This window comes from Roseomonas sp. OT10 (genome assembly GCF_020991085.1).
GTDB classification, from domain to species: domain Bacteria; phylum Pseudomonadota; class Alphaproteobacteria; order Acetobacterales; family Acetobacteraceae; genus Roseomonas; species Roseomonas cutis.
In genome coordinates this window covers 219871-277001 of the sequence record NZ_CP087719.1, presented here as the reverse complement: position 1 = coordinate 277001, position 57131 = coordinate 219871, and the positions used below count along the sequence as shown (strand labels likewise).

Below are 57131 nucleotides of genomic sequence, written 5' to 3'. Positions count from 1 at the left end.
CGGTCGAGGAACTCGATCACCGTCACCTCCGCGCCCAGGCGGCGCCAGACGGAGCCCAGCTCCAGCCCGATCACACCGCCGCCGATGACGACCAGATGGCCCGGAACCTTCTCCAGCTCCAGCGCGCCGGTGGAGGTGACGATCTGCGCCTCGTCCACCTCGACGCCGCGCAGCGGGGTGCTGTCGGAGCCGGAGGCGATGACGATGGCCTTCGTCTCGTAGGTCGTGCCCTCGACCTCGACCTTGCCGGCCGAGACGATCTTCCCGGCGCCCTTCAACCAGGTGACCTTGTTCTTCTTGAACAGGAACTCGACGCCCTTGACGTTGGCGCCCACCACCTCGCCCTTGCGGGCCTGCATGCGGGCCAGGTCCAGGGTGAGCTGGCCGACGCCGATGCCGTGCTCGGCGAAGTGGTGCGCCGCCTCCTCGTAATTCTCGGAGGATTGCAGCAGCGCCTTGGAGGGGATGCAGCCGATGTTCAGGCAGGTGCCGCCCAGCGTGTCGCGCTTCTCCACGCAGGCCACCTTCATGCCGAGCTGCGCGGCGCGGATGGCGCAGACATAGCCGCCGGGGCCGGCGCCGATGACGATGAGGTCGAAGCTCTCGGACATGATGCGGATATGGTCCTGTGCCGTACGGGAAAGCCCGCCCGGGTTAGCAGGGCAGCCCTGCGGATTGAAGTCCGCAAGCGAGCGCCATGGCGGGCGCCAGCCCCCGTTAGGGGCCCCGCCTCCCCCGCGAACCCCTTCGCCAGGGCCACGGACTGGCCCCGAACCCCGCCGGATATCGGACCTTCCAGGGCGAGCCAGCCCGTAAGGCCATGCCGGGGGGGGGTGCCCGAAAGCAGTATACGAACGGCGGGACGCCCTGGTCCGTGCCGGCACGGGCCGCGCGCGTGGCCCGGGGGCAAGGCTCTGCCTCGCCCCCGTACCCCCACTCCGCCAGGACCCTGCGGGCCCTGGACCCAAAGGGCGCTGCCGCGGGACAGCCTGCGACGGGGTCAAGGCGCCGAGGAGCCATGCTCCTCGGCGGGTACGGTGTCCGTTCTCGCTGACGCGCTCTGAACCTTTTTCGGAGTCCCGCCTGTCCGCGCGCCGTCAGGGTTCAGCCCGCAGGCTGACGGCAGCCACGAAGCACCAGACTCCCAGCGGGAACCGGGGCCCGCTTGTGGCCCCGGCAGGGGAGGGTCTGGGAGGGGACGGCGTCCCCTCCCGGTCCGACGCCCGACCACGACAGCGCCACGGGTCAGGCCATTCCGCCATCGGCATTATCAGGACGACACGAGCCGCCGGGGAGTCAGCCCCGAGCCCGTGTGGACCCTCGGTCCCGGCGGAGAGCGGGAATCGGGGGGGCCGAGACGCCGCCCCGACGCCCGGCGGCGCCTTCCCCCGGGTGGACAGCGGCGCTACCCCACCGCCGCTTCCAGCGCCGCGACGCCCGGCAGGGTCTTGCCCTCCAGCCATTCCAGGAAGGCGCCGCCGGCAGTGGAGACATAGGTCATGCGGTCGAGGACGCCCGCGTGGCGCAGGGCGGAGACGGTGTCGCCGCCGCCGCCGATGGACTTCAGCCCGGCGGAGGTGCCGAGCGAGGCGACGGTCTGCGCCACGGCGACGGTGGCGGTGTCGAAGGGCGGGGTCTCGAAGGCGCCGAGCGGGCCGTTCCAGACCAGGGTGGAGGCCTTGCGCAGCTCCGCCTCGATCGCCTCCACCGTCTCCGGCCCCACGTCGAGCGCCATCATGTCGGCGGGCACGCTGTCGATGGCGACGGTGCGGGTGGCGGGGTTGGGCTTGAACTCGGACGCCACGACGAGATCGACCGGGAGCAGCACCTTGCAGTTGGCGGCCTTCGCCTCCTCCAGCATCCGCAGGGCGGTCTCGTGCATCTCCGCCTCCTGGAGGGACTTGCCGACGGAATAGCCCTGGGCAGCGAGGAAGGTGTTGGCCATGGCGCCGCCGATCACCAGCACGTCCACCTTCCTCGACAGGTTGCCGATCAGGTCGAGCTTGGTGGAGACCTTGGCGCCGCCGACGATGGCGACGACGGGGCGCGAGGGGGTGCCGAGCGCCGCGTCCAGCGCCTCCAGCTCCTGCTGCATCAGCCGGCCGGCATAGGCGGGGAGGAGCCTGGCCACGCCCTCGGTCGAGGCATGGGCGCGGTGCGCGGCGGAGAAGGCGTCGTTCACGTAAACGTCGGCGAGCTTCGCCAGGCCCTGGGCGAGCGCGGGGTCGTTCTTCTCCTCGCCCGCGTGGAAGCGGGTGTTCTCCAGCAGCAGGATGTCGCCGTCGGCGAGCTTCGCGACCGCGGCCTCGGCCACCGGGCCGACGCAGTCGTCCGCGAAGGCAACCGGCTTGTTCAGCGCCTTCTCCAGCGCGGCGGCCAGCGGCTTGAGCGACATCTCCGGCACGACCTTGCCCTTGGGCCGGTCGAAGTGGGAGCAGATGATGACCTTCGCGCCCTTGTCGGACAGCTCCTTGATCGTGGGGCAGAGGCGCTCGATGCGGGTGAAGTCGCTGATCTGCCCGTCGCGCACCGGCACGTTCAGGTCGGCGCGCAGCAGCACGCGCTGGCCCTGGGCATCAAGGTCGTCGAGGGTGCGGAAAGCCGGCATGGGAAGGTCCTGAAAACGGGGGAGGGGCTTCGAACGGCGGACGGAGTCCCTGGTACCATCGGGGCATGGGCAGGGCCAGTTAAGCCCGGATCTAGGCGGCTTTAGCCCAATGACCAAGTTGCCGGCACAAGCCGACGCCTGGCAATTCGGGCGTGTGCATGATATGTTCTGTCCCGAATCGGGGGACTCATGGGCGAAATTAAGTCGCTCGAACACTTAAACCTTGTTGCTGCCTTCTTGGTCCCCGGCCTCGTGGCTTTATGGATACGGGCACAGTTTCTCCACGGTCGAGTGGTCGTGTCGAAAGATACGATGCTGACGTTCGTGGCGCTTTCGCTCGTCTGGTACGGAATCTCCGCCCCTTTCATGACCTGGGTCGGAGACCTCGGATCATCGCCCTACATCCGCAGTGGTGCTTGGTTCTTTTGGACGGTACTGGGTCCCGCACTCTTCGGCGCCCTGCTTGGACTGAATGCGAGCAAGGGCTGGACTCGATCCATCCTCAGGTTGCTCCGGATTCGTGTCGTTCACCCGCAGCCCACGGCCTGGGATTGGAAGTTCCAGGACATGACAAAGGCCGAATGGGTCATCCTTGTCCTGAAGGATGGCACACAGTTCGGCGGGTGGTGCGGCGAGGGAAGCTTTGTCTCGTCTGATCCGAGAGAACGCGATCTCTACGTGCCGCACGCCTATCGCATCGCCGACAGCGGCGCTTGGGAGTCTCTCGGCGGCGGCCTGCTCATCGCCGCTGGCGAGATTCGCAGCATCGAGTTCATGCCAGAACAGAAAGGATGCCACCATGGCTGAAGATAGGCCCACGCGTCGCTCCATTATTAGTCACCGTGGCTATCAACCCGGAGTGCAACCACTCCAGAAGGGCTTCACACCGGGATCGGGCGCAATTGTGGACCGGCCTGGCATCCAAGGTGGCTACCAGCCCACGAAGGGTGTTGGTACACCGGCTGGACCGACTCCCAACCGCGGGACTGGTGGCACACCATCAAAGAAATAGTTCGCTATTTCTCGCAGTACTTGGTCAACGTTCCCATCCGTGCTGGCGTTGTTCCGGCCGCGCCGCAGCGTCACTTGCCCCCAGGGTAGACCTTGAGCAGAGCCCTTTAACCAAGCGCCGCGCGGACACGATGCAGGTACCTTGCAGCGTGTCCATCGTGTTCCGGTCGCCGTATGGGCGTAGATGGCGACCATGCTTTGCTAACCCTCCCGCCCCAGACTCTCGATTCCGCTTTCGCCTCGATCCCGGCCTATCCGCCCGCAGGCTTCGGCCTGCCATGGCGTTCGAGCATCGCCCGCCCGATATCGGCGGAGGTCGGCCACACGCCTGACGGCGCGCCGGGGTTGCGTTCATAGCGGTCGAGCGCGGTCACGTCCGGCTGCACGGGCTTGCCGCCATCCAGGAACACGAAGCCGACGGCGTCGCTCGGCAGCGTCCCGACGAAGGCTTCCGCCTCCTCGATCATGCCGCGGATGCGGCGATGCAGCCCCTGCACGTCGATCGGCTGTTCGGTCGCCAGCGCCCGGAACTCCTCCGCCGTGAACCGGCTGTGCCGGGTGATCTCGGCCAGCATCTCCTCCGGCGTGGTGCCGGGAAACTTCCCGACCGCCGCCGCGACCACGGCTCCCAGCGGCAGGATGGTCTCATGAATGGTGACGAGATCGACGATGTCGCGTGGCACGCGCCGGTCCGCCGCCGCCGATGCCTTGTTGGCGGCAAGGTCGACCGGGTGCAGCACGTAGCCGAACAGCTCGTCCGGCTGCGTCGGGAAGAAACGGAAGGCGGAATCCGTCACCCATTCGAGCTGCATCCGCTCGCCCGCCTTCTCGATCGTCGCCTCGCGCCTGCCGGTACGCTGCCCTGGCGGCCAGGTGAGCGCGTATCCGGCGGCGGCGAGCGCAGCCTCGTCCGCCTTGACCGCGCTTTCCTGCCGCTCGACGGAATCGTGAAAGATGTCGATGTCGCCCGAAAAGCGCGGGCCTTGCCGGTTGATGGCGACTCCGCCCGCGACGTAGCTGTCGGGGCTGCGCTGCGCCGCCAGGAGCCGCAGCACCGCCGACTGGAACCTACTGATGGGCACGGCAGAGTGCCTCGATCCGCTCGGCCAGTCGACGCCCGTCCATGCGTCCATGCGTCCGCAACGCCTGGGTGATGGCCAGGGCGTCCGCCGGGGTCGGATGCCTGACCGGGCGCATGTGCCACAGCGCGCGTGACCCATATTCCTCGAAGGCGCGACGGTAGAGGCTGGCGAAGTCCTCCGCCTGTGCTGGCTCTGGGCTCATGGCGGCTCCAGGATAGCATGGGCGACGTGATGGCCGGCTACCGTCTCCGCGAACGGGGCACCCCCGGGGTGGAGTTTCCTTGCTTGCGTCCACGCCTCATGTCATAGGACTATAATCAAAGAACCCTGCTGGCCCCGCGTCGCACGATCCGCAGCGCCTCCGCCAGCACGTCCCGCGTGATGCCGTGCTTCCCGTACAGCGCCTCGGCCTCCGCCAGCGTGGCGGACACCGCCGGCCGCAGCATCAGCGTCCCGTTCTCCAGCCAGCATTCCAGGTGCCGTGGGTTGCCCAGCGCCTCGCGCACCCCGCGCCGCAGCGTCACCTGCCCCTGGGGCGAGAGCTTGAGCAGAACCCTGTTGCCGTCCACGGGCTGCATCCTTCATCCGAACCGGCCAATAAAGGACTAAATTCCTAAAACAGTAAAGCCTAAAACGCCCGCGGCGCCGGGAAGGACCCCGGAGAGGTCCCCCCGGCGCCGCGCAACGGCTCAGAGCTTGCCGAGATAGGCGGCGGTGTCGCTCATCCGGTTCGAGAAGCCCCACTCGTTGTCGTACCAGGACATCACCCGGACCAGCCCGCCATCGACCACCTGGGTCTGCGTCGCGTCGAAGGTGGAGGAGTGCGGGTCGTGGTTGAAGTCCACCGAGACCAGCGGCGCGGTGTTGTAGCCCAGGATGCCCTTCAGCTCGCCCTCGGCCGCCGCCTTCAGCGCGGCGTTGACGGCTTCCTTGGTCAGCCCCTCGGTCTTGGCAGGCACGAAGTCCAGGCTGACGAGCGACACGTTTGGCGTCGGGATGCGGATGGCGGTGCCGTCCAGCTTGCCCTTCAGCTCCGGCAGCACGAGGCCCACGGCCTTCGCCGCGCCGGTCGAGGTCGGGATGGCGGACACCGCCGCCGCGCGGGCGCGGTGCAGGTCCTTGTGCAGCGTGTCCACGGTGTTCTGGTCGCCGGTATAGGCATGGATGGTGACCATGTAGCCGCGCAGGATGCCGAAGGTCTCGTGCAGCACCTTGGCGATCGGCGCCAGGCAGTTGGTGGTGCAGGAGGCGTTGGAGACGATCTTGTCCTCCGCCGTCAGCGTCTTGTGGTTCACGCCGTAGACGATGGTCTTGTCAGCGCCGTCGCCGGGGGCAGAGATCAGCACGCGCTTGGCCCCCGTGCCGAGCAGCACCTGCGCCTTGTCGCGCGCGGTGAAGATGCCCGTGCACTCGGCGGCGATGTCCACGCCGTCCCACTTCAGCTTGGTCGGGTCGCGCTCGGCCGTCACCTTGATCGGGCCCCAGGTCTTGCCGTGGGCCTTGATGGTGATGCTGTCGCCCTCGACGATCACCTCGCCCGGGAAGCGGCCGTGGACGCTGTCGTAGCGGAACAGGTGGGCGTTCGCCTCGACGGAGCCGAGGTCGTTGATGGCGACGAACTCGACGTCGTCGCGCGCGCTCTCGCAGGCGGCGCGCAGGACCAGGCGGCCGATGCGGCCGAACCCGTTGATCGCGACCTTGACGGCCATGGCGTCGATTCCTTCTGCTTGACGATTCAGGAGAGGCGCTTGCGCACGGCGGCGGCGATGGCCTCGGCCGTGATGCCGAAATGCGGGTAGAGCACCTCGACCGGGGCGGAGGCGCCGAAGCCGGTCATGCCGATGAACAGCCGGTTGTCGCCCAGCCAGCGTTCCCAGCCGAACTCCAGCGCCGCCTCGACGCCGACGCGCAGCACGTCGCCCAGCACCGCCTGCTGGTAGGAGACGTCCTGCAACGCGAAGAGTTCCCAGCATGGGAGGGAGACGAGGGCGGTGGGGATGCCCTCGGCCTCCAGCGCCTCGCGCGCGGCGAGGGCGATATGGACCTCCGAGCCGGTGGCGACCAGCGTGGCCTTCCGCTCGCCCGAGGCCTCGGCCAGCACGTAGCCGCCGCGGGAGGAGCGGTTCTCCCCCGCATCGCTCCGCACCGCCGGCAGCGGCTGGCGCGAGAGGGCCAGCACGCTCGGCCCGTCGGCGCGGCGGATCGCCAGCTCCCAGCACTCCGCCGTCTCCAGCGCGTCCGCCGGGCGGAAGACGAAGACGTTGGGGATGGCGCGCAGCGAGGCGAGCGTCTCCACCGGCTGGTGCGTCGGCCCGTCCTCGCCCAGCCCGATGCTGTCATGCGTCAGCACGTGGACCACGCGCTGCTTCATCAGGGCGGAGAGGCGCAGCGCCGGGCGCAGGTAGTCGGCGAAGACCAGGAAGGTGCCGGAATAGGGGATGACGCCGCCATGCAGCGCCATGCCGTTCATCGCGGCGGCCATGCCGTGCTCGCGGATGCCGTAATGGATGAAGCGGCCGGAGAAGTTGTCCGACGTGACGGCGGGGATGCCCTTCACGTTGGTGTTGTTCGACCCCGTCAGGTCGGCGGAGCCGCCCACCATCTCCGGGATCGCCGGCACCAGCACCTCCAGCGCGCGCTGCGAGGCGATGCGGCTGCCGAGCTTGGGCTTCTCCTCCGCGACCTTCGCCTTGTAGGCGGCGAAGGCGTCCTGCCAGCCATCGGGCAGCTTGCCGGCCATGGCGCGCTCGAACTCCGCGCGCTGCGGGTGCTTGGCCAGGCGCTTGAGCCAGGAGCGGCGGGTGCCGCCGCCGCGATGGCCGGCGGCCTCCCACTGCTGCTTGATCTCGGCGGGCACCTCGAAGGGGGCGGCGGTCCAGCCCAGCGCCTCCTTGGCCGCCTTCGCCTCCTCCCCGCCCAGGGGCGAGCCGTGGCTGGCGGCGGTGCCGGCCTTCTTCGGCGCGGCGAAGCCGATGATGGTGCGGCAGGCGATGATGACCGGCCGGCGCGACTTCTGCGCCCAGGCGAGCGCCGCGGCGACCGCCTCCTGGTCGTGCCCGTCCACGCGGCGGGTGGCCCAGCCATAGGCCCGGAAGCGCGCCAGCACGTCCTCGGAGAAGGACAGCGCCGTGTCGCCGTCGATCGAGATGTGGTTGTCGTCCCACAGCACGCAGAGCTTGTTCAGCTTCAGGTGCCCGGCGAGCGAGCAGGCCTCGTGGCTGACGCCCTCCTGCAGGTCGCCGTCCGAGGCGATGACCCAGGTGCGGTGGTCGACCAGCGACCGGCCGAAGCGCGCGGCGGTGAGGCGCTCGGCCAGGGCCATGCCGACGGCGGTGGAGATGCCCTGGCCCAGCGGGCCGGTGGTCATCTCGATCCCCGGATGCTCGCCATACTCCGGATGCCCGGCGGCGGGGGAATGGAGCTGGCGGAAGCGCTCGATGTCCTCGATGCCCATCCCTGCCTGCCCGGTCAGATAGAGCAGCGCGTAGAGCAGCATCGAGCCGTGCCCGGCCGAGAGCACGAAGCGGTCGCGGTCCGCCCAGCGGGGGTCGTCCGCGTCGTATTTCAGGAAGCGGGTCCAGAGCACGGTGGCCACGTCCGCCATGCCCATCGGCATGCCGGGATGGCCGGACTTAGCCTTCTCGACGGCGTCGATGGCCAGCGCGCGGATGGCGTCGGCCATGTGCCGCCCGGGCGTCGCCGGGCGGGCGAGGATCGCCGCCTGGGCCGCGAGGGCGGGGTTGGGCGGCGCGGGCGCCTGCGAGTCGGGTTCGGTTGTCGCCACGGGGTCCTCCGACAGGGGGCCGCTATAGACAGGGCCCGGCGGGCTGCCAACCCGGCCGGGGCCGGTGCAGAGGCTTGTGAAGGCGGCAAAACCGCATGTTACCGCGCCCATGGAAAGGGGTGGGCGGCGCATGCCTCGCATGGCCGCGCGGAGGGGCATCGGGCCGCGTCCCCCGCGCGGCACCCGGCCGGCGGGGATCAGGCGCCGGCCGTTCCCGGCGCCTTCCCCTCCCGCCGCGACAGGCGCAGCACGGCATAGCCGGCGAGGCCCGCCGTCACCGACCCGGCCAGGATTCCCAGCTTCACCTTGTCCAGCAGGGCCGGCGTCTCCTCGAAGGCGAGGGAGCCGATGAACAGGCTCATGGTGAAGCCGATGCCGCAGAGCAGCGAGACGCCCAGCATCTGCCCCCAGCTCGCCGCCGCCGGCAGGTCGGCGACGCCGCTGCGGATCAGCAGAGCCGAGAAGCCCAGCACCCCGACCAGCTTGCCGAGCAGCAGGCCCATCGCCACCCCCAGCGTCAGCGGTTCGGTGACGGTGGCGACGGTGACGCCGGCGAAGGACACGCCGGCATTGGCGAAGCCGAAGACCGGCACCACCAGGAAGGCGACCGGCACCTGGAGCGCGTGCTCCAGCCGGTGCAGCGGCGATTCCGCCGCGCCGGCCTCGGGCGTGCCGGGGGTGCGGCGCAGCGGGATGGCCAGGGCCAGCAGCACGCCGGCCAGCGTCGCATGCACGCCCGAGCGCAGCACGAGCAGCCAGAGCAAGGCGCCCAGCAGCAGGTAGGGCACCAGGGTGCCGACGCCGCGCCGGTTCATCCAGACCAGCGCCGCCAGCACCGCGGCCGCCCCGAGCAGGTCGGGCAGCGACAGGCCCTCCGTGTAGAACAGGGCGATGATGATGACGGCGCCCAGGTCGTCGATGATCGCCAGCGCCGCGAGGAAGACCTTCAGCGAGACGGGCACGCGCGGCCCCAGCAGCGACAGCACCCCGAGGGCGAAGGCGATGTCGGTGGCCGTCGGGATCGCCCAGCCGCGCAGCAGCGCGGGGTCGTGCCGGTTGAGCGCGACGTAGATCAGCCCGGGCACGATCATGCCGCCCAGCGCCGCGATCCCCGGCAGGGCCCGCCCGCTCCAGGTGGCGAGCCGGCCGTCCAGCATCTCGCGCTTGATCTCCAGCCCGACCATCAGGAAGAACAGCACCATCAGGGCGTCGTTCACCCAGTGCTGGAGGCTGAGCGGGCCGAGATAAGCGTGCAGTGCGCCGAAATAGGCGGGCGCCAGCGGCGAGTTGGCGACGAGGATGGCGAGCAGCGCCACCCCCATCAGCACCAGGCCGCCGGAGGCCTCGTTGTCGAGGAAGCGCCGCAGCACGGTAGGGCGGCGGCCAAGGGCCTGGGCATGGTTCATCGCGGGGATCCCTGGGATGGCGAAGGGGTCTCCGTTGGGTCAGCGGCCCGGGCGCACGCAGCACACGCCGGCGGACCGGACCCGGCTACCGGATCGGGCGGCGCGATGCCACCCGATCCGGTTCACACCGGCGTGAGCCCGCAGGGCCGGAGGGACCGGGGCCCTCGCGGCGGCGCCTGGCCCGTCAGAGGCTGCGGTTGGCCCGCGCCACCACCGCCTCGAACAGCACCTGGCAGCCGGCCTCGGCCTCCTCCGGCTGGATGCTCTCCGCCTCGTTGTGGGAGAGGCCGTCCTTGCAGGGGGTGAAGATCATCGCCGTCGGCACGCTGCGCGAGACATAGACCGCATCATGCCCGGCGCCGCTGACGATCTCGCGCGCCGGATAGCCCAGCCGCGCCGCCGCCTGCCGCACCAGGTCCACGCACCCCGCGTCGAAGGGCTGGAACGGGTAGCGGAACAGCTCCGTCAGCTCCAGCTCCAGCCCGCTGCCGACCAGCTCCGCCTGGGCCCAGCCGGGGAAGCGGTCGGCCAGCTCCTCGATCGCCTCCGTCTCCGGGTGGCGGAACTCGACCGAGAAGCGGACCTCGCCGGGGACGACGTTGCGGCTGTTCGGGATCACCTGGAGGAAGCCCACCGTGCCGCGCCCGTCCTCGCCACGGTCACGCATCAGCCGGTCCACCAGCCCGATCACCTTCGCCGCCCCCACCAGCGCGTCCTTGCGCGCGGAGGGGGGCGTGGTGCCGGCATGGGCGTCCTGGCCGACGATCCGCGCATCCCACCAGACCATGGCCTGGCCGCCGGTGACGATGCCGATGGTCTTCCGCTCCGCCTCCAGGATCGGCCCCTGCTCGATATGCAGCTCGAAATAGGCATCGGCCGGATACGCCTTCGCCGGCACCTCGCCCTTGTAGCCGATGGAATCCAGCGCCTCGGAGACGGTCACGCCGTCCACGTCCTTCAGCCCATAAGCCTTCTCCTGGGTGAAGACGCCCGCCCAGACGCCGCTGCCCATCAGCGAATGGCCGAAGCGGCTGCCCTCCTCGTCCGTCCAGTTCACCAGCTCCAGCGGCGCCTCGGTCTCGATGCCGAGCGTATGGAGGGTGCGCATCACCTCCAGCCCGGCGATCACCCCCAGCGCCCCGTCGAACTTCCCGCCCGAGGGCTGGCTGTCCAGGTGGCTGCCGAACATCACCGGCAGGCGCGTCGGGTCGCGCCCCTCGCGCCGGGCGAACATGTTGCCGATGGCGTCCACCCGCACCGTGAGGCCCAGCGACTCGCACTCCGCGCGGAAGCGGTCGCGGCCGGCCTTGTCCACCTCCGTCAGCGTCAGGCGGCGCACGCCGCCCTTGGGGGTCGCGCCGATCTGCGCGAAGCCCATCAGGCTGTCCCAGAGCCGCGCCCCGTCGATCCGCTGGTTGGTGCCGCTCATGCCGCCTGCTGCCTCTCGCGCTTCGCCCCGGCCCGCTGCCGGGGTGCCATCGGGGGCGTTGTCGCGCCACGGCGCGCCGGGGGGAAGCCGCCTCGGCGCGCCGCGCGTGCAGGAACCCCCGGCGCAGGGGGAGGTCCGGGGACTGACGCACGGGGCCGGCGGCAAAGCCCCCCTCGCGGCGGGCGGCTGGCCGCCGTCCTGCCGGCCGGGGCCCTCCCCTGTCAGGTCGCCGGCGCGGTGTCGCGGAAGGACGGGCGGCCGGAGATGCCTTCGAACCAGGCCGCCAGCGCCTCGCGGCCCTGGCGCCAGCCCAGCTCGGGGAAGCGAAGGTCCAGGTAGCCGAGGGTGCAGCCCAGCGCGATGGTGCCGATGTCCAGCCGGTCGCCGAAGCCCGGCGCCTGGCGCGCCGCCTCGTCCAGCCCGGCCGTCACCTTCGCCATCTGGCCGGCGAGCCAGCCCGCATGGCGCTGCGCCGGCTCGCGGACGGAGTTCTCGTAGCGGGCGAGCAGCGCCGCATCCGCCACCCCGTCGGCCAGCGACTGAAGAGTCAGGGCCTGCCAGCGGGCCGGCCCGGCGGCGGGGACGAGGCCCGCCCCGCCCAGCGTGTCCAGGTACTCGGCGATGACCCGGCTGTCGTAGAGGGCGGTGCCGTCATCCAGGACCAGGGTCGGGATCTTGGCCAGAGGATTGGCCACGGCGATCGCCTCGCTGCGGTCGACCGGGTGCGCGGCGGCGGAGACCAGCTCCAGCCGGTCGGCCAGGCCGCCTTCGATGGCAACGATCCGAACCTTCCGGACGAAGGGGGAGAGGGGGGAGTGGAAGAGCTTCACGCCGGGCTCCGTAAAAGGACAGGATGGCAGGATAGGGCCGATCGTGGCGCCGCGGCACTGGCCGGCGGGCAGCCCACCAAGGGAAAGCTTGCGTCCTGCGGCTGCCATGCCTACGGTGATTTCAGGAATTCCTGAAATTTCCACCCGAACGGAACCGGATTCCCGGATGGTGCGCCGCAGCGGATGCTCCCGTGAACCTCCCGCCCCTGATCCAGGCCTTCGTGCTGCATTTCGGCGAGATGGGCAGCCGCTGGGGAATCAACCGCACCGTCGGGCAGATCTATGCCCTGCTCTACGTCTCGCCCGAGCCGCTGCCGGCCGACCGGATCGTCGACTCGCTCGGCATCTCACGCTCCAACGTCTCCATGGGGCTGCGCGAGCTGCAAGCCTGGAACCTCGTGCTGCTGCGACACCGGCCCGGGGACCGGCGCGACTTCTTCACCACGCCCGAGGATGTATGGCAGATCCTGCGCACCCTCGCGGAGGAGCGGAAGAAGCGCGAGGTCGACCCGACCCTCTCCGTGCTTCGCGGCTTGTTGATGCAGAACCCCGCTAGCGAGGCCGAGCAACATGCGCAGCATCGCATGGCGGAGATGCATACGCTGATCGAGCAGCTGACCACCTGGTACGACGATGTCCGGCGGCTGGAGACCGAGCGCCTGGCGACGCTGCTTGCTCTCGGCGCCCGCGTCACGCGGCTGCTGGAGGCGACGGACAAGGTCGTCGCCCTGGGCCGCGGCCGCCGCGCCTCCCCCGCCCCGCCCGGGCCCGACTCCTCCAGCGCCGCCCTGGCCCCGGCCCTGCCCCCTGCGCCATCCCGGCCACCGGGAAGCGGATCGCGATGACCGCCCCCGCGCCCCCTCTCCCCGCCGTGCCCGCCCGGGCCGCGCGCGACACAGCCGACGGGACCGCTCGCCATGCTTGAATCCCTGCTGCCCAGCGCGCTCGACCTCGCGCGCTTCCAGTTCGCCTTCGTGGTGGTGTGGCACTTCATCTTCCCCGCCTTCACCATCGGCCTGGCCTCCTTCCTCGCGGTGCTGGAGGGGCTGTGGCTTTGGACGGGGCGGTCGGTCTACCTGGACGTCTTCCGCTACTGGCTGAAGATCTTCGCCATCGCCTTCGCCATGGGCGTCGTCTCGGGCATCGTCATGTCCTACCAGTTCGGCACCAACTGGTCGGTCTTCTCCGACAAGGCCGGGCCGGTGATCGGGCCGCTGATGGGCTATGAGGTGCTGACAGCCTTCTTCCTGGAGGCGGGCTTCCTCGGTGTGATGCTGTTCGGGCTGGGCCGCGTGGGCAAGGGGCTGCACTTCGCCGCCACGCTGCTGGTGGCCATCGGCACCTCGATCTCCGCCTTCTGGATCCTGTCGGTGAACTCCTGGATGCAGACGCCTGCGGGCTTCACCATCGACGAGCACGGGCGGTTCCTGCCGGCGGACTGGTGGGCGATCATCTTCAACCCCTCCTTCCCCTTCCGCTACGCGCACACCGTCACCGCCGCCTACCTGACCACGGCGGCGATCGTCGGCGCGGTCGGCGCCTACCACCTCCTGCGCGACTGGCAGGCGGCCCGTGCGTCCGTGCGGGCCGCCCCAGGCCCGAACGAGCGGGCGAAGGTCATGTTCTCCATGGCCATGTGGATGCTGGCGGTCGTCGCCCCGGTGCAGATGGTGCTGGGCGACCTGCACGGCAACAACACCTTCCACCACCAGCCGGCCAAGCTGGCCGCGATGGAGGGGCATTTCGAGACGCAGCGCGGCGCGCCCGCCATCCTCTTCGGCATCCCCTCGGCGGAGGAGGAGCGGGTGAAGCTGGAGATCGGCATCCCGAACCTCGCCAGCCTCTACCTCACCCACGAATGGAACGGCGAGGTGCGCGGGCTGAAGGACATCCCGCGCGACCACTGGCCCACCAACATCCCGCTGGTCTTCTTCTCCTTCCGCATCATGGTGGGGATGGGGCTGCTGATGATCGGCCTGGGGCTGGCCGGGCTGCTGCTGCGCGTGCGGGGCCGGCTCTACGACACGCCCTGGCTGCTGCGCGCGGCGATCGCCATGGGGCCGTCGGGCATCGTCGCGGTGACCGCGGGCTGGATCGTGACGGAGGCGGGGCGCCAGCCCTTCACCGTCTACGGCCACCTGCGCACCGCCGACAGCGTGGCGCCGATCGCAGCGCCCGCCGTCGCGGCCTCGCTCGCCGCCTTCGCCGTGGTCTACTTCGTCGTCTTCGGCGCGGGCATCTGGTACCTGTTCAAGCTGTTCGGCAAGACGCCCGAGCCGCACGAGGAGGGGCCGCGGACGGACAAGCCGATCCGCTCGGCGGGCATCACGCCCGCCCCCTCGGCCCAGCACGGCGCCGACACCCGGCCGCAGCCCCAGCCGGCGGAGTAAGGGACATGGCCGAGATCTTCGACGCCCACGCGGTCGCCCTGATCTGGGCGCTGCTGATCGCCACCGCCGTCTTCCTCTACGTGGTGATGGACGGCTTCGACCTGGGCATCGGCATCCTCTTCCCCGTGCTGAAGGACAAGCACGACCGCGACGTGGCGGTGAACACCGTCGCCCCCGTCTGGGACGGCAACGAGACCTGGCTGGTGCTGGGCGGCGGCGGGCTGCTGGCGGTCTTCCCGCTGGCCTATGCCACCATCCTGCCCGCGCTCTACATGCCGCTGATCCTGATGCTGCTGGCCCTCGTCTTCCGCGGCGTCTCCTTCGAGATGCGCTTCCGGGCGGAGACGCCGAAGCAGCAGCTCTGGTGGGACCGCGCCTTCTCCTGGGGCTCCTACGTCGCGGCCTTCACCCAGGGCATCGCGCTCGGCGCCTTCGTCCAGGGCATCGAGGTCCAGGGCCGCGCCTATGCCGGCGGCTGGTGGGACTGGCTGACGCCCTTCTCGCTGCTGACGGGCCTCGCGCTCGTCACCGGCTACGGCGTGCTCGGCGCCTGCTGGCTGGTGTGGAAGACGGAGGGCGGGCTGCACGAGCGGGCGCGCACCCAGGCGCGGGTGATGGGCGGCGTGCTGCTGTTCTTCGTCTTCGCCGTCTCCGTCGCCATGCCCTTCCTGCAGCCGGCCTTCCACGCGCGCTGGCTGACCTTCCCGAACCTGCTCCTCGCCGCCCCCGTGCCGATCCTGGTGATCCTGCTCGCCTGGTTCTTCTTCCGCGCGCTGGATGAGGCGGACCAGCATGGGCTCTGGGCGGATGCGAAGCCCTTCGTCCTGGCGTTGGGGCTGTTCCTGCTCTGCTACCTCGGGCTGGGCATCAGCATGTGGCCCTGGATCGTGCCGCCCTCCGTCTCGATCTGGGACGCCGCCGCGCCGCGCGACAGCCAGCTCTTCCTGCTGGTCGGCGCGGCGGTGCTGATCCCGATCATCCTGGCCTATACCGGCTACGTGTACTGGCTGTTCCGCGGCAAGGTGCGCGCGGATGCCGGGTACCACTGAACCCGGCCGGGGAAAGGCAGGCGGCATGGCACCGGCAGGCGTGGAACCGCGCGGAGGCATGTGGCGGCGGCTCGGCTGGTTCGTCCTCCTCTGGGCCTGTGGGGTGGCGGCCGTCGGCACGGTGGGGCTGCTGATCCGCGCGGTGCTGATGCCATGAGTGCGGCATCCCTGGACCGGGGGCGGCGCGCCCTGGTGGTGGGCGGCGGGATCATGGGCCTGTGCTCCGCCTGGGCCCTGGCCCGCGACGGCTGGGTGGTGGAGCTGGTCGAGCAGGACCCGATCCCCAATCCCCGCGGCAGCTCGGTGGACCGCCACCGGCTGATCCGCCACGCCTATGGCGACCAGCGTGGCTACATGCGGATGGTCGACGCGGCGCACGACGCCTGGGAGTCGGTCTTCGCCGATCTCGGCGAGCGTCCCTACCGGCCCACCGGCACCCTCGCCCTCGCCGGCCGCCATCCGCCGCCCGCGGCCACGGGCAGCACCCTCGGTAGCCCGGCGGACCATGGCGAGGCGCTGGGCTGGCTGTCCGCCACCCGCGCCGCGCTGCGCGAGGATGGCCGCCCCTTCGAGGCGCTCTCGCCGGACGCCCTCGCCCGGCGCCTCCCCTTTCTCGATGTCTCGGCGGTGGAGGAGGCGCTGTACCTTCCCACCGGGGGCGTGCTTCTGGCCGACCGCATCGTGGCCGGCTTGGCCCGGCACCTTGCCGCCCGGGGGGTGGCCCTCCGCCGCGCCCGTGTCGCCGGGGTGGAGCCCGCCGCCGCCCGCGTCGTGCTGGAGGACGGCACCGCCCTGTCCGCCGACCTGCTGGTCCTGGCCGCCGGCCCCTGGACCGCGCGGCTGCTGCCGGGCCTGGCGCCCCGCGCCGTCCCCTCCCGGCAGATCCTGGTGAACCTGGAGCCGCCTCCCGCCCTGCGGGCCGGCTGGGAGGCGGCCCCGATGCTGCTGGACCTCTCGGGCGGCTTCTACGCCGTGCCCCCGGTGGCCGGCACGCCCCTGAAGGTGGGCGACCACAGCTTCAGCCTGCAGGGCGACCCGGACGACCCGCGCGAGGCCAGCCCGGCCGAGGCGGAGGCCATCCTCGCCCTGGCCCTGCCCCGCCTGCGCGATGCCGGCGCCTACCGGATCCTCTCCGCCCGCGCCTGCTACTACGAGGTCTCGCCCGGCGAGCGCATCGCCCTGGAGCCGCTGGGTGAAGGCTGCCTCGCCCTCTGCGGCACCTCCGGCCACGGCTTCAAGTTCGGCCCCGCCCTGGGCCAGGCCGTCGCCACGGCCGCCGCGGCCGACCCGTCGCGGCGCGCGGCGATCACAGCCTGGGCGGCTGGAGAGGCCGCGTGATGCGCGTGCCGCCCGTCCTTCCAGCGCCCCGACCGCCCGCGCGCCCATCCGGCTCGACCTGCAGGCTGACCCCCGCCACCCGGTGATACGCGCGGCGTGATGCGTTGATGCCTGCCGGACTTGCACCCGTGGCCCGGGGGCAAGGCTCTGCCTCGCCCCCGATACCCCCACTCCGCCAGGACCCTGCGGGCCCTGGACCCGATGAGCGCTGCCGCGGGTCAGCCGGACACTGGGTCGAGGCGCCGAGGAGCATTGCTCCTCGGCGGGCACGGGCTCGGTGCTCGCGGACGCCCTCTGAATCTTTTCCAGGGTCCCGCCTGTCCGCGTTCCTCAGGGTTCAGCCCGCAGGCTGACGGCAGCAGCCAGCACCAAACTCCCAGCGGGGACCGGGGCCCGCTTGTGGCCCCGGCAGGGGAGGGTCTGGGAGGGGACGGCGTCCCCTCCCGGTCCGCCGCCCGAACACCACAGCACGACGGGTCAGGTCATCCCGCCACCCGTATAACCCCCGGCGGGAGGGGTCATCGGTGGAAGCGCCGGTTCCGGGCTACGGGCGGATGCCTACGCCCCGGCCAGCACCAGCAGCACGCCCAGCACCACGGTCACGGCGCCCAGCACCTCCGCGCGGGTGAAGCGTTCGCGCAGGTAGAAATGGCCCAGCATCAGGGTGAACAGTATCTCCACCTGGCCGACGCTGCGCACCAGGCCGAGGGGGGCCAGGACGAAGCCCAGGAACCAGCAGGCGGAGCCGAGGGCGGAGAGGGCGCCGATCGGGGCGGCGTTGCGCCAGCCGGTGAAGGCGCCGCGCAGCTGGTCCGGCTCCCGCCACAGCATCCAGCCGCCCTGGATGAGGGTCTGCAGCACGTTCATTGCCAACAGCACGCAGAGCGCGCGGCGGAGCGCCTCGGTCTCTGGCGGCAGGCTGGCGGCGGCCAGCTTGATGAAGACGCCGGAGAAGGCGAAGCCTAGCCCGGCGCCCAGGCCACACAGGGCCGCAGGCTGCACCGTGGCGCGCAGCAGCTCCGCCGCGCGCGGCGCCTTGCCGGCCAGCGAGAGGACCAGCGTGCCGGCCACGCTGGTCGCCACCCCGATCCAGGCGAGGGGCGAAAGCGCCTCGCGCAGCACCACGGCGCCCAGCACGGCGCCCTGCACGGCGTCGGTCTTGGCATAGGCCGTGCCGACGACGAAGTTGCGATGGCCGAAGGCCATGATCAGCAGGTTGGTGCCGGCGATCTGGGCCAGCCCGCCGCACAGCACCCAGAGCCAGAACCTCCCCTCCGGCCGCGGCAGCGGGCCGCCGAGGACGGCCATGTTGATCCCGAGCAGCAGCAGGGCGGTGGGCGCGCCATACAGGTAGCGCACCAGCCCGGCGGCGTTGACGGACATGTGGCCCCGGAGCCGCTGCTGCAACGCGGTTCGCCAGGCTTGGAACAGGGCCGCCAGCAGCGTGGCCGGCAGCCACAAAGGAGAGAGGATCATGCCCGCTGGGTTGGCCGGGCCGCCCATCCCGGTCAAGCAGGCGGCGTAACCTTCGCCGGCTCCCGCGTTCCAGTCGTGGTGCGCCGGGCCGGCGGCCCCTGCGATGGATGGAACGGGAGGAAGCAGCCTATGCCAGACGGGACCTCACGGGATTCCTTCCTCACCCAGGTCCCCGCGCGACTCGACCGGCTTCCCTGGTCGCGCTTCCACTGGCTGGTGGTGGTCGCGCTGGGCGTCACCTGGATCCTGGACGGGCTGGAGGTGACGCTGGTCGGCTCGCTGGCCGGCGCCATCCACCAGAGCCCCAGCCTGCGGCTCAGCGAGAGCCAGGTGGGGCTGACCGCCTCCGCGTACCTGCTCGGCGCGGTGCTGGGTGCGCTGCTGTTCGGCTGGCTGACCGACCGGCTGGGGCGCAAGAAGCTCTTCACCGTCACCGTGCTGGTCTACCTGCTGGCGACCATCGCCACCGGCTTCTCCTGGGATTTCTGGTCCTTCGCCTTCTTCCGCTTCCTCACCGGCGCCGGCATCGGCGGCGAGTACGCGGCGGTGAACTCCGCCATCCAGGAACTGATCCCGGCGCGGCGGCGCGGCATCACCGACCTTTCGATCAACGGCACCTTCTGGGCCGGTGCGGCGATCGGCGCGCTGGGGGCGGTGGTGCTGCTCGACCCCCGGGTGATCGACCCGGAGTTGGGCTGGCGGCTGGCCTTCGCCATCGGCGGCGCGCTCTCGGCGGTGGTGCTGTTCCTGCGACGCTGGATCCCGGAAAGCCCGCGCTGGCTGATGACGCACGGGCGCCCGGAGGAGGCCGAGGCGATCGTGAGCAGCATCGAGGCGCGGGTGGCGGCGGAGCGCGGCCCCCTGCCCCCGGTGGTCGGGCGCGGCATCCGGCTGCACCGGCGCGACGGCACCTCGATGGCCGAGGTGGCGCGCACCCTGTGGCACACCTATCCCCGGCGCACCGTGCTGGGCGTGGTGCTGATGGCCTGCCAGGCCTTCTGCTACAATGCGATCTTCTTCACCTACGCCCTGGTGCTGACGACCTTCTACGGCATCGAGAGCCACCACATCGGCTGGTTCATGCTGCCCTTCGCCCTGGGCAACCTGATGGGGCCCCTCCTCCTCGGCCACCTGTTCGACAGCATCGGCCGCAAGCCGATGATCACCGCGACCTATGCCCTCTCCGGCATCCTGATGGCCATCACCGGCTTCGCCTTCGCCCATGGTTGGCTCTCCGCGTGGGAGCAGACGGCCGCCTGGACGGTGATCTTCTTCTTCGCCTCGGCCGCCGCCTCCGCCGCCTACCTCACCGTGGGCGAGGGCTTCCCGCTGGAGATGCGCGCCATGGCCATCGCCCTGTTCTACGCCTTCGGCACGGGCGTCGGCGGCGTCATCGGCCCCGCCCTGTTCGGCGCGCTGATCGAGGGCGGCGACCGCTTCAGCATCCTGTGGGGCTACCTGATCGGCGCCGCGCTGATGCTGCTCGCGGCCTTCACCGAATGGCGCCTGGGCTTCGCCGCGGAGCGCCGGCCGCTGGAGGAGGTGGCCGCTCCCCTGTCCAGCCATGGGGAGGCCGGGAGGCCGCTGCCCCGCGACTGACGGCGCCATCCGCCAGGGAGATCCCGAACGGGCTTGCCCTCCTCCACTGAATGATATTAAGAATCGTTATCATATGTAAGGAGTGGGGGCATGCGGGCGATGCCGCCTTGGGGATGGCTCGGTCTCGAGGACTTCCACGCACCGCGGTCCATGCCACGGCTGCACGCCCTGCTCTCCTCCAGGGCCTCGCCGCGCCGCTCCTCCCGGCCCGGCCTGGCGGCCCGGCTCGCGGCGCTCTTCGCGCCACCGCCCCTGGCGCCCGCCCTGCGCCCCGTCCCGGCGCGGCGGCCCCGATGAGCGCATTGCTGCAGGTCCGCGACCTGACCGTCCGCTTCGACACCTGGGACGGCACGGTCCATGCCGTGACCGGCGTCACCTACGACCTTGCCCCCGGCGAGACGCTCGGCATCGTGGGGGAGAGCGGCAGCGGCAAGAGCGTCCATGTCCTCGCCATGCTCGGCCTGATCCCCCGTCCACCCGGCCGCATCGAGCGCGGCCAGGCCCTGTTCGAGGGCCGCGACCTGCTGACCATGCCGGAACGCGAGTTGCGCGCCCTGCGCGGCGGGAAGATCGGCATGATCTTCCAGGACCCGATGACCTCGCTGAACCCGGTGCTGACGGTCGGCTACCAGATCAGCGAGGTGCTGGTGACGCACCTGAAGCTCTCCCGCGCGGCGGCGATGAAGCGGGCGGTGGAGCTGCTGGACCTGGTCGGCATCCCCGACCCGCAGAAGCGGGTGGAGCAGTATCCGCACCAGTTCTCCGGCGGCATGCGCCAGCGCGCGATGATCGCCATCGGCATCGCCTGCGAGCCGAAGCTCCTCATCGCCGACGAGGCCACCACCGCGCTGGACGTGACGGTGCAGGCCCAGGTGCTGGACCTGATGAAGCGGCTGCGCTCGCAGCTCGGCATGGCGATGATCTGGATCACCCACGACATGGGGGTGGTGGCCGGGCTCGCCGACAACGTGCAGGTCATGTACGGCGGCCGCATCATGGAACGCGGGCCGGCGCGGGCCGTCTTCCACGACACCCGCAGCGCCTATACCTGGGGCCTGCTGCGCTCCCTGCCCGATGAGGAGGAGGAGCCCGGCGCGGGCGCGGCCGGCAGCACGAAGCGGCGCCGGCTCTACCAGATTCCCGGCCAGCCGCCCGACATGTTCCGCCCGCCGCAGGGCGACCCCTTCGCCCCCCGCAACCCCTTCGCCACCGATCGCTGCCGCACGGAGGTGCCGCCCCTGCTGCAGGCCGAAGGCGGCGTGCCGGGCCATCTGGTCGCCGCCTGGTACGACCTGCGCGCCGTTCGCGCCGAAGGAGCCCCGGCATGAACGCCATCCCTCCCGCGCCTTCCGCAACGCCGCTGCTGGAGGTGGAGAACCTCTCCCGCCACTTCCACACCACACGCGGGCTGTTCGGCCGGATCGACCACACGGTGAAGGCGGTGGACGGCATCTCCTTCACCGTGAAGCCAGGCGAGACGCTGGGCCTGGTCGGCGAATCCGGCTCGGGCAAGAGCACCACCGGGCGCCTCGTCCTGCGGCTGGACGATCCGACCGGCGGCCGCATCCGCTTCGAGGGCCAGGACATCACCCGGATGGGCAAGGGCGCGATGCGGCCGATCCGCCAGCGGCTGCAGGTGGTGTTCCAGGACCCCTATGCCTCCCTGAACCCGCGCATGCGGGTGGGGGAGAGCGTGGGCGAGCCGCTGCGCGTCCATGGCCGCGTCCGCAACGCGGAAGACCAGCGCGAGAAGGTGTCGGAGCTGTTCCGCCAGGTGGGGCTGGACCCGCGCTTCCTCGACCGCTTCCCGCACCAGTTCTCGGGCGGGCAGCGCCAGCGCATCGGCATCGCCCGCGCCATCGCGCTCCGCCCGCAGCTGATCGTGGCGGACGAGCCGATCACCGCGCTGGACGTCTCGATCCAGGCGCAGATCGTGAACCTGTTCATGGACCTGCAGGAGGAGATGGGCATGGCCTACCTGTTCATCGCCCACGACCTCGGCATGGTCCGCCACCTGTGCCACCGCGTCGCCGTCATGCTGCGCGGCCGGATCGTCGAGATGGGCAGCACCGCCCAGGTCTTCGCCGATGCACAGCACCCCTATACCCGTGCCCTGCTGTCCGCCGCCCCGATCGCCGACCCGGACCGGGAGCGCCTGAGCCAGCGCATCGCCTACGAGGCCGTCACGCCGCCCGCCGAGGCAGCACTGCGCGAGGTATCGGCCGGGCACTACGTGCTGGCCTGATACGGGCGACAGGACGACCTGACCCGTCGTACTGTCGTGTTCGGGCGTCGGACCGGGAGGGGACGCCGTCCCCTCCCAGACCCTCCCCTGCCGGGGCCACAAGCGGGCCCCGGTCCCCGCTGGGAGTCTGGTGCTTCGTGGCTGCCGTCAGCCTGCGGGCTGAACCCTGACAGCGCGCGGACAGGCGGGACCCTGGAAAAGATTCAGAGGGCGTCAGCGAGTGCTGCGGCCGTACCCGCCGAGGAGCATGGCTCCTCGGCGCTGTGACCCCGTATCAGGCTGTCCCGCGGCAGCGCCCACCGGGTCCAGGGCCCGCAGGGTCCTGGCGGAGTGGGGGTATCAGGGGCGAGGCAGAGCCTTGCCCCCGGGCCACGCGCGCACCCCGCGCCGGCACGGACCGGCGCATCACGCCGCGCGGATGAGGCCGCCAATCGCGGCGTCGGCCCCGCGGCCCTGCTTCCGGCGATCGGGGATGCCGGCCGGAACGGGGCTGCTCGCGAGGATCAGCGGGGCGGCGCGTTCTCGAGCCACAGCAGCCCGGAGGGGGAGAGCGAGACCTCCGCCGCCTCGCCCACCTCGCGCACCGGCACGCCGGCGTGGAAGGGCTGGTCCACCAGCACCTCGCCCCCCGGCACGGTGACGGCGTAGCGCACGAAGGGGCCGAGGAACTCGCGGTGGCGGAGGACGCCCGGCATGGCCACCGCGCCCGGCCCGCCGGGGCCCAGCGACGCCGCCTGGGGCCGGAAGACCAGGCGCGCGCCGGGTGGGACCGCGGTGCCGGGCGGGACCGGCACGGCGACCTCCGGCGCGATGCGGAAGGCGCGGGCGGCGCCCTCTCCCACCACCTCGCCGGCCAGCACGTTCGCCGTGCCCAGGAAGCCCGCGACGAAGAGGTTGGCCGGGCGCTGGTACAGCTCCATCGGCGTGCCGACCTGCTGCACCACCCCGTCGCTCATCACGGCGATACGGTCGCAGATGGTGTTCGCCTCCTCCTGGTCGTGGGTGACGAAGATGGTCGTCAGCCCCAGCCGTTGCTGCAATTCCCGCAGCTCCCGCCGCACCTGCACGCGCAGGCTGGCGTCGAGGTTGGACAATGGCTCGTCCAGCAGCAGCACGCGCGGCTCGATCACCAGCGTGCGGGCCAGCGCCACGCGCTGCTGCTGCCCGCCGGACAGCTGCGACGGCCGCCGCTCCGCCAGGGCGGAGAGCCCGACCAGGGCGAGCGCCGCCTCCACCCGCCGGGCGATCTCCGCGCGGGGCACGCGGCGTTCCTCCAGCCCGAAGGCGACGTTGCGGCGCACGGTCATGTGCGGCCACAGCGCATAGGACTGGAACACCATCCCCACGTCGCGCTTCCAGGGCGGCAGGGCGGAGATGTCGCGCCCGCCCACCAGCACCCGCCCGCGATCGGCGCGGTTGAACCCGGCGATGAGGCGCAGCAGCGTCGTCTTGCCGCAGCCGGAGGGGCCGAGGAAGGCGAAGAGCTCGCCCGGCTGGATCTCCAGATGGATGTCCTTCAGCACCCGGTGCGTGCCGAAGGAGAGGTCCACGCCCTCGACCCGGATTCCCGCCGGTGCGGTGGTGGTCACGGTTCCGTCCCTCATCGCTCGGTGTTCCGGCGTCGAATCCCGGGGGAGTGAACTCCCCCGAATTCCCCTCCCTCTTTCAGACGCCCGCGCGTTGCGGGGCCTGCACCGGACCCGCGGGCGGAGCCCGCGTGACACGGGCGCAGGTCTTGCCTCCTGGCGGACTCCCGAAAGAGGGAGGGGGTCTGGGGGAGGTCACTCCCCCAGGCTGCGACACCTGTCATCCGCGCACCGCCCGCTGCCCGCGTTCCACCAGCCAGTGCGACAGCAGCGTGCAGGTGGCGACCAGCACCACGGCGATCACGCCCAGCGCAGCCCCCGGCCCGCGCCCGGCGGCGGACTGCATGAACAGGTAGAGCCCGAAGGCGAGCGGCGCGTCGGATTCGCTCTGCACCAGCATCAGGGTCGCGGAGAGCTCGACGGCGGCGGTGGCGAAGGAGGTGACGAAGCCCGCCAGGATGCCGCCCGTCATCAGCGGCACGACCACGCGGCGGAGGGTGCGCCAGCGGGTGGCGCCCAGGTTCTCGGCCGCTTCCTCCAGCGAGACGGAGAGCTGCTGCAACGCCGCGACGCAGGCGCGCAGGGCGTAGGGCAGGCGGCGGATGGCCAGCGCCAGGACGATCATCACCCAGAGCGAGGCGAGCGGCCGCCCGTCCGGCAGGGTGACGTTGTAGAAGGTGCGCAGGTAGCCGATGCCCAGCACCACGCCGGGGATGGCCAGCGCCGAGGTCGCCGCCCAGTCCAGCCAGCGGCGGAAGGGCAACTGCGTGCGCAGCAGCAGGTAGGCGATGGCCACCCCCAGCACCACGTCGATGCCGCCGGCCAGCGTGGCGTAGAGCAGGGTGTTGCGGATGAAGACGCCGCTCTCGCCGAAGACGCGGGCGTAGTGCGCGAGCGTGAAGGCGTCGGGCAGCGGGCTGTAGGACCAGATCGTGGCGAAGGAGAGCAGCGCGAGGCCCAGATGCGGCGCCAGCACCAGCAGCAGGATCAGCCCCACGGTGCAGTAGGCGAGCACCAATTCCCACGGCCGCAGCCGGCGCTTTGCCAGGCCCCCGCCGCCGCGCTGCACCGTGGCGTAGTCGCGCCCGCGCATGGCCAGCGCGGAGAGCGCCATGGCCGCGACGGACGCCACGATCAGCACGATGGCGATGACGTAGCCCATCGGGTCGGCGATGCCGATCGAGGTGACGCGCAGGTAGGCCTGCGGCGCCAGCATGTCCTTCACGTTCAGCAGCAGCGGCGTCGCCAGGTCGTCGAACACCTTCACGAAGACCAGCGAGGCGCCGGCAACATAGCCCGGCATGGCGAGCGGGAAGACGATGCGCCGGAACAGCCGCATCCCGGAGGAGCCGAGGTTCTGCGCCGCCTCCTCCATCGCGCGGTCGATGTTGCGCAGGGCGGCGGAGAGGTTGATCAGGATGAAAGGGAAGTAGTGGACGGACTGCACCAGGATCACCCCGTTCAGCCCCTCCATGAAGGGGATGTTGATCCCGAGATGGTCCTCCAGCAGCAGGTTGACCGTGCCGCTGCGGCCGAACAGCAGCTGCATCGCCACCGCGCCGACGAAGGGCGGCATGATCAGCGGGATGAAGCCCAGGGTCTGCACCAGCCCGGCGCCGCGGAACTCGAAGCGCGTGGTGAGATAGGCGAGCGGCAGGGCGAAGACGGAGGCCAGCACCACGGACATGGCGGAGACATAGACGGAGTTCCAGAAGGACCGCACGAACAGGTCGGTGCGCGCGAAGTCCAGGAAGTTGACCAGGGTGAAGGCGCCCGTCCCCTTCTCGGTGAAGGCGACATAGGCGACCTGCGCCACCGGCAGCAGCAGGAACAGCCCCAGGAACAGGGCGATCAGCAGCCCGGCCAGGGCCTGCCCCGCGGTGAAGCGGGGCGCGGCCCGGGCCGGCGAACCCAGGGCCAGGCTTCCGGGGGCGAGCGACACCTCAGCGCGCCAGCCGCGCCGCCTCCTCCGCCTTGGCCTTCGCCTGGGCGTAGCGTTCGCGGCCGAAGGCAGCCCAGCGCTGCTCCACCTCCGCCTGGCGCCCGCCGGCCGCCGCCCCGCCCGCGAAGGCCGCGCGCAGCTCGGCGCCCGAGGCTTCCGCCTCGCTCACCGGCATGGCGGCGATCAGGGCGCGCGCCTCGGCCACTACCGCGCGGGCCTGGGCGTTGTCGCGCTTCGCCAGAGCCGCCTCGGCCTCCTGCACCGCCTTGGTCGCGCCCTTCAGCGCGTCGAGCTGGAAGGTGATGAGCTGGTCGAACAGCGTGTCCACCGCCGCCGTGCGCCCTTCCGAACGGTCGGCGTCGAAGGGGGGCGTGGCGGAGAGGCGCGGGTCGGTGAAGGGGTTCGGGTAGTCGGCCGGCGCCTTGGCGTAGACGGAGGGCAGCACCGGCAGGCGGCGGATGCCCGGCTCCAGCAGCACCTCCTGCCCGGCCGGCGAGAGCAGGAACTCCACGAAGGCCCGCGCCCCCGCCTGGTTCGGCGCATTGGCGACGATGCCGATATTGGCCGGCACGATGGCCGTGACGGAGGGATAGACGAAGCGCACCGGGAAGCCGGAGGCCTGGGCGGAGAAGGCGAAGAAGTCGATCACGATGCCCGCGCCGACCTGGCCGGAGTTCACCGCCTCCGGCACGCCGAAGGAGCGGTCGGAGACGGTGCGGAAATTGCCCGCCATCCGCTTGATGGTGTCCCAGCCCTTCTCCCAGCCCTCGCCCTGCAGGATCGTCTCGATCGTCAGGTGCGTCGTGCCGGAGCGCGAGGGGGCGGCGATGGCGACGTGGTCGTGGAAGGCGGGCGCGGCGAGGTCCGCCCATTCCTTCGGATCGGGCAGGCGGTTGGCGCGGGCGTAGCGCGTGTTCCACATGATGCCATAGCCCGAGGCCGCGAAGCCGCAATAGAAGCCCTGCGGGTCGTGGATCGGATAGCTGCCGACCTTCTCCGGGATGCCCGCGGCGCGCGGGCGGTACTCCTGGAGCAGCCTCTTGCCCTTCAGCACCTCGAAGGCATCGGGGGCGGAGGCCCAGAACAGGTCCGTCTGGTTGTTGCCGCGCGTCTCCTCGACGAACTTCACCCCGGCATTGGTGTTGCGGTTCTGCACCTCCAGCGTCACGCCCGGCACCGCCTTCTCGAAGGCGCGCTTGAAGGGGTCGGTGACGTCCTTGGCGAAGGAGGTGACGACCGTCACCTTGCCCGTGGGCGCCTGGGCCCGGGCACGGGACGCAAGGGCGGCGGGGGCGAGCAGCGCGGCGGCTGCGACGGTACGGCGGCGGATCATCCCTGGGCCTCCTCGGCATGGTGCGGTCCGGGGTCGCGCCCCGGTTCCCCTCCTGCCTAGCCCAGAAATTCATCCGGTGGAATCCGGGCGGGCTATCCGGCGCCGGGCCCGACGCCCTACAAGCCCGCCCGGATGGTGTGGCACGGATGACCGCCGGGGACAGGCTGCGGGACGCGATCCAGGCGCTGGAAGACGGCGCCTTCGCCACGGCGGCGCGGCTTGCCGAACCGCTCTATTACGCCGATCCCGCGCGGCTGGAGAGTCTGCTGGTGCTCGGCCTCGCCCTCTCCGGCTGCGGCCATCCCGACCTCGCGGCGGACCTGCTGGACGAGGTGGCCGCGCGACGGCCAGGGGCGCCGCACCCGGCCGGGGACGTCGTGCGCCTGCTGGACCGCGCCGGGCGCGGGGACGCGGTCGCGGCCTACTTCGCGGCCGCCCGCGCGCTGGCGCCGGAGGATGCGCGCCTGCTGGTGGCCGAAGGCGAGTGGCGGATGGAGCAGGGGCAGGCCGGCGCGGCGCGGGCCGCCCTGGAGGCGGCGCTCGCCTTGCGCCCGGACGACGGCGCGGCGGAGCTCGCCCTGTGCACGCTGATGGCGGAGGAAGGTGCGCTCGACGGCGCCATCGCGCGCCTGCGCCGGCTGCTGGAACGGACCGGGCCCCGCCCCGCGGCGCTGAACAACCTCGGCCTCGCGCTCAGCCACCAGGGGCACTTCGAGGAAGCGTTCGGGAATTTCCGGCAGGCGCTGGCGCTCGCGCCCGGGGACGACGCGATCCACCTCAACCACGGCATGGCGCTGCTGCGCGCCGGGCGGCTGGCGGAGGGCTGGCCGGAGTTCGACCGGCGCCGCGGGCTGTACGGCCCGCCGGCGCTGCCGCCCGCGCGGCTGCTGGCGCCGCTGCGGCCGGGGCAGCGGCTGGACGGCCAGGTGGTGATGGCGACGGCCGATCGCGGCTTCGGCGACATGCTGCAATTCGCCCGCTACCTGCCGCTGCTGGCGGAACGCGGCGCCCGCGTCCTGGCCTGGGTGCCGGAGGAGCTGCGGCGCCTGTTCCAGGGCATTCCGGGCGTGGCGGAGGTGCTGTCCGGCCACGTCGCCCTGCCGCGCCTGGACGCGCATTGCCCGTTCATGCGGCTGGCGCAGGTGTTCGGGACCACGCTGGAGACGATCCCCGCGGGCATCCCCTACATCACGCCCGATCCCGCCCTCGTCCCGCATCGGGCCGCCCGCCTGCCGCCGCGCGCCGCGGGGCGCCGGCGCGTCGGGCTGGTCTGGGCCGGCTCGCCCCGCAGCGCGGCGGAGCCCGGGAGGATGGACCGGCGGCGCAGCCTGCCGCTCGCCGCCCTCGCGCCGCTGGCGACGGTCCCCGGCATCGACTGGATCAGCCTGCAGAAGGGCGAGACCGCCCGCGCGCAGGCACCGCCGCCGGGGCTCGCCCTGCACGACGCGATGGCGGAGGTGCGGGACTTCGCCGACACGGCCGCCCTGCTGGCCTCGCTGGACGCGGTGGTGGCCGTGGACACCGCGATCGTCCACCTCGCCGGGGCGATGGGAAAGCCGGTGCTGATGCTCGACCGCTACGACAGTTGCTGGCGCTGGCTGACCGGGCGGGAGGACAGCCCCTGGTACCCGACGCTGCGGATCATCCGGCAGGAGCGGTTCGGCGACTGGCAGCCGGTGGTCCGACGGGCCGCCGCGATCCTCGCAGACGGGCGCTGACGCGGCGCCTTCCCCGCGGATGCGATCCGCCCTACCCGGCGCGCGGCGCGTAGTCCCAGGCGGCGACGCCCTCCGGCCGGCCCTCCAGGTACAGGCTGGCCCGGCGGGACGGGGATTCCGCCACCACGCGGCCGCGCCGCACCACGGCGAGGCGGGCGGCGCGCAGGCGGATGGCCTCGATCGGATCGGCCGCGTCGAGCAGCACCAGGTCGGCGTGGCAGCCCGGCTCCAGCCCGTAGCCCTCCAGCCCCATGACCTTCGCCGGCTGGACGGTGACCGCGTCGAAGCAGAAGCGCATCGCCTCGCGCGAGGTCATCTGCGCGACGTGCAGCCCCATATGCGCCACGTCCAGCATGTCGGCGCCGCCCAGCGAGTACCACGGGTCCATCACGCAGTCCTGCCCGAAGGCGACGGTGACGCCCGCCGCGCGCAGCTCCGGCACGCGGGTCATGCCGCGCCGCTTCGGATAGGTGTCGTGGCGGCCCTGGAGCACGATGTTGATCAGCGGGTTGGCCACCGCCATCACCCCCGCCTCCGCCAGCAGCGGCAGCAGCTTCGAGACGTAGTAGTTGTCCATCGAGTGCATCGAGGTCAGGTGCGATCCCGTCGCCCGCCCGCCCAGCCCGTGGCGCAGCGTCTCGCGCGCCAGCGTTTCAACATGGCGGGAGAGCGGGTCGTCGCTCTCGTCGCAATGCAGGTCGACCGGCAGGCCGCGCTCGGCCGCGAGGCGGCAGAGCAGGCGGACGGATTCCGCCCCCTCCTCCATGGTGCGCTCGAAATGCGGGATGCCGCCGACCACGTCCACGCCCATCTCCAGCGCGCGCGTCAGCTTCGCGAGCGCGCCGGGGGAGCGCAGCACGCCGTCCTGCGGGAAGGCGACCAGCTGCAGGTCCAGGTAGGGCGCGACGCGGCGCCTCACCTCCAGCAGCGCCTCCACCGCCAGCAGCCGGTCGTCGCACACGTCGACATGGCTGCGCACGCCCAGCAGCCCCTGGCTGACCGCCAGGTCGCAGTAGCGCAGCGCGCGCTCGATCACCGCCTCCTGCGTCAGCAGCGGCTTCAGCTCGCCCCAGAGCGCGATACCCTCCAGCAGCGTGCCGGAGGTGTTCAGCCGCGGCTGCCCGAGCGAGAGCGTCGCATCCATGTGGAAGTGGCAGTCGAGGAAGGGCGGCGAGACCAGCTTCCCGCCCGCCTCGACCACCCGCCCCGCGCCCTCGATGGGCAGGCCGGGCGCCACCGCGGCGATCCGCCCGCCCGCGCAGGCGATGTCCATCCCCCGGCGCCCGTCCGGCAGGGTGGCGTCGCGGATCAGCAGGTCGGGGGTCATGCAGGCTCTCCGCGCATGGCCCCGGCATGGCGCTTGCCTGGACCGGACGCGGTCCGCTGGACGGGCCACGTCCCGGCTGCTTCCATCCGGGCCGGATTCGACGCAGGGATCATCGCATGACGGACGAGTCGCGCCAGGACGGGCCCGCGCTCCCCTCCCCGCTGCCCCGGCGCGGGGCCCTGCTCGGCGCCGCCGGGCTGGGCCTCGCCGGGCTGGGTGCCGCGCTGCTGGCGCCCGGCCGCCGCGCCCTGGCCCAGCCAGCGGCGACAGCGCCGCTGAAGGTCGCGGCCGTCTTCGCCACGCCGGTCGAGGAGCCCTGGGTCCGCCAGATCCACGAGGCCCTGCTGAAGGCCAAGGCGGAGCATGGCATCGACTACCAGTTCTCCGAGCACGTGGCCGCCGCCGACTTCGCCCGGGTGATGCGCGAATACGCGGAGAAGGGCAGCAACCTGGTGATGGGCGACGCCTTCTCGGCCGAGACCATCGCCCGCCGCGTGGCGCGCCAGTATCCGCGCGTGGCCTTCCTCTTCGGCTCGGGCCAGGGCCCGGCGGCGCCGAACTTCGGCGTCTTCGACAACTGGATCCACGAGCCCGCCTACCTCTCCGGCCTGATCGCCGGGAAGATGACGAAGAGCAACGTCATCGGCGCCGTGGCGGCGATGGACATCCCCGAGGTCGCCCGGCTGGTGAACGCCTTCAGGGCCGGCGCGCGGGAGGTGAACAAGGACGTCCGCTTCCGTGTCACCTTCATCGGCTCCTTCTTCGACCCGCCCAAGGCGAAGGAGGCGGCGATCGCCCAGATCGAGGGCGGGGCGGACGTGCTCTATGCCGAGCGCTTCGGGGTGATCGAGGCCTGCAAGGAGCGCGGCAGGCTCGCCATCTCCAACATGTCGGACCAGAGCTCCCTGGCCCCCGACACGGTCATCACCGGCCCGGTCTGGGACATGTGGCCGACGGTGGACGCCGCCATCAAGCAGGTCCGCGCCGGGGTCTTCACCGCCCAGGATTTCGGCTCCTTCTCCTTCATGGCCCAGGGCGGCTCCCGCCTCGCCCCCTTCCACGCCTGGGAGCAGAAGCTGCCGGAGGAGGTGAAGGCGCTGGTCGCCAAGCGGACGCAGGAGATCCTGGACGGCGACTTCCGCGTGAACGTGGACGAGAGCACGCCGCGCTCCGATTGATGCCGCCTGTCGTGGTGCCGGGCCCCCGGAGGAGGGGCCGCCTCCCCCGTGGTCCCCTCCACCGGGGCCACAGGCTGGCCCCGGCCCCCGCCGGGCGTCCGGCTCCGCGTGGCGAGGGTGCGCCCTGCGGGCTGGTCCCGCAGGGCGAGCGGTCAGGCGGGGCTCAGAAGCGGCAGGCCGCCGTCAGCGAGCGGGGCGGCGCGACCCGCCGGAGGCCCATGGCCTCCGGCGAGGCGGCGCCTTGCCCCCGGGCCACGGGCGCCCCGGCATGACCACTCCGCCGCTGGTCGCGATGCGCGGCATCTCCAAGCGCTTCGGCGCCGTGCGGGCCTGCGACGGCGTGGACCTGGAGGTGCGGCCCGGCGAGATCCTGGGCCTGCTGGGCGAGAACGGCGCCGGCAAGACCACGCTGATGAGCGTGCTGTTCGGCACCTACGCCGCCGATGCCGGGCGCATCGAGATGGACGGGCGGCCGGTGCGGATCGCCGGCTCGGCCGACGCGCTGGCGCTGGGCATCGGCATGGTGCACCAGCATTTCCAGCTCGTCCCCCGCCACACGGTGCTGGAGAACCTCCTCGTCGGCCGCCGTTCCGGGCTGAGCCGGGCGCAGGCGCTGGAGCGGCTGGCCGCGATCGGGCGGGACTACCGCCTGGCGCTCGACCCGGACGCCATCGTCGGCGGCCTCTCGGTCGGCGAGCAGCAGCGGGTGGAGATCGCCAAGGCGCTGGTGCGCGGCGCCCGCGTGCTGGTGCTGGACGAGCCCACCGCCACCCTGACCCCGGACGAGGCGCGCGGCCTGTTCGAGGCGCTGCGCGCCATGGCGGCGCGCGGGCTGGGCGTCATCCTGATCAGCCACAAGCTGGGCGAGGTGCTGGAGGTCACGCACCGCATCACCGTGCTGCGCCACGGCCGCGTCGTCGCGGAGCGGGCGAATGACGGCACCCTGTCGCGCGCCGCCATCGCCCGGCTGATGGTCGGCCGCGATCCCGACCCGCCGCGGCGGGAGCCCTCCACCCCGGGCCGCGTGCTGCTGGCGCTGGAGGGCGTCTCCACCCGGCGGGAGGGCGGGGCGGCGCTGCGCGACGTGTCGCTGCGCCTGCGCGCGGGCGAGGTGCTGGGCATCGCCGGCGTCGCCGGCAATGGCCAGCGGGAGCTGGCCGACGTGATCGCCGGGGTGCTGCCCCCGGGGGCGGGGCGGATCGTGGTGGACGGCATCGCCGTGCCGCGCCCCGACCCGCGCCGCATGCAGGCGCTGGGGATCGGCCGGGTGCCGGAGGACCGCCTGGGCCAGGGCATGATCCCCGGCCTGTCCCTGGCCGAGAGCATGGCCCTGCCCCGCATCGGCCAGCGTCCCTTCAGCCGCGGCGGGGTGATCGACCGCCGCGCCCTGCGCGATTTCGCCGAGGCGCAGATCGCCCGCTTCGACATCCGCGCCAGCGGGCCGGCGGCGCGGGCCGGCGACCTGTCCGGCGGCAACCTGCAGAAGGCGCTGCTGGCCCGCGAGCTGGCGTGGGAGCCGAAGATCCTCCTCGTCGCCCAGCCCACGCGCGGCATCGACGTGGGCGCGGCGGAGATCGTCCACCGCGCCCTGCTGGAGGTCCGCGCCCGCGGCGGCGCGGTGCTGCTGGTCACCGAGGACCTGGAGGAGCTCTTCGCCCTGTCGGACCGGATTGCGGTGATGTCCGGAGGCCGTATCCTGGCCGAAATGCCGGGGGAGGAGGCGACGGTGGAGCGCGTCGGGCTGCTGATGGCCGGGGTGGCTGCATGATCCGGCTGCGGCTGGAACGCCGGCCGCGCCCTGCCCCCTGGCTGCAGTTCGTCCTGCCCTTCGCGGCCGTCCTGCTGGCCCTGCTGCTCTGCGCCCTGCTGGTGCGGGCCGCCGGGGCGGACGTGCTGACCGCCTATGCCCGGCTCTTCCTCAGCACGGTGGAGAGCCCCTTCGCCATCGAGCAGACGCTGATCAAGACCGCGCCGCTGGTCCTGACCGGCCTGGCCGTCGCCGTCGCCTTCCGCGCCCGCTTCTGGAACATCGGGGCGGAGGGGCAGCTCCTCGCCGGGGCGGTCGCGGCCGGCTTCGTCGGGCAGCGGGACTGGCTGCCGGACCTGCTGCTGGTGCCGGGGATGCTGCTGGCCGCCGCCCTGGCCGGCGCCGCCTGGGCCGTGCTGCCGGCGCTGCTGCGGGTGAAGCTGAAGGTGGACGACGTGGTCAGCACGCTGCTGCTGAACTACGTCATCCTCTACGCCGTGATGGGGCTGCTGCGCGGGCCGTGGAAGGACCCGGCCAGCGCCTACCCCACCTCCGCCCCCATCCGGCCGGAGGCGGAGCTGCCGGTGCTGGCGGGCGGCAACCTGCATCTGGGCGCGCTGCTGGCGGTGGTCCTGGCCGGGCTGGTCTGGTGGGTGATCGCCCGCACCACGCTGGGCTTCCGCATCCGTGCCGTGGGGCTGGGGCCCGAGGCGGCGGGCTATGCCGGCATCCCCGTGGGCGGCACGCTGGTCACCGCCGCCGCGCTCTCCGGGGGGCTGGCGGGGCTGGCCGGGGCGGGCGAGGTGGGAGGCGTCCACTTCCTGGTCAATTCCGAGCTTTCCGCCGGCTACGGCTATGCCGGGATCGCGGTGGCGATGCTGGCGGAGCTGAACCCGCTGGGCGTGCTGCCCTCGGCGCTGTTCTTCGCCATGGCGCTGACGGGGGCGGAGGCGATGTCGCGCGCCACCGGCGTGCCCGTCTACCTGGCGCAGGTGATCCAGGGGGTCGCGCTGCTGGCGATGGTGTCGCTGCGGCTCTTCGCCGCCTACCGGCTGCGGCTGGAACGGCCCGCGGCCGCCCGGCCCTTGGTCCATGGGGCCCCGGGCCATGGCTGAGGCGCTGCTCGCCCCCCTGCTCGACCTCGGGCTGCTGGCGGCGGTGCTGCGCATCGCCACGCCCCTGCTGCTGGGCACGCTGGGCGAGTTGTTCAGCGAGCGCGCGGGCGTGCTGAACCTGGGGATCGAGGGCACCATGCTGCTCGGCGCCATGGCCGGCTTCACCGCCGCCTGGATGACCGGCAGCCTCTGGCTGGGCGTGCTGGCGGCGGCGCTGGTGGGGGCCGCCTGTGCCGGGCTGCTGGCCTTCCTCGCCGTCGGGCTGGGGGTGAGCCAGCACGTGGCGGGAATCGGCCTGACGCTGCTCGCGACCGGCCTCGCCTTCTTCGGCTACCGGCTGATCTTCGGCCAGCCCTCCGTGCCGCCCTCGGTGACGCCCTTCGCGCCCCTGCTGGTGCCCGTCCTGTCCGACCTGCCGGTGCTGGGCCCGGTACTGTTCCGCCAGACGGCGCTGACCTGGGTCGCGCTGCTCGCCATCCCGCTCTCCTGGTGGGCACTGTTCCGCACCCGCTGGGGACTCGACCTGCGCACGGTGGGCGAGAACCCGCGTGCCGCCGATGCGGCCGGGGTGAGCGTGGGCGCGATGCGGACCCAGGCAGTGGTGCTCTCCGGCGCCATGATGGGGGTGGCGGGTGCCTTCCTCTCGCTCGCGCAGTTCAACGCCTTTACCTTCGGCGTCGTCTCCGGCCGCGGCTGGGTCTGCATCGCGCTGGTGATCTTCGGCCAGTGGCAACCCTGGCGCGCCGCCGGGGCCGCCTTCCTCTTCGCCCTGCTGGAGGCGGTGCAGCTTCGCCTGCAATCGGCCGGGGTGCTGAACGTGCCCTATGAGCTGCTGCTCATGCTGCCCTTCGTGCTGACCATCGCGCTGATGGCCGTGGCCTCGCGTGACGCCCGCGCCCCCGCCGCGCTGCTGCGGCCCTTCCGCCGCGAGGAGCGGTCCTGAGCGCCAGTCTGGCGATACGTCCCGGCCGGTGCTTGCCAGGGCCGGCCGCGCCGGGGGGAAGGCTCCGCCTTGCCCCCCGGACCCCCCATCCGCCAGGAGCAGAGCCCCTGGACCCCCGTTCACGGACGCGTCGGCACGCCGGGGAGCCATGCTCCCCGGCGACGGCGGCCGCAGCACGCGCGGCCTTTGATTCTTCCTCGGTTCCCTGCCGGTCCGCGCGCTCCCCGGATGCCGCCCGCAGGCTGACACCGACCATGCGGCGCCAGACTCCCAGCGGGGTCCGGGGCACGCTTGTGGCCCCGGCGGAGGGGGGCCCGGGGGCGAGGCAGAGCCTCCCCCCGGTCCGACGCCGGCCGCAGCGTGCCCACCCCTCCCAGCCGGGCCGGAGAGGGTGACCGCGCCCCTGGCCGCCGTGACCGGGGGGACCGGCTTCCTCGGCCGGGCGGTCCTGCCGGCGCTGGCGGCGGAGGGCTGGCGGCTGCGCCTGCTGGTGCGCCGGGAGCCGGGCTTCACCCCGCCGCCAGGGACGGAACTGGTGCGGGGGGCGCTGGACGACCCGGCGGCGCTGGCGCGGCTGCTGCACGGCGCCGGGGTGGCCGTGCACCTGGCCGGGGAGATCCGTGCCTTGCCGCGCCGGGACCTCTTCGCTGCGAACGCCGCCGGGAGCGCCGCCGTGGCGACGGCGCTGGAGCCGGGGACGCGGCTGGTGCTGGTGTCCTCGCAGGCGGCGCGGGCGCCGGAGGTCTCGGACTACGCGGCCAGCAAGCGGGCCGGCGAGGCGGCGGTCGAGCGCCTGCCGCTAGACTCGCCCTGGGTGGTGCTGCGCCCCTGTGCCGTGCACGGCCCGGGGGACGAGGCAGCGTGCCGCTTCCTGCGCCTCGCCGCCCTGCCGCTGGCGCCGGTGCCCCGGGGGCGCGAGCCGCGGCTGGCGCTGATCCAGCGGGAGGACGCCGCGGCCGGCATCGCCGCCTTCTGCCGGGCCGGGGCACCCTCGGGCCGGGTGTTCGAACTGACCGATGCCCGGATCGACGGCTATGGCTGGCGGGAGATCCTGGCGCTGGCCGCCCGGGCCCTCGGTCGCCCACCGCCCCGGCTGGTGCCGCTGCCCGACGCCGCCTTCCGCGCGGCGGGCGCCTGGTCAGAGCGGCTGGCGCACTGGCGGGGCAGGGCCGCCTTCTTCGGCCGGGGCAAAGCGGCGGAGTTGCTGCACCGCGACTGGACCCCCGACCCTGCCGCCCAGCCCCCGGCCGCGCTGTGGCAGCCGCAGATCACCGCGGCCGAGGGCTTCGCCGCCCTGGCACGTGCCCGGCCGGCAGGCCGATGAGCCATCCGGCACCGCCGCCCCGCCGCAGTGGCGCCATACGCGCGGCGTGATGCATTGACATCTGCCGGCGCGGGGTGCGCCCGTGGCCCGGGGGCAAGGCTCCGCCTCGCCCCCGTACCCCCACTCCGCCAGGACCCTGCGGGCCCTGGACCCGATCAGCGCTGCCGCGGGACAGCCGGACATGGGGTCACAGCGCCGAGGAGCCATGCTCCTCGGCGAGTACGGCCGCAGCATTCGCTGACGCCTTTGAAGCTTTTTCAGGGTCCCGCCTGTCCGTGCTCCGTCAGGGTTCAGCCCGGAGGCTGACGCCCACCGCACAGAACCAACTCCCAGCGGGGACCGGGGCCCGCTTGTGGCCCCGGCAGGGGAGGGTCTGGGAGGGGACGGCGTCCCCTCCCGGTCCATCGCCGGAACACAACAGAACAACGGGTTAGGTCATCGGGTGGTCCATATCAGCAGAAGTGAGCGCCGCGCGTCTCCACCGGCAGGACATAGAGCGACTGGCTTGCCGTCATGAACAGGCGGTTGCGGCGCGTGCCGCCGAAGCACAGGTTGGCGCAGATCTCGGGCAGCTTGATCTGGCCGATCCGCGCGCCGTCGGGCGCGACGACGTGGACGCCGTCATAGCCGTCGCCGACCCAGCCGGCGGCGATCCAGATGTTGCCTGCCTCGTCCGCGCGGATGCCGTCGGCCATGCCGGTCTTCCCGTCCACCGTCATGTCCACGAAGGTCCGCGGGTTGCGCAGCGCGGTGCCGTCCACGTCGAAGGCCCAGACGATGCTCTTGGCTTCGGGGTAGTGGCTGCGGCCGGTGTCGGCGACGTAGAGGATGCGGTAGTCCGGGCTGAAGCACAGGCCGTTGGGCTTGAAGGGCGCGTCCGTCACCTTGGCGACCTGCCCGCTCTGCGCGTCGATGCGGTAGACCGCCTCCTTGATGAGCGGGCGGACGGAGGTCGCGGCCTCCGGCACGCGGTTGCCCTCGTAGTCCATCAGCGCGCCGTAGCCGGGATCGGTGAACCAGATGGCGCCGTCCTGGGGATGGACCACGACGTCGTTCGGCGCGTTGAAGGGCCCGTCCGGGCCGCTCGCGGCCAGGATGGTCAGCTTGCCGTCCGGCTCGTAGCGCACGACGTCGCGGTGGAAGTGGCGGCAGGAGATCTGCCGGCCCTCGCGGTCGAAGGTGTTGCCGTTGGCATAGCCGGAGGGGCTGCGGAAGCGGCGCGAGACGTGGAAGTCCTCCTCCGTCAGCCGCAGGATCTCGTCGTTCGGGATGTCCGACCAGATCAGGAAGCGCCCGGTCGCATGCCAGGCGGGGCCCTCGGCCCAGCCCAGCCCGGTATGGAGCCGGCGCACCGCGCTGTTGCCGAGCTTGGCGGTGAAGCGCTTCGGGTCCAGCGCGATGACGTCCGCATCCGGGTAGCGGACCGGACCGCCGCCACGGCCGTAGTCCCGAGGCGCGGGCTGGGCGGAAGCGGACATCAGCGGGGCCGCGGCGACCGCAACGGCGGCCGCGGTCGCGCCGAGGAAGCCGCGCCGCGGCGGCGCGGCGTGGGTGTCGAGCATGGCGTTTCTCTCCCGCCGGGCCCTTGACCGGGCCTCGGCGGCGCCAGCATGCCATCAAGCGCGGGGCGGGATGCAACCCATCCGCGAGGGGGCGCCGGCGTCACGGGCTCGCGGCCTCGCCCAGGGAGAGCATCAGCCGGTTCGCCCAGTTGAAGAAGGCGGCACCGTGGATCACGTCGACGATCTCCGCCACGCCCAGCCCCTGCTCCTCCAGGCGAGCGACCTCCGCCTCCCCAAAGGCCGCCGGCGTACGGGACAGGGCGACGGAGGCATCGATGATGGCGTCCCAGCGCGGGTCGATCCGTGCCCCCACGCCCTCGTCCAGGAGGCGCTGCACCGCCTCCCCCCGCCTGGAGAACTGCGTGGCGAAGCGTGCATGCACGGAGGCGCAGTAGATGCAGCCGTTGAGGCGCGAGGTGGCAGCCGCCGCCAGCTCCCGCTCCGCCCGCGGCAGCCCGTCGCGCGTGTTGTAGAAGATGTCCTTGTCCGTCCGGGTGCGGGCGCCGAGAATGTCCGGGTCGCGCGCCAGCAGCATGAAATAGGCGGATTTGGACCGTGCCCGGTCCACCAGCCCGTCCCAGTGCCGGTCCGTCAGCGCCTCCTCGCGCAGCGGCTCCAGCCAGGGCAGCCAGTCCAGCATCTCCTGGGTGAAGGCGTTCGGCTCGCGGTTGCCGGGATGGGTGATGGTCTGCTCGGCCATGGTGTCCGTGTCTCCTGACCGGTGCGCTCAGCGGGCGTCGGCGAGCCGGCGCTGCAGCACGCGCAGGCCGTGGGTGACGCGGAGCTGGAAGGCGAGGAAGGCGATGAGCTGGGACAGGGTCACCACCCCGGTGGTGGACCAGCCGGCATCGAGCAGCGCCTGCAGCGCCGCCGGGCCGGCGTCGCGCGGGTGGAAGACCAGCAGGTGCGCGTGCTCCAGCGCCGCGGCCAGCCGCTCGCCCAGCGCCGCGCGCGCCTCGGCGGGGACCACATAGGCCGGCGGTGCCGTGTCCTCGGCCGAGAGCGGCCCGGCCGGGAAGCGCCCCGCCGGCCCCTCCGCGCGGCCCCGCCCGGCCTCCGCCGCGACCGCCGCGGCCAGGGCGGGGGTGCCGCCGGCGCGCTCCAGCCCCTGGCGGTAGAAGGCGGTCTCCGGCTCCTGCCGGTGCAGCGCGGCGACGAAGGCGGCGACGGCGAAGCGCCATTCCATCGGGAAGTCCCCTGCCGCGGCCGTCTCGAACAGGGCACGGTAGCTGGCCTGGGCGTTGTCGCGGGCCTGCTGGCGCCCCGCCCGGACCTGATCGAGGAGGGAACCGGGCGCGATGCCGACGAGGTGGTCGATGACGTCGGGCACGGAGGTGGTCATGCGGTTCCTGTCGCGCTGGGAATCCGGAGCCGGGAGCCTATCCCCCGCCCTCCGCCGCCGCCAGGGCCCGCCCCGCCGTCGCCCCTCGGCCACACCGCCCTGCCCCGACCGGGCCGGCTCCCCGACCGGGGTAGCCAGCCGCCCCCCCGGGCCGCTATCACCCCTCCCCCTCAGGGGAACGGATAGGGGGCGAAGGCATGTCGGACGTGGCCGAGCGGAACGAGATGACGGAAGAGGACCGGGATCACGAGAAGGCCCGGGACAGCGAGGTCGGCGGCATCGCGGCCGACCGGCTGCGCTCGATCATCGAGCGCGTGGAGCGGCTGGAGGAGGAGCGCAAGGCGCTGGCCGACGACATCAAGGACATCTTCCAGGAAGCGAAGTCCGCCGGCTTCGAGGTGAAGGTGATCCGGCAGATCATCCGCATCCGCAAGCAGGAGCCCGCCGAGGTGGAGGAGCAGGAGACCCTGCTGGACCTCTACCGCCGCGCGCTGGGCATGTGACCCGGCCGGGCGGCGCCGCGTCCCGGCAGGGGGAGCCAGGGTCGTGGCGCTGATCCCGGTGACGGCCCGCCTCGCCATCGAGGAGTCGGAGATCCAGGAGAGCTTCCTGCGAGCCTCCGGGGCGGGCGGGCAGAACATCCAGAAGGTCGAGACGGCGGTGCAGCTGCGCTTCGCCATCCGCTCGCCCAGCCTGCCGGAGGCGGTGCAGGAGCGCCTGCTGCGCCTGGCCGGGCGGCGGGCAACGCGCGACGGCGTGCTGGTGATCACCGCCCAGCGCCACCGCACGCAGGAGCGCAACCGCGAGGATGCGCGCGAGCGTCTGCTGGCGCTGCTGCGCGAGGCGGCGACGCCCCCGCCCCCGCCCCGCCGGGCAACGCGCCCCACCCGCGGATCGCAGGAACGGCGGCTGCAGGGCAAGGCGATCCGGTCGGGGATCAAGAGCCTGCGCGGACGGCCGGAGGGCGAGTAGGGCATCGCCGGGCGGGCGCGAAGGGCCCGGGCGCGGGGCCCGTCACGGGCCGCCGGATCCCGTCAGCAGCCGGTTCAGCAGTCGCAGCAGGTCCTCGACCACGACCGGGTCGAAGCCCTGCCGCACCTCCATCACCACCAGCCGCGTCACCGCCGGCTCCTCGATCGGGCGCGTCGTGAGCAGGCCGGCCTCCACCTCCGCCAGCACGTTGATGGGCGCGAAGATCGTCGAGCCCAGCCCCGCCACCACCGCCTGCTTGCGCGGGATCAGCCCGTCCACCTCGTGCGCGATGTCCAGGCGCAGCCCCGCCTGCCGCGCCAGGCGCTCCATGAGGCGCCGGTCCGGCTTGCCGGCCGAGGGCAGGATCAGCCGCGCGCGGCAGAGGTCGGGGAAGCGGATCGGCCCTTCTCCGCCCGGCTTCACCCCGCCCTCGCCCGCGGCCGTGACGAAGACCAGCGGTTCGCGGAACATCGGCCGGCCGAGCGGCCAGCGGTCGTCGGCGAGGTTCACCGCCAGGTCGAGCTGCCCGGCCTGTACCATGCGGTGGCTGTCCTGCGTCCATGCCTCGGTGACGTAGAGCTCGATCCCCGGCATGCGCTCCGCCACCACCGAAAGCACCTTCGGCACCAGGGGCGAGAAGGAGGGGATCACCGCCAGGCGCACCGGCCGCCGCTGGCTGGCGGCCCCGCGCCGGCGCTGCGCGAACTCGCCCTCCGCCCGCGCGATCGCGTCCAGGATGCCGCGCGCATGGCCGAGCAGGACCTGCCCGGCCTCGGTCAGCACCACGCCCTGGCGCAGCCGCTCGAACAGCCGCTCACCCAGCGCCGTCTCCAGCTCGCGCATGTGGTGGCTCAGCGCCGGCTGGGCGATGGCCAGGCCACGGGCGGCGCCGGAGAAGGAACCCGCCTCGGCGATGGCCACGAAGTAGCGCAGCCGGCGCGTGTCCAGTCGAGGATCCATGGCCATCCATACAAACCCTGTATGGCCTGTTCAATTCTCTCTATTTGTTGTCCCGACCCCGCCGTCCCTACCCTGGCCGCAAGCACGAAGCCCCCGCGGGCCGCCGCGCGGGGAGTTCCCCCGCCGGCCCCGACCGGGCGCCGGAACGGACAAGGGAGAGACATCGTGAAGCCCCTCATGGGATTCGGGCTGGCGCTGGCCGCGCTGGGCCTCGCCGCCGCGCCGGCCCAGGCGCAGACCGCCGCCGCGCGCGCCGTGACCATCGTGCTGCCGGCGACCTTCTCCAACATCGACGCCTGCAACATCAGCTCGGAGAGCGGCATCGTCTCGCGCGAGAACATCGTCGAGACCCTGACCCAGCTCGACCCCGTCGACAGCTCCCCGAAGCCGCGCCTGGCGCTGACCTGGCAGCAGACGGACCCGCTGACCTGGCGCGTCACGCTGCGCCAGGGCGTGAAGTTCCACGACGGCGCCGATTTCAACGCCCGGGCCCTGGCCGCGGCGGTGGACCGCATGCTGGACCCGAAGATGGAATGCCTCGACCGGCTGCGCTACATGCGCGACGTCGGGCTGACGGTGACGGTGGTCGACGACCACACCGTCGACCTGGGCACGAAGACGCCGCAGCCGCTGATGCCGACGCTGATGGCCTATATCGGCGTGGGTTCCCCCAATTCGCCGCGCAGCCTGTCGCGCGAGCCGGTCGGCACCGGCCCCTTCCGCATCGCCGGCTGGCAGGGCGACCAGAAGCTGACCGTGCGCCGCTTCGACGGCTACTGGGGCGCGAAGCCGGCGGTCGAGCAGGCGACCTACCTCTGGCGTGCCGAGCCCGCCCTGCGCGCGGCGATGGTGCAGGTGGGGGAGGCGGATATCGGCCTCGCCATCCTCGCCACCGACGCCACCAACAAGCAGACCGACTTCGCCTACCAGAACGGCGAGACCACGCGCCTGCGCTTCGTGATGAGCGCGCCGCTGGACGACATCCGCGTGCGCCGCGCGATGAACCTCGCCATCGACCGCGAGGCGCTGCGCGAGGGGCTGTTCACCGGCGACTTCCAGCTCGCCACGCAGTTCTTCATGCCGCGCATCGCCGGCTACAACCCCGACCTGCGTCCCTGGCGCTACGACCCGGCGGAGGCGAAGAAGCTGCTCGCCGCCGCCAAGGCGGACGGCGTGCCCGTGGACCGCGAGATCCTGCTGATCGGCCGCATCGGCTTCTACCCCCAGGCCCAGGAGGCCATGGAGGCGATGATCCAGATGTGGGCCGATGTCGGGCTGAAGGTGCGGCTGCGCATGATGGACCGCGCCGAGTGGCTGAAGCTGGTCAACAAGCCCTTCGCCGAGAACCGTGGCCCCACGCTGATCATGGAGCAGCACGACAACACGACGGGTGATGCCAGCTTCACGATGAACTTCCGCTACCTCTCCACCGGGCAGCAGTCGGAGATCTCCGTCCCCGCGCTGGATGCCCTCCTGAACCAGGCCAATGCCGCCTCGGGCGAGGAGCGCCGGCGGCTGTTCCGCGAGGCCAACCGCATGGCGGCGGAGGAGATCGTGCCGGACATCCTGATGTTCTACATGGTCAACCACATCCGCATCGCGCCCCGGCTGGACTTCCGGCCGACCAACGTGAACAGCACCCAGCTGGAGCTGTCCGATATCCGCTTCCGGAACTGAAGCGCAGCGAACCGGTGGCATGGCGGCGGCGCCACCCGGCGTCGCCGCGTCCTTGAGAGGATGCGATCCGAGATGAAGGGCTACCTCCTGGGGCGGTCGCTGAACAGCGCCGTCTCCCTGGCCGGGCTCGTCGTGCTGGTCTTCTTCCTGGCGCGGCTGACTGGCAACCCGGCGGACCTGTACCTGCCGCTCGACGTGCCGGCCGAGGTGCGCCACGAATTCTCCGAGCGCCACGGCTTCAACGACCCGCTGGTGGTGCAGTTCGGCCGCTTCCTCCTCGGCCTGCTGCGCTTCGACTTCGGCGAGTCCATGCGCTTCCACGCCCCCGCCCTGTCGCTGGTGCTGGGCGCCTTCCCGACCAGCCTGGCGCTGGCGGCGCTCGCGATGGGCATCGCGCTCACCATCGCCATCGTCACCGGGGCACTCGCGGCCTGGAAGCCGGGCGGGGCCTTCGACCGGGTGGCCAGCCTGCTCTCGCTCGCCGCCGCCAGCCTGCCGAACTTCTGGGTGGCGATCGTGGGCGTCCTGCTCTTCGCGGTGAACTGGCGGCTGCTGCCGACCTCCGGCACCGGAAGCTGGCAGCACTGGGTGCTGCCGGTCGCCGTGCTGGTGATCCGCCCCTGCGGGCTGCTGGCCCAGGTGGTGCGCAGCTCGATGATCGGCGCGCTCGGCTCCGCCTATGTGAAGACGGCGCGGGCCAAGGGGGTGCGCAGCCGCGTCATCCTCTTCGTCCACGCGCTGCGCAACGCCATGCTGCCCGTCGTCACGGTCGCGGGCGACCAGGCCGCGGGCCTCATCAACGGCGCCGTGGTGGTGGAGGTGATCTTCGGCTTCCCCGGCATCGGCAAGCTGATGATCGACGCCATCACCTACCGCGACTTCGCGCTGATCCAGGCGGGGGTGCTGGTCACCGCCGTCGGCATCTTCGCGCTGAACACGGCGGTGGACCTGCTCTACGCGCTGCTCGACCCCCGCATCCGGCACGCCTGAGATGAGCGAGCACGCCCTTCCCATGGCCCAGGCCATCGCCCCCCGCCGCCCCGGGACGCTCCGCCGCGGCCTCTCCCTGCTCTGGCGCGACAAGTTCGCCTTCCTCGCCGCCCTCTTCCTCCTTGTCGTGCTCGTGGCCGCCGCCATCGGGCCGGAGCTGGTGGGGCGCGAGGCGCTGGCGATCAACCTGCGCGGCCGCAACCTCGGCCCCTTCTCCGGCACCGGCGGCTGGCTCTACTGGCTGGGGGCGGATAGCCTCGGCCGCTCCATCCTGGCGCGGCTGATCGTGGCCAGCCGCACGACGCTGCTCATCGCGGGCGGCGCGGTGCTGGGCGCGCTGCTGATCGGCGGCGCGCTGGGCTTCGTCGCCGGCTTCGCCCGCGGCTGGGCCAGCCACGTCATCCTGCGCCTGGCCGACATCGTGATGAGCTTCCCCTCGCTGCTCCTCGCCCTGATCGTGCTCTACGTGCTGGAGCCCCGCGCGGCGAACGTCGTGCTGGTGCTGATCGTCAGCCGCATCCCGATCTACCTGCGCACCGCCCGCGCCGAGACGCTGGAGGTGCGGGAGCGCATGTTTGTCACCGCCGCCCGCGTGCTGGGCGCCTCGCCGGGGCGGCTGGTGCGGCGGCACATCGTCCCCATCGTGGCGCCGACGCTCGTCACCGTCGCCACGCTGGAATTCGCCTTCGTCATGCTCTCGGAATCCAGCCTGTCCTTCCTCGGCCTGGGCGTGCAGGCGCCGGACATCACCTGGGGGCTGATGGTGGCGGAGGGGCGCGGCACGCTGGGCACCGCCTGGTGGCGCTCCTTCTGGCCCGGCCTCGCCATCACGCTGACGGCCATCTCCATCAACCTCGTCGCCAACTGGGTGCGCGTCCTGACCGACCCCGCCCAGCGCTGGCGCCTGGAAGCCAGGGCGGATACCGATGCCTGAGGACGCGGATCACCTCCTCGCCGTCGAGAACCTCGCGGTGGAGTTTCACACCTCCGCCGGCCGGGTGCGCGCGGTGCGCGGCGTGAGCTGGCACCTCGACCGCGGCGAGACGCTGGCCATCCTGGGCGAGAGCGGCTCCGGCAAGAGCGTCAGCGCCTCGGCCGTGATGGGGCTGATCGACTGCCCGCCGGGCCGCATCACCGCCGGCCGCGTGCTCTATGGCGGGCGCGACCTCCTCACCATCGGCGAGGAGGAGCGGCGGGAGATCAACGGGCGGAAGATCGCGATGATCTTCCAGGACACGCTGGCCGCGCTGAACCCCGTCTATTCCATCGGCTGGCAGATCGCCGAGGCGTTCCGCGCGCATGGCGTCGCGGCGGCGGAGGCGCGGGGCAAGACGCTCGCCCTGCTGGAGCGCGTCGGCATCCCCGACGCCCCGCGCCGCTACGACGACTACCCGCACCAGTTCTCCGGCGGGCAGCGGCAGCGGATCATGATCGCCATGGCCCTCGCCCTCCGGCCCGACCTGCTGCTGGCGGACGAGCCGACCTCGGCGCTGGACGTGACGGTGCAGGCGGGCATCCTCAAGCTGCTGAAGGAGCTGCAGGCGGAGACGGGGATGGGCATCCTGCTCATCACCCACGACCTCGGCATCGTCGCGGAATTCGCCGACCGCGTGGCCGTGATGAACGGCGGCGAGGTGGTGGAGACCGGCCCCGTCGCCCGGGTGCTGCGCGACCCGCAGCACCCCTACACCCGCCGCCTGCTCGCCGCCCTGCCCGGCCAGGGCCCGCTGCCGGAGCCGGCCGCGCCGGCGGAGGAGCCGCTGCTGCGGGTGCGCGACCTGTCCAAGCACTACGTCATCCGGCGCGGCATGTTCGGCAGCGCGACCGGCGAGGTGTTCAAGGCGATCGAGGGGATCAGCTTCGACCTCGACCGAGGCGAGGTGCTGGGGGTGGTGGGCGAATCCGGCTCGGGCAAGTCCACCCTGGCGCGCACCCTGCTGGGGTTGGAGACGCCCAGCGGCGGGCGGATGCTCTATCGCGGGCTCGACATCGCCCGCGCCACGCCGGCCGAGATGAAGCGCCTGCGCCGCCAGGTGCAGGTGGTGTTCCAGGACCCCACCGCCTCGCTGAACCCGCGCATGCGGGTGGGCGAGATCATCGCCGAGCCCTGGGAGATCCACCCCGACGTGCTGCCGCCCGCGCAGCGCCCCGCGCGCGTCGCGGAGCTGCTGGAGCAGGTCGGGCTGCGGCCCGAGCACGCGCAACGCTACCCGCACCAGTTCTCCGGCGGGCAGCGCCAGCGCATCGCCATCGCCCGCGCGCTCGCGCTGCGGCCGGAGCTGATCCTGTGCGACGAGGCGGTCTCGGCGCTCGACGTCTCCATCCAGGCGCAGGTGATCGAGCTGCTGAAGCGGCTGCGGACGGAATACGGCCTGTCCTACCTGTTCATCGCGCACGACCTGCCGGTGGTGCGCGACTTCGCCGACCGCGTGCTGGTGATGCACCGCGGCCGCATCGTCGAGCAGGGGCCGACGGCGCAGATCTTCGGCGCCCCGCGCGAGGCCTATACGCGCGCCCTGATCGCGGCGAGCCCCACCTTCCATGCGAGTGCCGCCCATGCCGCTTGACGACGCCTCCTTCCCCGCCGACGAGGCGGCCGCGCTGCTGCTGGCCGCGCGGCGGGAGAACCGGCTTCTGCCCACCCTGCCCGGGCCGCTGCGCCCCCGCAGCGCCGCCCAGGCCTATGCCGTCCAGGACGCGGTGCTGCGCGGGCTGGGGCCGGTCGGCGGCTGGAAGGCGGGGCCGCCCAAGCCGGACGGTCAGATCTTCGCCTCGGCCGTGCCGCAGGCCCTGGTGCTTCGCGACCCCGGGGCGCTGCCGGCCTTGGCCGCCGCGCCGGAGGCGGAGGTGGAACTCGGCCTGGTGCTGGGCCGCGACCTCGGGCCCGAGGCGGCGCGGGACCCGGCGGCGCTGCGCGCGGCCATCGCCGCCGTGCATGTGGCGGTGGAGCTGCTCGCCTCCCGCTTCGCCGACCGCCGGGCCCTGGACTCGCTCCTCCCCCTGGCCGATGCTCAGAGCAACGCCGCCATCCTGCTCGGCCCGGCCCTCGGCAGCGCCGGGCTGCTCGACGTCGCCCGGATCGAGGCGGCGCTGCGCATCGACGGCCGCCCCGCCGGCCAGGATCGCGGCGCCCCCGCCGGGGCGACGATCCTGGAAAGCCTCGCCTGGCTCGCCGGTCATGCCGCCGCGCGCGGCGTGCCGCTGCGCGCCGGGCAGGTGATCGTCACCGGCGCCCGCGTCGGCCCTGTGCCGCTGCCGCCGGGCGTATCGGTGGAGGCGACGCTGCGACCGGGCGGCCATCCGGGGGGGACGCTGTCCTTCCGCCTGCCCGCGGCCGGGCAGGCGCGGGCAGGCTGAGGCCAGGGCAGGAACGGATACGAGACGGATACGGGAAGGAAACGGGAATGAACGGCATGGCGACGACGCGGCGCGGCCTGCTGGCGCTGGGCGGCGGGGGACTCGTCCTGGCACGGGGCGGGGCGGCCCGGGCGGAGGACTGGCCGCGCCGGCCGATCCGGCTGGTCGTGGCCTTCGCGCCCGGCGGCGCCACCGACGTCCAGGGCCGCATCCTGGCCGAGCGGCTCTCGGCCGAGCTGGGGCAGGCGGTGGTGGTGGAGAACCGGCCCGGCGCCTCCGGCATCATCGGCACGGAGGCGGTCGCCCGCGCGGCGCCCGACGGCTACACGCTGCTGCTGGGCAGCGTCACCACCCATGCGGTGAACGTGCCGCTCTACGGCACGCGGCTGCCCTACGACCCGGTGCGCGACTTCGTCGCCGTCTCGCGCACCAACACCGGCTACAACCTGCTGGCCATCCACCCCTCCGTCCCGGCGCGCAGCGTGCCGGAGCTGATCGCGCTGGCCAAGGCGAAGCCGGGGGCGCTGGCCTACGGCTCCGGCGGCAACGGCACCTCCACCCACCTGGCGGGGGAGCTGTTCCGCATGATGGCCGGGGTCGACATCCTGCACGTCCCCTTCCGCAGCACCGCCCCCGCCACCACGGCGCTGACGGCGGGGCAGATCCAGATGATGTTCGACACCAGCGTCTCCGCCATGCCGCTGATGCGCGACGGGCAGGTGCGGGTGCTGGCCACCACCGCGCCGCAGCGCCAGCCCGCCCTGCCCGAGCTGCCCACGGTGGCGGAGACGCTGCCGGGCTTCACCATGGACACCTGGAGCGGGCTCTACGCCCCCGCCGGCACGCCGCGGCCGATCGTCGACCGGATCGACGCGGCGACGCGGGCGGCGCTGGCCCAACCGGATCTGCTGCGGCGCTTCGCCGATCTCGGCGCCATCGCCTTCCCGGCCGGGCCGGAGGAGTTCGCCGCCTTCCAGGCCGCGGAGATCGCGCGCTGGACCAAGGTGGTGCGCGACGCCGGCATCACGGCGGAATAGCCGCGTCCTCGACGGCGCAAGGGGTGGCCCCCATCCTGCCGCCCCGTGCGGATCGTGCGCCCCAACCCGTCCGGCGCCTTCGCGCCGGATTCCCGCCTTCCCTGACAGGAGTATGCCCATGACCGTCGGTTTCAGGATCCGGACGGAGTTCGAGCGGGTCGATCCCGCCCTGGTCGCGCGCGCGGCGGAGCTGCCGGTCGCCAATATCGGTGACGTGCTCAACCGCATGCAGGCGATGCGCGGCGGCCTCCGCGCCTACGGCGGCCGCAGGACCGTGACCGGACCGGCCCTGACGGTGCGCGCCCGCGCGGGCGACAACCTGATGCTGCACCGGTCGCTGGACCTGGCGAAGCCCGGCGACGTGGTGGTCTGCGACGCGGGCGGCGACATGGGCACCGCGATCATGGGCGACATCATGGCGCGCTACGCCGTCTCGCGCGGGATCGCCGCCTTCATCATCGACGGCGCCGTGCGCGACATCGCCGAGATGGCGAAGCTGGAGCTGGGCGTCTGGGCGCGCGGCGCCACCCCGGCCGGCCCGTACAAGGACGGGCCGGGCGAGATCGGCTATCCCGTGGCCTGCGGCCAGCTGGTGGTGATGCCCGGCGATCTGATCGCGGCGGATGAGGACGGCGTCGTGGTGGTGCCCCGCGCGGACGCGGCGGACGCGATCGCCGCAGCCGAGCAGCACGCGGCGAAGGAGGCGAAGTCGATCGCCTCGATCGCGACCGGCGGCATGGACCGGCGCTGGGTCGAGGAGACGCTGGCCGGGAAGGGCTGCGCGGTCCGCTGACGCGGCAGGACCGGCCGCCCGTCGGGCGGCCGGTCCCCGATGGCGCCCCCGGGGAGGGGGTGCCGCCGGCCTTCGGCGCCGAGGCCGTGCCCCGGCCGCCCCCGGGGGCTGCTTTTTTCCAGGATCACGCCCGAGGCCCATGGCGCGGGCCGCCCTGCCCGCCTCCGACGTCCGGCCACGGGCACCCGCGGGCCTCCCGTCGCCAGGCCGTCGGCGACATCGGCACCGCCACGACAGAAAGATGGCGCCTGCTGCCGCAGCGCCCCCCGTGACACCTCCCGATCTCCGCACCCGGCCAGGGGACTGGACGGCGCCGGGGCGGCGCATGCCGCGCCGGGCGGAAACGCGTTGACAGCACCGGCAGGCGGTGCGGATATTTCATTCTATCAATCTAGATTTCACATAATGAAACTCCTGGACCATACCGGGAGGGCGAAGGGAGAGGAAACGATGCGGTGTGTCGCGAGACGGACCAGCCGCGTGCCGTTCCGGCTGGCCACAGTCCTGATGCTGTCCATCCCCCTGGGCCTGTCCCCCACCGGCGGCCGGGCACAGCCGGCCGACCTGGCCGCCTCCGGCCTGGTCAGCGAGCTGGAAGGGGCGGAGGTGGTGCTGGACCCGGCGCGCCGGCCACAGCGCTTCCAGGAGGCGCCGCAACTGGCGGCCGAGGTCGCCGCCGGCCGCCTCCCGCCGGTGGAGCAGCGCCTGCCGGCCGAGCCGCTGGTGCTGCAGCCGCTGCAGGAGGTCGGCCGCTACGGCGGCATCTGGCGTCGCGGCTTCACCGGCCCGGGCGACAGCGAGAACGGCAACCGCATCAACGCCTCGGACCGCATCCTCAGCTGGGACCGCAGCGGCACGCGGCTGATGCCCAGCGTCGCCCGGGCCTGGGAGGTCAGCCCCGACGGGCGGCGCACCACCCTCACCCTCCGCCGCGGCATGCGCTGGTCGGATGGCGCGCCCTTCACCGCCGACGACTTCGTCTTCTGGTTCGAGGACGTCTACGGCAACCGCGAACTCGGCGGCGGCGTGATGCAGGAGATGCAGTCCCAGGGCAGGCCGGGCCGCGTGGTGAAGATCGACGAGGTGACGGTCGCCTTCGAGTTCGAGCACCCCAACTTCCTGCTGGTCGAGCAGATCGCGGCGCAGACCAACCTCGGCGGCCAGTCCTACCGCCAGTCCGATGGCGGCACCTTCGGCGGCTACGCCCCGGCGCACTACCTGCGGGCCTTCCTGCCGCGCTACTCCTCGGAGCAGGAAGTGGCGCGCAAGGCCCGCGAGGCGGGCTTCGAGACCTGGGTGCAGTACTTCCACTTCCTCAAGGACTGGCGCCTGAACCCGGCGCTGCCCACGCTGGGCCCCTGGCGCACGGTGCAGCCGATCAACACCCCGAACTGGGTGCTGGAGCGCAACCCCTACTACTGGATGGTGGACACCGCCGGGAACCAGCTGCCCTACATCGACCGCATCAGCATGATGCTGGCCGAGAACCTGGAGGTGGTGAACCTGCGGGCCGCCGCGGGCTCCTATGACCACCAGGCGCGCCATCTTCAGCTCGCCAAGCTGCCGGTCTTCATCGAGAACCAGGACCGCGCCGGCTATGCCGTGCACATCGACCTCGCGACCTACGGCTCCGACCTCGCGCTGCACATGAACATGAGCTACACGGCCGATCCGGAGATCGGCAGGTGGCTGCGCAACGCGGATTTCCGCCGCGCCCTCTCCCTCGGCATCGACCGCGAACAGCTGAACGAGACCTTCTGGCTCGGCCTGGGCACGCCCGGCTCCCCGGTGGTGTCGGAGGATTCGCCGGAGAATCCCGGGCCGGAATGGCGCCGGCGCTGGTCCACCCACGATCCCGCCCAGGCCAACCGCATGCTGGACGCGCTGGGGCTGACCAGGCGCGATTCCCAGGGCTTCCGCCTGCGCACCGACAATGGCGAGCGCCTGGTGCTGCAGGCGGCGGCGACGCAGGCGCTGCAGCCCTACCCGCAGCAGCTGGAGATGATCGCGCAGCAGTGGCGGCGCATCGGCATCTTCCTGGACGTGCGGGAGATGGAGCGCTCCCTCGCCTACAGCCGGCTGCGCACCAACCAGGTGCAGATCTTCCCCTGGAGCAACTCCGGCTCCGAGAAGCTCTTCCTGGTGCCGCAGTACGTGCTGCCGGTGGATGCGGCCAACTCCGCCATGGGGCCGGCCTATGCCGCCTGGTACGCCTCCGGCGGCGCCGCCGGCGAGCAGCCGACGGATCCGGAGATCCTGCGCGTGATGGAGCTGTTCCGCTCGGCCTCCGCGAAGCCGGAGGAGGAGCGGAACCGCATCGCGCAGGAGATCTGGAGGGTGGCGGTGGACCAGCAATGGTCGATCGGCGTCGTCGGCGTCTCCCCCGGCAGCTTCGGGCTGCGGCTGGTGAGCAACCGGCTGGGCAACGTGCCGCGCCGCACCTGCATCGCCAACCACTGCCGCACGCCCGCCGCGGCCTATCCGCAGCAGTACTTCTTCCGCTGACCCGTCCAGGGGAAAGGCCGTCGCCATGATCCAGAGAACCCCCTTCCCGCGCGAGGGCTTCTTCGCGGGCAACCCCGCGCTCGACCGGATGCGGTCGGGCGAGGCCGCGATCGGCATGATCGTGCGCCTCTCGCGCTCCGGCGAGATCGCCCGCATCGCCGGCAACAGCGGCCAGGACTTCATCTTCATCGACATGCAGCACGCCGTCTTCTCGACCGAGACGGTGGCGGACATCGCCCAGACGGCGCTGGGCTGCGGCGTCACGCCGCTGGTGCGGGTGCGCGGCGTCGCCGACCCGAATATCGGCCCGCTGCTGGACAACGGCGCCACGGGGATCATCTTCCCCGACGTGAACACGCCCGAGGAGGCGAGGGCCTGCGTCGCCGCCTGCCGCTTCCCGCCGCGCGGCCGGCGCTCGGCGGCCGGCGGCTACGCCGTCTTCAACACCGCGGCCGTGCCGCTGGCCGAGGCGATCCCCGCCATGGATGCGGCGACGCTGGTGGTCTGCATGATCGAGACCCGGCAGGGGCTGGAGAATGCCGAGGCGATCGCGGCGGTGGAGGGCGTGGACGTGCTGCACATCGGCTGCAACGACCTGCTGATCGACATGGGCAGGCCGGGCGCCTTCACCGACGCCGCGCTGGGCGACGGCATCCGGCGGGTGATCGCCGCATGCCGGAAGCACGGCAAGTACGCCGGCCTGGGAGGGGACAAGGACCGGTCGCGCCAGGCCGCCTGGCTGCGCGAGGGCATCCGCTTCACCACCCTGACCAGCGACGCGGGCTTCATCGCGGCCGGCGCGGCGCAGATGGTGGAGGAGTTGCGCGCCAGCCGGCCGGGATGATGCCATGGGCGCCAGGGCGGGCGCTGCGACGGGAGGGCGAGGCTTGGCGGTTCCGACGAAGGGCGTGGGGGGCGCGCCGAGGGACGGGGAGGGGAACGGCACCGCCTATGCCGCCACCTCCCTGGAACGCGCCCTGTCGATCCTGGAGAGCTTCACCGAGGACCGGCCGGCCCTGACCCTGTCGCAGGTGGTCGGGGCCACCGGGCTGAACAAGACCACCGCCTTCCGCCTCCTCACCGTGCTGACCCGGCGCGGCTTCGTCAGCCGCCGCCCGGGCAGCGGCGAGTACATGGCGGGCATACGCGCCCTGGCGCTGGCGGGCGCCTTCCGGGCCCGCTCCGTCCTGCTGGACGCCGCCCGGCCGGTCCTGGCGGCCATCCGCGACCGGCTGAACGAGACGGTCATCCTCAGCGTCCGGCACGGGAACCACCGCATCGACGTCGAGTACTGCCGCTGCGCCCACGCGCTGCAGGCCGTGGTGACGCTGGGGGTCGCCAAGCCGCTCTACGTCGGGGCGGGCGGCCGGGCGCTGATGACCACCCTCTCCCCGGCCGAGCTGGAGAGCTACTTCGCCGAGGTCCCGCTCCGCCCGCTGAGCCCGACCACCCTCGCCACGCGGCGGGAGGTGGAGGAGGCGCTGGCGGTCATCCGCCGCGACGGCATCGCGGAAAGCCTCGGCGAGGCGAATACCGGGCTGGCCGGCTTCGCCATTCCCCTGGCCTGCCCGCCCGGCGAGCCGGCCGCCGCGCTGGTCGCCTCCATTCCGCTCCAGCGCCAGACCCCGGCGCTGCGCCAGGACGTCATCGCCGCCTTCCGCGAGGGCGCGGAAGCCATCCGCCTGCGCCTCGCCTGAGGGTCCGCCGCGGCCGCCGGCCGCTGCCGCCCCCCTCTCCCCTCCCCTGCCCTCCTGTGCTGCCCCATGCCACCCGGGCCGACCCTGCCTCTCCGGCGCGGGTCGCGTCCGCCCGAAGCTCGTCTGGCGCTTGGCCGCCAAGTGTGAAATACAAACCGAATACAGTTTGCATGCCGACCTTTGGGACGGCGACCGCTGACAGACGAGGCATCGGGCATGAGCGCCTTCCGTGGCACCTTCACCGTCTGCGTGACCCCCTTCGACCCGGAGGGGCGCCTGGACCTGAAGGCCCTGGCCGCCTACGTCGACTGGCAGATCGCCGAGGGCATCCACGGGCTGATCCCGCTGGGCTCGACCGGCGAGTTCCTCTCCCTCTCGCCCGAGGAGACCACCGCCGTCGTCGAGACGGTGGTGAACACGGCCCGCAAGCGTGTCCCCGTCCTCATCGGCACCGGCCATGAGGACACGCGCGAGGTGGTCCGCCGCTCGCGCGAGGCGGAGCGGCTGGGCGCGGACGGGGTGATGATCATCCCGCCCTTCTACTGCACCCCCAGCGAGGACGAGCTCTACCACCACTACAAGACGGCCGCCGACGCCATCGGCATCCCCGTCATGGTCTACAACAACCCGGCCGTCACCAATGTGGACCTGGTTCCCCGCATCGTCGCCCGCCTCGCCACCATCGAGGGCTGCCAGTACATCAAGGAATCCTCGCTGGAGGTGACGCGGGTGCGCGACATCATCCGGCTCTGCGGCGACCGCATGACGGTCTTCGGCGGCGTGCTGGGCTTCGAATCCTTCGTCGAGGGGGCGGAGGGCTGGGTCGCCGTCGCCTCCAACGTCGCGCCGAAGCCCATGGCGCGGCTGTTCGAGCTGGTCGCGGACGAGGGCAAGGTCTTCGAGGCCCGCGACCTCTACCTGCGCTGGCTGCCGGTCATCGAGGCGGTCTTCGGCCCCCTCTTCGTCAGCGGCACCAAGTCCTTGATGAACCACATGGGCTTCCCCGCCGGCCTGCCACGCCCGCCCCGCCTGCCCCTGGCGGCGGCCCAGGACTCGGAGATGGCGAAGCTGGTGGCGCAGTTCGGACTGCGCTTCCCGTCCTGACGGGCGCCGCGCCCGTGGCCCCGGGGAAAAGGCGCCGCCATTCGCCCCTGCCGCCCCCTGTGCGGCAGGAGCAGGGCCCCCGCCCCCCCGCTCGCGGGGTCCGGGGCACGCCGGAGGCCGATGACCTCGGGCGACCGGGGTGTCCGCAGGCCCGACGCCCATGACCCGCTCCCCCTCCCCCGCGGCCTTCCCCATCCGGGTGGATGGCGAGACGCTCCGGGCCGAGCCCGGCGAGACGCTCGCCGCCACGCTTGTCGCGCATGGCCTCGTGGCGCAGGCGACGGGCGCGGACGGCGCCCCGCGCGGCGCCTTCTGCGGCATGGGGGTCTGCCACGACTGCCTGGTGAGCGTGGACGGCCGGCTGGGGCAGCGGGCCTGCCTGACCACCGCCGAGCCGGGGATGGAGGTGCGGCGCTTCGCGGCGGCCCGGCCGGCGCTGGAGGGGCAGGCCGCGCTGTCCGGGTTGCCGCCGGGCCCGCTGCCGTTGCGCGAGGCGGAGGTGGTGGTGGTCGGCGCCGGGCCGGGCGGGCTGGCGGCGGCGCTGATGGCAGCGCAGGCCGGGCTGGGCGTGCTGGTGCTGGACGAGCGGCCGAAGCCGGGCGGGCAGTTCTACAAGCAGCCGGCGGGCGGCGGCGGCGACCGCCAGGCGCGCGACGGCGCGGCGCTGATCGCGGCGGCGCTGGCGGCGGGGGCCGCGATCGAGAGCGAGACCCTGGTCTGGGGCGCCTTCCGCCCGGAGGGTGAGCCGGAGGGCGGGCTGGAGCTGGGGCTGTTGCGCCGGGGCCAGGCGTCGCGGCTGCGCTGCCGCTGGCTGGTGGTGGCGACGGGGGCCTACGAGCGGCCGCAGATCGTGCCGGGCTGGACTCTGCCGGGGGTGATGACCACCGGCGCCTGCCAGACCCTGCTGCGCAGCCATGGCGTGCTGCCGGGCCAGAGGGTGCTCTTCGCCGGCAATGGGCCGCTGCACCTCCAGGTGGCGGCGGAGGTGCTGCGCGCCGGGGGCGCGGTGGCGGCGGTGGCGGAGGCGGGGAGGCCGCTCTCCCGCCCGGCGGCCGGCTGGGCCATGGTCCGGGCCCAGCCGCGCCTGGCCATGCAGGGGCTGGGGCTGGTGGGGCGGCTGCGGCGGTCGGGCGTGCCGCTGCTCTGGGGCCATGGGCTGCGCCGGCTGGAAGGCGCCGAGCGGGTGGAACGTGCCGTGCTGGCGCCGCTGGACGCCCGGGGCGGCTTCGTCGCGGGACGGGACGTGACGGTGGAGGCGGATGCGGTCTGCCTCGGCGTCGGCTTCGCCCCCGCCTCGGAGCTGCCGCGCCTGCTGGGCTGCGCCCATGCCGTGCCGCCCGGGCAGAGCCATGCCGAGGTGGTGCGCAACGAGTCCGGCGCCACCTCGCTGCCGGATGTCTTCGTGGTGGGGGAGGCGGGCGGCTTCGGCGGCGCCCATGTCGCCCTGGCGCAGGGACGGCTGGCGGGGGCCACGATCGCCCATCGTGCCGGCCGCTCCCGCCCGCGCGGGGGCGATGCCGGGCAGGCCCTGGCCCGGGCGCGGCGCTTCCAGTCGGCGCTCTGGGCCGCCTTCGCCGCGCCGCCGCCCGCCTTCCCGGCGGAGGAGGAGACGCTGCTCTGCCGCTGCGAGGGGCTGAGCCTCGGCCGGCTGCGCGCCGTGGCGGAGCGAGAGGGCGTGCGCGACGTGGCGACGCTCAAGCGGCTGACCCGCGCGGGCATGGGCCGCTGCCAGGGGCGCTACTGCGGCGCGCACCTGGCGCGGGTGATCGGGGCCCCGCCGGGGGGCGAGGCGGACCTCCTGGCGCCGCAGATGCCGCTGCGCCCCGTGCCGCTGCCGGCGCTGGCGGTGGAGAAGCCGGAATGGGGCGGGCACCGCCGCGCCCTGCTGCCGCCCGACCGCACGACCGAGGGGCCGCCGCTGCCGGTCCACGAGGCGGCGACGGTGGTGATCGGCGCGGGCATCGCCGGGCTGTCCACCGCGCTGTTCCTCGCACGCGCCGGGCATGACGTGGTGGTGCTGGAGGCCGGGCGGCCGAACGCCATGGCCTCGGGCGGCAATGCCGGCAGCCTGCACGTGCAGCTGCTCTCCTTCGACTACGGCGCCAAGGCGGAGGCCGGGGGCTCGCCCGCCGCGCGCACCCTGCCGCTGCAACGGGATTCGGTGGCGCTGTGGGAGGCGCTGGAGCGCGAGACCGGGCGCGACTTCGAGATCAAGCGCACCGGCGGGCTGATGGTGGCGGAGACGGAGCGCGACCTGCGCTTCCTCGACGCCAAGACGGCCGTCGAACGGTCCATGGGCATCGAATGCGGCGTGATCGACGCGGCGTCGCTGTACCGGCTGGAGCCGCACCTGGCGCCCGGGCTGCTGGGCGCGGCGTATTGCCCGCAAGAGGGCAAGATCAACCCGCTGGTGGCGACGCAGGGCATCCTGGACGCCGCCCTCGCCGCCGGGGCGCGGGTCTTCGACCGCACCAGCCTGCGCGCCGTGGAGCGGCGGGACGGGCGCTTCCTGCTGCACACCAGCCGCGGGACGCTGCTGGCCGGGCGCCTGGTGAACGCGGCCGGCGCCTTCGCCTCGCGCGTGGGGGACATGCTGGGCCACCGCGTGCCCGTCTTCGGCGCGCCGTTGCAGATGGTGGTGACGGAGGCGGTGGCGCCAATGGTCTCCGCCCTGG

48 protein-coding genes (2 of these 48 only partly in view) are annotated in these 57131 nt (G+C 72.8%); 29 read left to right on the top strand and 19 right to left on the bottom strand.

Features of this window, described 5'->3' with window-relative positions; genetic code table 11:
- A protein-coding gene (gene lpdA, locus LPC08_RS01420) for a dihydrolipoyl dehydrogenase (protein ID WP_230450954.1) crosses the window boundary here: on the bottom strand, positions 1-611 show its 5' end (the start). The gene continues 781 nt to the left of window position 1, outside the view; the window shows 611 of its 1392 coding nt (coding positions 1-611); it begins with the start codon at positions 609-611; its stop codon lies beyond the left edge, outside the window.
- 794 nt (positions 612-1405) lie between these two features.
- Positions 1406-2608, bottom strand: a complete 1203-nt coding sequence (locus tag LPC08_RS01415; RefSeq protein WP_230450953.1) for a phosphoglycerate kinase — start codon at positions 2606-2608, stop codon at positions 1406-1408.
- Positions 2609-2797: 189 nt separating this feature from the next.
- Between LPC08_RS01415 and LPC08_RS01410 the strand changes: the two genes are divergently transcribed.
- A complete protein-coding gene (locus tag LPC08_RS01410; RefSeq protein WP_230450952.1) occupies positions 2798-3415 on the top strand; it encodes a DUF6338 family protein in 618 nt (205 codons plus the stop codon).
- Between the two features lie 455 nt (positions 3416-3870).
- On the opposite strand, the gene LPC08_RS01405 is transcribed toward LPC08_RS01410, so the two are convergent.
- The 8 genes from LPC08_RS01405 to LPC08_RS01370 all read right to left on the bottom strand — a co-directional run bounded on the left by LPC08_RS01405 (position 3871) and on the right by LPC08_RS01370 (position 12150).
- Complete coding sequence (locus tag LPC08_RS01405; RefSeq protein WP_230450951.1) at positions 3871-4674, bottom strand: nucleotidyl transferase AbiEii/AbiGii toxin family protein; 804 nt, start codon at positions 4672-4674, stop codon at positions 3871-3873.
- A 13-nt stretch (positions 4675-4687) separates the two neighbouring features.
- Entirely contained in the window at positions 4688-4903 is a 216-nt protein-coding gene (locus tag LPC08_RS01400) for a hypothetical protein (protein ID WP_230450950.1), read from the bottom strand.
- Positions 4904-5018: 115 nt separating this feature from the next.
- Positions 5019-5270, bottom strand: coding sequence for a hypothetical protein (locus tag LPC08_RS01395; RefSeq protein WP_230450949.1), 252 nt, complete (start codon positions 5268-5270; stop codon positions 5019-5021).
- A 120-nt stretch (positions 5271-5390) separates the two neighbouring features.
- Positions 5391-6410, bottom strand: coding sequence for a type I glyceraldehyde-3-phosphate dehydrogenase (gap, locus tag LPC08_RS01390; protein WP_230450948.1), 1020 nt, complete (start codon positions 6408-6410; stop codon positions 5391-5393).
- A gap of 26 nt (positions 6411-6436) precedes the next feature.
- Positions 6437-8383, bottom strand: coding sequence for a transketolase (gene tkt / locus LPC08_RS01385; protein WP_230452952.1), 1947 nt, complete (start codon positions 8381-8383; stop codon positions 6437-6439).
- Positions 8384-8682: 299 nt separating this feature from the next.
- Positions 8683-9891: a Na+/H+ antiporter NhaA gene (gene nhaA, locus LPC08_RS01380; protein WP_230450947.1), complete on the bottom strand. Its 1209-nt coding sequence runs from the start codon at positions 9889-9891 to the stop codon at positions 8683-8685.
- A gap of 184 nt (positions 9892-10075) precedes the next feature.
- On the bottom strand, positions 10076-11320 hold the full coding sequence (locus tag LPC08_RS01375) for a Zn-dependent hydrolase (protein WP_230450946.1): 1245 nt from the start codon (positions 11318-11320) through the stop codon (positions 10076-10078).
- A gap of 221 nt (positions 11321-11541) precedes the next feature.
- The gene (locus LPC08_RS01370; protein WP_230450945.1) at positions 11542-12150 is read right to left on the bottom strand and encodes a glutathione S-transferase; all 609 of its coding nucleotides are present in this window, start codon (positions 12148-12150) and stop codon (positions 11542-11544) included.
- A gap of 191 nt (positions 12151-12341) precedes the next feature.
- On the opposite strand from LPC08_RS01370, the gene LPC08_RS01365 reads away from it, so the two are divergent.
- The 5 genes from LPC08_RS01365 to LPC08_RS01345 all read left to right on the top strand — a co-directional run bounded on the left by LPC08_RS01365 (position 12342) and on the right by LPC08_RS01345 (position 16927).
- On the top strand, positions 12342-12995 hold the full coding sequence (locus LPC08_RS01365; RefSeq protein ID WP_230450944.1) for a GbsR/MarR family transcriptional regulator: 654 nt from the start codon (positions 12342-12344) through the stop codon (positions 12993-12995).
- 72 nt (positions 12996-13067) lie between these two features.
- Positions 13068-14540, top strand: a complete 1473-nt coding sequence (locus LPC08_RS01360; RefSeq protein WP_230450943.1) for a cytochrome ubiquinol oxidase subunit I — start codon at positions 13068-13070, stop codon at positions 14538-14540.
- A gap of 5 nt (positions 14541-14545) precedes the next feature.
- Entirely contained in the window at positions 14546-15589 is a 1044-nt protein-coding gene (gene cydB / locus LPC08_RS01355) for a cytochrome d ubiquinol oxidase subunit II (protein WP_230450942.1), read from the top strand.
- Between the two features lie 58 nt (positions 15590-15647).
- Positions 15648-15746 carry a DUF2474 family protein gene (locus tag LPC08_RS01350; protein WP_230450941.1) on the top strand — a complete coding sequence of 33 codons (99 nt, stop codon included), beginning with the start codon at positions 15648-15650 and terminating at the stop codon, positions 15744-15746.
- Positions 15743-16927 (top strand): FAD-dependent oxidoreductase, encoded by a 1185-nt coding sequence (locus LPC08_RS01345; RefSeq protein ID WP_230450940.1) that lies wholly within the window; start codon positions 15743-15745, stop codon positions 16925-16927. The genes LPC08_RS01350 and LPC08_RS01345 overlap by 4 nt, the downstream gene beginning before the upstream one ends.
- 558 nt (positions 16928-17485) lie before the next feature.
- On the opposite strand, the gene LPC08_RS01340 is transcribed toward LPC08_RS01345, so the two are convergent.
- Entirely contained in the window at positions 17486-18403 is a 918-nt protein-coding gene (locus LPC08_RS01340; protein ID WP_230450939.1) for an EamA family transporter, read from the bottom strand.
- Positions 18404-18532: 129 nt separating this feature from the next.
- On the opposite strand from LPC08_RS01340, the gene LPC08_RS01335 reads away from it, so the two are divergent.
- From LPC08_RS01335 to LPC08_RS01325, 3 genes are all read left to right on the top strand, one after another.
- A complete protein-coding gene (locus LPC08_RS01335) occupies positions 18533-20002 on the top strand; it encodes an MFS transporter (protein ID WP_230450938.1) in 1470 nt (489 codons plus the stop codon).
- A 293-nt stretch (positions 20003-20295) separates the two neighbouring features.
- Positions 20296-21330 (top strand): ABC transporter ATP-binding protein, encoded by a 1035-nt coding sequence (locus tag LPC08_RS01330; protein WP_230450937.1) that lies wholly within the window; start codon positions 20296-20298, stop codon positions 21328-21330.
- Positions 21327-22247 carry an ABC transporter ATP-binding protein gene (locus LPC08_RS01325; protein ID WP_230450936.1) on the top strand — a complete coding sequence of 307 codons (921 nt, stop codon included), beginning with the start codon at positions 21327-21329 and terminating at the stop codon, positions 22245-22247. The genes LPC08_RS01330 and LPC08_RS01325 overlap by 4 nt, the downstream gene beginning before the upstream one ends.
- Before the next feature lie 503 nt (positions 22248-22750).
- Here the strand turns inward: LPC08_RS01325 and LPC08_RS01320 are convergent.
- From LPC08_RS01320 to LPC08_RS01310, 3 genes are all read right to left on the bottom strand, one after another.
- Positions 22751-23851, bottom strand: a complete 1101-nt coding sequence (locus LPC08_RS01320; protein WP_230450935.1) for an ABC transporter ATP-binding protein — start codon at positions 23849-23851, stop codon at positions 22751-22753.
- 202 nt (positions 23852-24053) lie between these two features.
- Positions 24054-25775: an ABC transporter permease gene (locus tag LPC08_RS01315; protein WP_230450934.1), complete on the bottom strand. Its 1722-nt coding sequence runs from the start codon at positions 25773-25775 to the stop codon at positions 24054-24056.
- A gap of 1 nt (position 25776) precedes the next feature.
- Positions 25777-27108 (bottom strand): ABC transporter substrate-binding protein, encoded by a 1332-nt coding sequence (locus tag LPC08_RS01310; RefSeq protein WP_230450933.1) that lies wholly within the window; start codon positions 27106-27108, stop codon positions 25777-25779.
- 146 nt (positions 27109-27254) lie between these two features.
- Here LPC08_RS01310 and LPC08_RS01305 point away from each other — a divergent pair, with 146 nt between their 5' ends.
- Positions 27255-28826, top strand: coding sequence for a tetratricopeptide repeat protein (locus LPC08_RS01305; RefSeq protein WP_230450932.1), 1572 nt, complete (start codon positions 27255-27257; stop codon positions 28824-28826).
- Between the two features lie 31 nt (positions 28827-28857).
- Here LPC08_RS01305 and LPC08_RS01300 read toward each other — a convergent pair whose 3' ends face one another.
- Positions 28858-30153 (bottom strand): amidohydrolase family protein, encoded by a 1296-nt coding sequence (locus LPC08_RS01300; protein WP_230450931.1) that lies wholly within the window; start codon positions 30151-30153, stop codon positions 28858-28860.
- Positions 30154-30269: 116 nt separating this feature from the next.
- Here LPC08_RS01300 and LPC08_RS01295 point away from each other — a divergent pair, with 116 nt between their 5' ends.
- The 5 genes from LPC08_RS01295 to LPC08_RS01275 all read left to right on the top strand — a co-directional run bounded on the left by LPC08_RS01295 (position 30270) and on the right by LPC08_RS01275 (position 36460).
- The gene (locus tag LPC08_RS01295) at positions 30270-31331 is read left to right on the top strand and encodes a BMP family protein (RefSeq protein WP_230450930.1); all 1062 of its coding nucleotides are present in this window, start codon (positions 30270-30272) and stop codon (positions 31329-31331) included.
- Between the two features lie 268 nt (positions 31332-31599).
- Entirely contained in the window at positions 31600-33099 is a 1500-nt protein-coding gene (locus tag LPC08_RS01290) for an ABC transporter ATP-binding protein (RefSeq protein WP_230450929.1), read from the top strand.
- Positions 33096-34193 carry an ABC transporter permease gene (locus LPC08_RS01285; RefSeq protein ID WP_230450928.1) on the top strand — a complete coding sequence of 366 codons (1098 nt, stop codon included), beginning with the start codon at positions 33096-33098 and terminating at the stop codon, positions 34191-34193. The genes LPC08_RS01290 and LPC08_RS01285 overlap by 4 nt, the downstream gene beginning before the upstream one ends.
- Positions 34186-35136, top strand: coding sequence for an ABC transporter permease (locus LPC08_RS01280; RefSeq protein WP_230450927.1), 951 nt, complete (start codon positions 34186-34188; stop codon positions 35134-35136). The genes LPC08_RS01285 and LPC08_RS01280 overlap by 8 nt, the downstream gene beginning before the upstream one ends.
- 391 nt (positions 35137-35527) lie before the next feature.
- Positions 35528-36460, top strand: a complete 933-nt coding sequence (locus LPC08_RS01275; protein ID WP_230450926.1) for an NAD-dependent epimerase/dehydratase family protein — start codon at positions 35528-35530, stop codon at positions 36458-36460.
- 452 nt (positions 36461-36912) lie between these two features.
- Here the strand turns inward: LPC08_RS01275 and LPC08_RS01270 are convergent, their stop codons facing one another.
- The 3 genes from LPC08_RS01270 to LPC08_RS01260 form a co-directional block, all read right to left on the bottom strand.
- Positions 36913-38022: an SMP-30/gluconolactonase/LRE family protein gene (locus LPC08_RS01270; RefSeq protein ID WP_230450925.1), complete on the bottom strand. Its 1110-nt coding sequence runs from the start codon at positions 38020-38022 to the stop codon at positions 36913-36915.
- A gap of 100 nt (positions 38023-38122) precedes the next feature.
- The gene (locus tag LPC08_RS01265) at positions 38123-38722 is read right to left on the bottom strand and encodes an alkylhydroperoxidase domain protein (protein ID WP_230450924.1); all 600 of its coding nucleotides are present in this window, start codon (positions 38720-38722) and stop codon (positions 38123-38125) included.
- Positions 38723-38749: 27 nt separating this feature from the next.
- Positions 38750-39364 (bottom strand): CMD domain protein, encoded by a 615-nt coding sequence (locus tag LPC08_RS01260; protein WP_230450923.1) that lies wholly within the window; start codon positions 39362-39364, stop codon positions 38750-38752.
- A gap of 224 nt (positions 39365-39588) precedes the next feature.
- Between LPC08_RS01260 and LPC08_RS01255 the strand changes: the two genes are divergently transcribed.
- A complete protein-coding gene (locus tag LPC08_RS01255) occupies positions 39589-39867 on the top strand; it encodes a DUF2312 domain-containing protein (RefSeq protein ID WP_230452951.1) in 279 nt (92 codons plus the stop codon).
- 49 nt (positions 39868-39916) lie between these two features.
- Positions 39917-40336 carry an alternative ribosome rescue aminoacyl-tRNA hydrolase ArfB gene (gene arfB, locus LPC08_RS01250; protein WP_230452950.1) on the top strand — a complete coding sequence of 140 codons (420 nt, stop codon included), beginning with the start codon at positions 39917-39919 and terminating at the stop codon, positions 40334-40336.
- A gap of 42 nt (positions 40337-40378) precedes the next feature.
- On the opposite strand, the gene LPC08_RS01245 is transcribed toward arfB, so the two are convergent.
- Entirely contained in the window at positions 40379-41296 is a 918-nt protein-coding gene (locus tag LPC08_RS01245; protein WP_230450922.1) for a LysR family transcriptional regulator, read from the bottom strand.
- A gap of 165 nt (positions 41297-41461) precedes the next feature.
- Between LPC08_RS01245 and LPC08_RS01240 the strand changes: the two genes are divergently transcribed.
- The 12 genes from LPC08_RS01240 to LPC08_RS01185 form a co-directional block, all read left to right on the top strand.
- On the top strand, positions 41462-42973 hold the full coding sequence (locus tag LPC08_RS01240) for an ABC transporter substrate-binding protein (protein WP_230450921.1): 1512 nt from the start codon (positions 41462-41464) through the stop codon (positions 42971-42973).
- A gap of 72 nt (positions 42974-43045) precedes the next feature.
- Complete coding sequence (locus LPC08_RS01235; protein ID WP_230450920.1) at positions 43046-43963, top strand: ABC transporter permease; 918 nt, start codon at positions 43046-43048, stop codon at positions 43961-43963.
- 1 nt (position 43964) lies between these two features.
- Positions 43965-44897 (top strand): ABC transporter permease, encoded by a 933-nt coding sequence (locus LPC08_RS01230; protein WP_230450919.1) that lies wholly within the window; start codon positions 43965-43967, stop codon positions 44895-44897.
- Complete coding sequence (locus tag LPC08_RS01225; RefSeq protein WP_230450918.1) at positions 44890-46530, top strand: ABC transporter ATP-binding protein; 1641 nt, start codon at positions 44890-44892, stop codon at positions 46528-46530. Before LPC08_RS01230 ends, LPC08_RS01225 begins: the two co-directional genes overlap by 8 nt.
- On the top strand, positions 46520-47320 hold the full coding sequence (locus LPC08_RS01220) for a fumarylacetoacetate hydrolase family protein (RefSeq protein WP_230450917.1): 801 nt from the start codon (positions 46520-46522) through the stop codon (positions 47318-47320). Before LPC08_RS01225 ends, LPC08_RS01220 begins: the two co-directional genes overlap by 11 nt.
- Before the next feature lie 47 nt (positions 47321-47367).
- A complete protein-coding gene (locus LPC08_RS01215; RefSeq protein WP_230450916.1) occupies positions 47368-48357 on the top strand; it encodes a Bug family tripartite tricarboxylate transporter substrate binding protein in 990 nt (329 codons plus the stop codon).
- Between the two features lie 118 nt (positions 48358-48475).
- Positions 48476-49150 carry an RraA family protein gene (locus LPC08_RS01210; RefSeq protein WP_230450915.1) on the top strand — a complete coding sequence of 225 codons (675 nt, stop codon included), beginning with the start codon at positions 48476-48478 and terminating at the stop codon, positions 49148-49150.
- Positions 49151-49657: 507 nt separating this feature from the next.
- A complete protein-coding gene (locus LPC08_RS01205) occupies positions 49658-51655 on the top strand; it encodes an ABC transporter substrate-binding protein (RefSeq protein ID WP_230450914.1) in 1998 nt (665 codons plus the stop codon).
- A 25-nt stretch (positions 51656-51680) separates the two neighbouring features.
- Entirely contained in the window at positions 51681-52499 is an 819-nt protein-coding gene (locus tag LPC08_RS01200; RefSeq protein WP_230450913.1) for an HpcH/HpaI aldolase family protein, read from the top strand.
- A gap of 43 nt (positions 52500-52542) precedes the next feature.
- Complete coding sequence (locus LPC08_RS01195; RefSeq protein WP_230450912.1) at positions 52543-53352, top strand: IclR family transcriptional regulator; 810 nt, start codon at positions 52543-52545, stop codon at positions 53350-53352.
- Positions 53353-53568: 216 nt separating this feature from the next.
- Positions 53569-54456, top strand: a complete 888-nt coding sequence (gene dapA / locus LPC08_RS01190; protein WP_230450911.1) for a 4-hydroxy-tetrahydrodipicolinate synthase — start codon at positions 53569-53571, stop codon at positions 54454-54456.
- 160 nt (positions 54457-54616) lie between these two features.
- Positions 54617-57131: the 5' portion of an FAD-dependent oxidoreductase gene (locus LPC08_RS01185; protein ID WP_230450910.1), read on the top strand. The gene runs 386 nt beyond the window's last position; only the first 2515 of its 2901 coding nucleotides appear in the window; it begins with the start codon at positions 54617-54619; its stop codon lies beyond the right edge, outside the window.

What these genes read in the sequence shown, in the direction of transcription:
- LPC08_RS01415 (WP_230450953.1), bottom strand. Translation starts at nt 2,608, where the DNA reads ATGCCGGCTTTCCGCACCCTCGACGACCTTGATGCCCAGGGCCAGCGC.
- LPC08_RS01410 (WP_230450952.1), top strand. Translation starts at nt 2,798, where the DNA reads ATGGGCGAAATTAAGTCGCTCGAACACTTAAACCTTGTTGCTGCCTTC.
- LPC08_RS01400 (WP_230450950.1), bottom strand. Translation starts at nt 4,903, where the DNA reads ATGAGCCCAGAGCCAGCACAGGCGGAGGACTTCGCCAGCCTCTACCGT.
- gap (WP_230450948.1), bottom strand. Translation starts at nt 6,410, where the DNA reads ATGGCCGTCAAGGTCGCGATCAACGGGTTCGGCCGCATCGGCCGCCTG.
- tkt (WP_230452952.1), bottom strand. Translation starts at nt 8,383, where the DNA reads ATGGCCGACGCCATCCGCGCGCTGGCCATCGACGCCGTCGAGAAGGCT.
- nhaA (WP_230450947.1), bottom strand. Translation starts at nt 9,891, where the DNA reads ATGAACCATGCCCAGGCCCTTGGCCGCCGCCCTACCGTGCTGCGGCGC.
- LPC08_RS01375 (WP_230450946.1), bottom strand. Translation starts at nt 11,320, where the DNA reads ATGAGCGGCACCAACCAGCGGATCGACGGGGCGCGGCTCTGGGACAGC.
- LPC08_RS01360 (WP_230450943.1), top strand. Translation starts at nt 13,068, where the DNA reads ATGCTTGAATCCCTGCTGCCCAGCGCGCTCGACCTCGCGCGCTTCCAG.
- cydB (WP_230450942.1), top strand. Translation starts at nt 14,546, where the DNA reads ATGGCCGAGATCTTCGACGCCCACGCGGTCGCCCTGATCTGGGCGCTG.
- LPC08_RS01350 (WP_230450941.1), top strand. Translation starts at nt 15,648, where the DNA reads ATGTGGCGGCGGCTCGGCTGGTTCGTCCTCCTCTGGGCCTGTGGGGTG.
- LPC08_RS01345 (WP_230450940.1), top strand. Translation starts at nt 15,743, where the DNA reads ATGAGTGCGGCATCCCTGGACCGGGGGCGGCGCGCCCTGGTGGTGGGC.
- LPC08_RS01340 (WP_230450939.1), bottom strand. Translation starts at nt 18,403, where the DNA reads ATGATCCTCTCTCCTTTGTGGCTGCCGGCCACGCTGCTGGCGGCCCTG.
- LPC08_RS01335 (WP_230450938.1), top strand. Translation starts at nt 18,533, where the DNA reads ATGCCAGACGGGACCTCACGGGATTCCTTCCTCACCCAGGTCCCCGCG.
- LPC08_RS01330 (WP_230450937.1), top strand. Translation starts at nt 20,296, where the DNA reads ATGAGCGCATTGCTGCAGGTCCGCGACCTGACCGTCCGCTTCGACACC.
- LPC08_RS01325 (WP_230450936.1), top strand. Translation starts at nt 21,327, where the DNA reads ATGAACGCCATCCCTCCCGCGCCTTCCGCAACGCCGCTGCTGGAGGTG.
- LPC08_RS01320 (WP_230450935.1), bottom strand. Translation starts at nt 23,851, where the DNA reads ATGAGGGACGGAACCGTGACCACCACCGCACCGGCGGGAATCCGGGTC.
- LPC08_RS01310 (WP_230450933.1), bottom strand. Translation starts at nt 27,108, where the DNA reads ATGATCCGCCGCCGTACCGTCGCAGCCGCCGCGCTGCTCGCCCCCGCC.
- LPC08_RS01305 (WP_230450932.1), top strand. Translation starts at nt 27,255, where the DNA reads ATGACCGCCGGGGACAGGCTGCGGGACGCGATCCAGGCGCTGGAAGAC.
- LPC08_RS01300 (WP_230450931.1), bottom strand. Translation starts at nt 30,153, where the DNA reads ATGACCCCCGACCTGCTGATCCGCGACGCCACCCTGCCGGACGGGCGC.
- LPC08_RS01295 (WP_230450930.1), top strand. Translation starts at nt 30,270, where the DNA reads ATGACGGACGAGTCGCGCCAGGACGGGCCCGCGCTCCCCTCCCCGCTG.
- LPC08_RS01290 (WP_230450929.1), top strand. Translation starts at nt 31,600, where the DNA reads ATGACCACTCCGCCGCTGGTCGCGATGCGCGGCATCTCCAAGCGCTTC.
- LPC08_RS01285 (WP_230450928.1), top strand. Translation starts at nt 33,096, where the DNA reads ATGATCCGGCTGCGGCTGGAACGCCGGCCGCGCCCTGCCCCCTGGCTG.
- LPC08_RS01280 (WP_230450927.1), top strand. Translation starts at nt 34,186, where the DNA reads ATGGCTGAGGCGCTGCTCGCCCCCCTGCTCGACCTCGGGCTGCTGGCG.
- LPC08_RS01270 (WP_230450925.1), bottom strand. Translation starts at nt 38,022, where the DNA reads ATGCTCGACACCCACGCCGCGCCGCCGCGGCGCGGCTTCCTCGGCGCG.
- LPC08_RS01265 (WP_230450924.1), bottom strand. Translation starts at nt 38,722, where the DNA reads ATGGCCGAGCAGACCATCACCCATCCCGGCAACCGCGAGCCGAACGCC.
- LPC08_RS01260 (WP_230450923.1), bottom strand. Translation starts at nt 39,364, where the DNA reads ATGACCACCTCCGTGCCCGACGTCATCGACCACCTCGTCGGCATCGCG.
- LPC08_RS01255 (WP_230452951.1), top strand. Translation starts at nt 39,589, where the DNA reads ATGACGGAAGAGGACCGGGATCACGAGAAGGCCCGGGACAGCGAGGTC.
- LPC08_RS01245 (WP_230450922.1), bottom strand. Translation starts at nt 41,296, where the DNA reads ATGGATCCTCGACTGGACACGCGCCGGCTGCGCTACTTCGTGGCCATC.
- LPC08_RS01235 (WP_230450920.1), top strand. Translation starts at nt 43,046, where the DNA reads ATGAAGGGCTACCTCCTGGGGCGGTCGCTGAACAGCGCCGTCTCCCTG.
- LPC08_RS01230 (WP_230450919.1), top strand. Translation starts at nt 43,965, where the DNA reads ATGAGCGAGCACGCCCTTCCCATGGCCCAGGCCATCGCCCCCCGCCGC.
- LPC08_RS01225 (WP_230450918.1), top strand. Translation starts at nt 44,890, where the DNA reads ATGCCTGAGGACGCGGATCACCTCCTCGCCGTCGAGAACCTCGCGGTG.
- LPC08_RS01220 (WP_230450917.1), top strand. Translation starts at nt 46,520, where the DNA reads ATGCCGCTTGACGACGCCTCCTTCCCCGCCGACGAGGCGGCCGCGCTG.
- LPC08_RS01215 (WP_230450916.1), top strand. Translation starts at nt 47,368, where the DNA reads ATGAACGGCATGGCGACGACGCGGCGCGGCCTGCTGGCGCTGGGCGGC.
- LPC08_RS01210 (WP_230450915.1), top strand. Translation starts at nt 48,476, where the DNA reads ATGACCGTCGGTTTCAGGATCCGGACGGAGTTCGAGCGGGTCGATCCC.
- LPC08_RS01205 (WP_230450914.1), top strand. Translation starts at nt 49,658, where the DNA reads ATGCTGTCCATCCCCCTGGGCCTGTCCCCCACCGGCGGCCGGGCACAG.
- LPC08_RS01200 (WP_230450913.1), top strand. Translation starts at nt 51,681, where the DNA reads ATGATCCAGAGAACCCCCTTCCCGCGCGAGGGCTTCTTCGCGGGCAAC.
- dapA (WP_230450911.1), top strand. Translation starts at nt 53,569, where the DNA reads ATGAGCGCCTTCCGTGGCACCTTCACCGTCTGCGTGACCCCCTTCGAC.